The sequence below is a fragment of the Runella aurantiaca genome, assembly GCF_003339505.1.
Lineage (GTDB): Bacteria > Bacteroidota > Bacteroidia > Cytophagales > Spirosomataceae > Runella > Runella aurantiaca.
On record NZ_QPIW01000039.1, the window covers coordinates 1 to 57,671 of the forward strand.

The following is a 57,671-nucleotide window of genomic DNA, read 5'->3' on the forward strand; positions in this document are numbered from 1 at the left end:
AGAGAAATCGGTTTTACTTTTACTGATAGCAAAATTCCTTACGGTATTTGTGGTTGTGTTTATTGCATAGAGGCCGTCGAGGTACGTACCTACCCAAAGCTCATTGCCCGACGGCTCCAAAGCCAAAACAACCTCTCCATTCTCTTTTGTTTTGTTGAGCGCAACGCGTTTAATGAAGCCTGTTTTTTTATTGAAGATATTGAGTCCACCACCGTCGGTACCCACGTAAATATCCCCCGATGGACTTTCGGCAAATGAGGTAATCGAACCCGCAGTCAGTCCATTTGCATCCGATGGATTAAACTGTTTATGATTGAAAAATGCCAGGTTAACATCATATTTATTTACGCCGCCTTGAAGGGTACTAATCCAATAAATCCCACAATTGTCTAAATAGATATCCCTTACAGAGCGGCCAACGAAGCCACCCATTGCACTATATTTTCCTGATATTGAGCTTTTTACCCTTTGAACTTTCCCATTATTAGGGTCAAAAATATTGAGTCCATCCTCGGTTCCAACCCATAGTTTACCCGTATTGTCAAACAAAAGTTTGAAGATACTATTGTTGCTCAATGTGTTTTTATCGGACTTGCTATTTTTGAAGTGGGTGAAAGTTTGACTTTGTGCATTCATCACATTTAAGCCCCCTTCAGATGTTCCTATCCATAGGTTTCCAAATTTATCTTCGGCTATGGCCCTAACGGTATTGTCTGAAATGGTATATGGATTCTCTTTATTGTAAAGAAATCTCTTGAAACTTCCCTCTTTAGGGTTAAATAGATGTAGTCCAACTTTTGTCCCGACCCAAATATTGCTTTTGCTATCCTCAAATACACAAAGAATCATCTCAGAGTTTAATGCTCTATCATCCGTTGGGTCAACTTTATAAGCGTTTATTTTGTGGGTTTTGGTATTAAAATAAAACAGGCCACTGTATGTACCAACCCAAATATTGCCGTTATGGTCGGTGCATAAACTCCGTATCCAACCAATTTTGGTAAAATCGTAATTGATAAAATTATTTAAACTTCTATTGTAAACGGATAGCGTAATGTTGGTACCAACCCATAAATTACCTTCTTTATCTTCCAACATCGCCATCACAGCACCTCTTCCTATACTTGTTGTATCATTTTTTCGATGTCGATATACCGTAAAATTGTGCCCATCAAATTTATTTAAACCGTCTTCGGTCCCAAACCACATAAAGCCATATTTATCTTTTACGATGACATTTACGGTATTTGAAGCCAGCCCATTTTTACTACTAAAATTGATGAAATTATATTCTTTTTGCTGCCCAAAAGAATAATGGACTCCCAAAAATAGAAGAACTATGTATAAAATATTTTTCATCTTGACCTCCTTCAAATACGAACGTTCATGGTTTTGGCCCTACTAAATGTACCCCTTTTATTGATTCATTCGGCGCAACCATTATCAAAAGACTAAGTAGTAACTTTTCTTACGCCCGTATATCAATATAGAAATCCGAACAACCACAGCGGCAAGGTTGTTCCAAACCCAGATTCGATATCATCTTTTACCAAATAAGCCTTTTGAATTCCCTCAATTTGTTTTTTGCCCTTGTGTTTTCCTCCTACTTCAAACGTATACACACCTTCAACCAAAAAATCACTCACGGCCGACTCATGCACCGAATGACCATAGCCCACTTGGTTCAAAAAAAAGGTCTCCCGAAGGTTTCCGGTGTCTGGTTTTTGAAGCGATAAAGCGTAGGCTAAATTGGTGTTTTCTAAGTAAATTTTTTCGGGCTTTTGCAAAGCAACCATTCCTGTTCCGCCTCGGTATAGCAACTTTATCAATTTGGCTTGTTCCAGATAATGCAAATAATTATTGACCGAGTTTCGATGAATACCGCTTTTGTCGGCCAATTCTGTCAAATTGGGTTTAAAAGGAACGTTTTCGGCCAAAACATAGAGGAGTTGAAGCATTTTTTTGGCGTTGCGAATATCAAAATCTTTTAGCTCAGCCATGTCATATTCCACAATCATCCGAATCAATTGCTGGATTCGGTGTCTATATCCTGCTTTGTCTTCCCTAAAAAATGGATAATAACCTGAACTAAGATACGCTTCAAAATGCTGTAATGGCTTAAATCCGGCAGGAAAAAATGACTTCCAAGCCTGATTTTCCGAAATGAGTAAGGGCAGCGGTAGCACCTCAATCGTCACAACTCCCTCAAAGGCTAAGTATTCACGGTACGATAATCCTGGCAACTCGTACATCAATACCCGCCGGCTCAAATCCACTTCTTGACGGGAAATATCTACAATGGAGGACCCAGTAAAAATAAGTTGTAAATCAGGGTATAAATCATAGAGATTTTTGAGATGAGTTGCCCAGTTTGGGTATTTATGTACCTCGTCCAGAAACAGGACTTTTCCTCCTTTTCTTCTGAATTCGGCGGCTGTCTCAACCAACGAATGAGTAGTAAAATACAAATCGTCTAGGGTAAAATACGCCACCTCGGTGCTGGATTTCCCCAGTGATTTCATCCGTTGGAGCATCAGGGTGGTTTTGCCCGTCCCGCGTGCGCCTTTAATGCCAATTAAACGATTTTCCCAATTGATTTTCTGGTAAAGCCCACGCCTGAAAGAATCGGTCGTAAATTTCGTTAAGCGCTCTGATGTTTCTAATAAAACCTCCATTTTGCATAATTTAATATGCAAATATAAATTTATTTTGCACAACTTAATATGCAAAATAGACCATATTCTATCTAATGGAATTGTTAACGAAAACCTCTAAACTTACGGTTTAGGTAAGTAGTCTAAAATTACTTCCCTAGTTTGGTTTGAATGAGGCTTACAATTTCCTTGCGATTTTTGGATTTGGCAAAATCCAAGGGAGATTTTCCATCGTGCGAAAGAAGACTCAAATCTGCATTGGCCGCCAACAGTAATTTAACAATTTCGACGTTATCCTGCCAAATCGCATCGTGTAGGGCAGTATAACCATTGTAAGGGCCTTGCTTATTGATGTCAATGTTGTATTCTATCAAGAGTTTAGCCGCTTCTGTTCGGCCAGCATAGGCAGCGGCGTGTAAAGCCGTGGCCTTCATACCCGGGTCAACGGCACGTACATCCGCGCCAGACGCTAATAATAATTTAACGATTTGGTTATATCCCTTATAAGCTGCCATGACCAAGGGAGCATCCTGATTTGAATCCAACTCATTGACATCCGCGCCGTTTTGGATGAGTTGCTCAACGAGCGCAACGTTATTTTTATTAATGGCATTCATTAAAGCTGTCATATCAAGTTTATATTTTGAGTAAAGATTCTATTATTACGCAAGGGAGCGCTAAAGGCGTTTAGTTATGGCTCAAATTACTAAATGTTTACAATTTGTAAAAGTATCTTGATTATTTCTGTTAGAAGTATCCTCCTTAAAAATAAAGGCCCGTGTGGGTTACACACGAGCCTTTCACTTTGAGGATACCTTACTTAATTACTGAAGAATCCACATGGTTTTGTTAAAATCATCGCTACCTGCATACTGCGACTGAATCGCACTATTCACGTTCGCAGTGTTGTAGTCGAGCTCTTTTTGAGGATACTGCCACCGAACAGGTAATTTATCCGCCGGTATGTTTAAGTTTGATTTGGGGTTAACCGGAAACACAGGAAAACCAGTACGACGGTTTTCATAGAAGGCATCAAACGGTGCATGAAGCATGAACGTACTCAAGTAGCGCTGCGTAATAATCTGCTCAAGCTGCACTTGCTCACTGGCCGTCGTCTTCAGTTTTACTTTGTCCGAAGCCACGTATGTATCAATGTACGCATCCGTCATTTTACGATTGTGATGGAAAAGCACATTGTCGGGAGTATATCCAGCCGTAAACTTCATACTTGCCTTGATACCGTCGGTGTAGTGGGTGCTTGCCGAACTCGTAATCCAGCCGCGCACGGCTCCTTCAGCCAACATAAATTTCAACATGGCGTAACTCAGTACATACACTGGCTCGGCATTGGCAAGCTCCAAATAGCGGCTGTTTACGTTAGAATAATCTTTGCCTCCAAAAATGGTCGTCAACTCTGCATAGACCATGGAAGGGTCGAAACCTAAGTAAGAATCCCAGCTATCTACCGCAGCCCCTTTGGCTATTTTCACCGGTGAAGGATCGGCGTAGTAGAACAAACGATAGTCGTTCAAATCTTTCAGTTTATCCACAACCACATTTGTCATCATGGTGTACAGACGCGTCGTGTTGCCCAGCTTATAGAAAGGATAGCGCTGCCCAGCAAGGTCGGCATAGATCAACTGAAAATTATCAGCATTGCTCTCAAAAATCGGCTTGCTGGTTACGATCGTGTTGAATCTTTCTTTGACTTTTAAATCAGCCTCACCGGTTTTACGATACAAATGGAGTAAAACCTGAAGCTCAAAGGTGTTTACAAACTTTCTCCACTTCGTGATGTCGCCACCGTAAATAGGATCGCCGTCGAATTTGATGCCAGCGGCAAAAAGTTTATCTGCCTCTTCGAGTTCATTGAGTACCCCTGCCATTACTTCCTTTTGGGTCGAGTATTTGGGGTTCAATGTTCCCTTTTCTCCCAATAATGCCTCTGCATAAGGAATATCACCTACCTGCATCGATAACCAGAAGAATTTGTACGCTTTGACGAATTTACCCAACGCCGTATAGGAGTTTTTGTAGGCACCTTCGGGGGCAAGTTCAATCATTTTCTCAACGTTGTTGAGCACGGTAAGTCCGTCAAAACTTGCGCGTCCTAGATAATTGTACTGCGCGTTTTCGGGGAATTCCATCCGAATGATAGACTTGCCATTCATCATTGACCCGATGCTTCCGAGCGAATTTCTCGAAATATCAAGGATGAGCGTAGTGGCAAGCAGGGGCGCCGACGCTTTGGTCGCGGCATTCGGGTTTGTGTTGATCTCTTCAAACTTTGAGCAGCTGCCCATCGAGAGACCCACAACGCCAATAAGTAAGTATTTTTTCCAATTAAATTTCATACATAATGCTTTTAGATGTGATTAACAATCAGTCCTGTGTTATTAAAACGTCAACGTGATGTTACCGCCCATGTAGCGAACCGATGGAGAAGTAAGCTGCGTATCATCCGCTTTATCAGGATCGGCAAAGCGGAAGGCTTTGGTCCACATCCACACATTTTGACCTGTTAAAGAGATAGAACCTGAACGTGCACCGAGCAACTTTGCAATGTTTGAGGGAAGGTTGTAACCCAACGACACCTCTCTCAATTTAAAGAAAGTAGCATCCGTAATACCGCGCGTACCGTCACCATAAGACCGTGAATAATCTTGGTAAGAAACCTTGGCCTCATTGGGTGCAAATACCCGCGTATCGGTAGTGATGTTGCCAAAGCTATCAAACGTTACTGCACCTGATTTTACCACTACTCCTTGTCCAGTAAATGATTTGTTTTTATTCACCACTTCATCATATCTCCATTGATTGTCCGAATCTGGGTGCGAGCCAGTGTCCCACATTTTGTACGATGTATAGTTGTTCAACACCCCCCCAACACGTCCGTCGAAGTTAACCATCAAGCTGAATTGCTTATACTTAACTGTATTGGCAAATCCCCAAAGGAATTTCGGGTCGGTATAGCCCCGCAAGTAGCTAAAATCACTTAGAAGTGGTAAACCATTGGCGCGGTGGATCATACTTCCAGACGCTGGGTCGGTCAACCAAACACGGTCTGTGTAAGTATCTACACGTCCACCCGCTACTGTCCAAGCGTTTTTAGCCGAGTTTGGCGCGATTTCTTTATAATAACGGTGGTTATAAGAATAGTTAGCAGTCGCATCCCACTGCCAGTCGTTCTTCTTAAGAATCGTCGCGTCTAAGCTCACTTCCAGACCTCTTCTTACGAGTGTTTCGTCCCAGTTAATAAGGGTATTCACAAACCCCGACGCTGAAGAAATGAGGGCGTTGGTCTGACGGTTATAATTGTACTTATTAAAGTAGGCGATGTCCAGTTTCAAACGTTTTTTCAAGAAATAAGCCGCTGTACCGATTTCCCAAGTACGATTGGTTTCGGGAAGGATGTTTGCCGCATTACGAATCGTGGTAGGATAACTTCCCGCGTTGAGGCCATTCCAAGTACCAATCGAAGTGCTGTAGCTCTGATTTGTGGCATAGATACCCAAATCCGACTTGGAAAGTGTCCATGAACCGCGCAACTTCCAGAAGTCAAGCCATGAAGGTAATGAACCCAGTACTTCACTGATAACGAAGCTTCCTCCCAAAGATGGATAGAAATAAGAACGTGAGTTTTGGGGCATGGTCGAACTCCAGTCATTACGTCCGGTGGCATCCACGAAGAGCATATTTTTGTAAGAAAGTGTCAGTTTTCCGTAGACACTATTCACCTGCTTTGCACTGGCAGCCACGCTTACGTTAGGTCTTTCTACAGAGTTGTTGAGTGAATAATAGCCCGGAATCAGGATACCACTCCGCGTAGCACTGTATAAGTTATTATTTTTCAAAGCGTAAATGGCACCTCCGGCAAGAGCGTCAATCCCTAAATCACCGATGGTTTTGTTATAGGTAAGCAACGCGTCACCGTTGAAGCTCCAGCCTGTTTGTTTATTGATAGCATATAAACCTGGCGTATCCCATCCCCGATTGGAGAGAATGTTTGGCGGATTGCGCTTAGTTTCGTCATTGCTGTACATATCAAAACCAGGGCGAATAATTAAGTTGGCTCCCTCAAAAAGTTTGTAAGTAGCTGTCAAGTTAGCATTCAATCTATTCTCATAGACACCCCACACTTTTTCGTTTGCGATGAGGTATGGGTTGTCATACCAAGCCTTGTAATGCCAGTTTTGCTGTACATCTGGTATCAACCAATAGTTGTCTTTGTATTCGGCCAAATTATACTCTGGTCCCATCCACATCAGGATGTTGTACATATAACCTTGGTCGCTGTACCCAGCACCCGTTATTTGCGGAGCATTGCGTTTGTTGTAACCCATTTGGCTGGAGAGTTTAAACCGATCTCCCACTTTCATTTCACCACCCAACGTGAAGTTGAAGGCGTCAGATTTTAGATTTGGGTACTGTCCTTTGTTATAAATATGCGTCAATGACGTCCGGAAACTGCCGTTTTCACCCGTTTGTGCAACGCTGATGCTGTTGTTGGTGATAAGCCCTGGCACCAAAAAGTCGCGGAAGTTATCCTTTCCTCTTGACGTAAGCTCCTGCATTTCCATCTGTTTGGTGATGGGATTCCATTGGTTGGCCTTAATGCCGATGTCAAGCTTTTGACCCCAGATGTAGTCGGTTGGGTCATATACTCCCCCGATACCTGCACTGTACGACTGCTGAACTTCTGGTAGCATCAGGAAGCCTGCGTTGAACATGTTGTTGGTGTTGACCGTCACCGTCAAGCCTTTGTTGGCCGAACCTTTTTTGGTAGTAACGATGATGGCCCCACTCCCCCCGCGAGAACCGTACAACGCCGAAGCGGTAGGCCCTTTCAAAACGTCAATACTTTCGATGTCGTCTTGGGCGATGTTATTAAGGGAAATATTGTTGTAAGGAACCCCGTCAATAACCAACAATGGAGTCTCACCACGTAAACTAAGCGTAGGCATTTGGTTAAATTCTGTACTGTTACGTACCCACAAACCAGCCACTCTACCAGTTAGTGAGGTACCCACACTTACCCCTTTCACGGTCTGCAATGAAGGCCCTGCTACCTTTTGAACGGCATATCCCAACGACTTTTCTTCCCGCTTTACCCCTAAAGCTGTAACAATCACCTCACTTAGTATTTTGGTATCAGTGGTCAAGCGAATCGAAAAAGATGTTTTTGTTCCTACCTCTATCTCTTGGGTAGCATAACCAATAAAAGAGAATAAAATGATAGATTTATCACTTCGTACCGACAGTTTAAATTTACCTTCTGAATCGGTGAGTGAGCCGTTGGTGGTTCCTTTCTCAATTACGTTGACGCCAGGAAGTGGCGCCCCGTTTTCGTCGGTTACGGTTCCAGTAACTTCCTGTGCGTTTACCTGAACCTTCTGAATCGGGGGAGCCGCATTAGCATCCATGATTCCAGCGCTAGTTAACACACCGAAGGAAAGAATTGAACCGGTCAACAGCATGAACCGACTCCTGCTTTTCATCAACGTGTAGGGGAATAGTTGTTTTCGCATTTGTTTAGTGTTAGAATTAAAAAAATAGAAAATAGGTAAGGACAAACTTATCCGTGATTAGTCACGGCGTTGGCTTTACGCAACGGTTAGAGCGAAAAATAGTGCTGGAGCGTCGCAATCAGCAACGGGCCAACTGAGTTGAGGTTTAAAGTTTGGATAAAATGGTGATGAGGTTAAAAAGTTTTTAGCTAATGATAAAGTTAGTATTAAAAAATCATTCATTGAAAGTACCGTTCCTAATTAAAGGCTTTGATACATCTACTTCCCTATACTCTCACAGTATCATGATGTACTACTTGGATAAGTACTATTTAATTCACAATTTTTTAGGATGGGCAAAATTAGTAGCATTTGTGTGATTCCAAAAAACTCGCAGAAGAGATTCTTGTTTTTTGCGTAAAATAAATTTTCAGTCACAAATTATTAACGTTTTTATAATATGGCTTACCCAAATGTTTAGTAAGAATTAACTTATGGCCAAAACTCGATTCGTTCATAATAAATGCTTTATTGTTCTACCTGTACTGACTGTAAATGTGATTGTTATAAATGATATAGAAATAATTATAAAATTAAAGTGCGGTATTAAAGCTACGTAAGTGAAAATTTCTACCCCAACAACCCCCGATCGACAAAAGCTAAAGGGCAATATTAATTTTTCTTTATGTCATCAATTCTGGCAAATGAGGCCCGTAAACGAGAAAATTCCATCATAAAAAAGGCAAACGGAGGTGCTTGTACAATCAAGTGAATACACTTAGAAATTATGTACAATGTTAAAGCCCTCTTAATCAGCAAATTTCCCTTAATCCCATCAGGCACTTCGATGACTTATGTATGTGTAGGTAGCCTAAACTATATCTTGTTGTAAAAACAGGGTGTTTTTTAAGATTAATGAACAATAAGTGTCTTCATTTATAGACAAAACACTTATATTTGTCCACAAAAAACACCAAAATCATTTAATATGATTACCGGCGAACAGGTACTAAACTTCCTCAAAAACAAGGAAGGACTGACTTTGGCAAAAGTCGAAAAGGAAGCTTCAATCCCCAAAGGAACTCTTTCCAAATCATTAAACGGCGAACGCGAACTGAATCAAGATCATCTTACAAAACTGTATCCCGTTTTGGTAGGGTATGGCTGGAAAGAATTTTACCGTTCCAAAGCAAAGATAATCGCAGTTGTCAATCACAAGGGCGGCGTAGGAAAAACCACCACCACACTCAATTTGGGAAAAGCGTTGGTACTTAACGGCTATAAAGTATTGGTGATAGACATGGATTCGCAGGGAAATCTATCGCAAGCCCTCGGAATCGACAGTCCTGATAAGCAGGTAATGCACGCCGTTCTTGACGATGAACCGCTGCCTGTATACTCCATTGCTCCCAATTTTGATTTATCTCCCAGCGATTTGACGCTCGCCAGCCGAGAAAGTGAGATGATTAGAATGGTGCTCAGTGAATTGCAATTACAGCGAGCCATTGCACCAAAACTGAGTGAATATGATTATATACTGATTGATTGTCCGCCAGCGCTCAATGTTTTTACCACCAGCGCGCTTATTGCGGCCAGTTCTTGCCTGATTACCCTCCAACCCGAAATATCTGCGCTCAAGGGAGTCAAAGGTTTATTTGACCATATTTTTCAGGTGCAGCGTCGGCTCAACAGCGGGCTTCATATTGAAGGCGTATTATTGACGATGGTTGATAACAGATTAAACATACACCGAGATATTATTGAACAGGTCCGTTCTCAATTGAATTCTTTTAAAATATTCAATACTCAAATCAGGATGAATGTCTCTTTGAAAGAGTCTCAGATTTCACAAATTGATATTTTCGGATACGATGGTAGTTCCAACGGCGCGAAAGATTACATGAATCTGGCAAAAGAAATTATCGGCTAACCTCTTCACTATTCGGTCTAATGGCAAAAAAATATCAATCCTCCCTCGGCGAACAAAAAATATTTCAAAGCTCCACCTTTGTGCAGCACGAAGAAATTAAGAAAAACATAACGATTCTTCCTGAACTTGAATCACTGATTCCACCACTTGGAGAGGAAGAAAAAAAACAGCTCGAAATCAACATTTTGAACGAAGGTTGCCGAGAAGCTCTATTGGTCTGGCCCACTTTTGAAAGTGTAATAGCCCCAACATCGGAGTCCCCCAAACCAGTATACGTTCTGATTGACGGCCATAATCGTTTTAATATTTGCGTTAAACATTCGCTTGATTTTCAAATTCATTTGGTATCATACAGTACCCTCGAAGATGTGAAAGGGTTTATGATAGATAACCAGCTTGGAAGAAGGAATTTAAGTACCGAACAGGCCTCGTATTTGCGAGGGATGAAATACTTAAATCTGCGTAAAAGTAAGGGGAAATATGAACGTTCAAACCATAAGGCTCAAAATGAGCTTTATGATATTATACCATCTGAGCATAAAGATCAAAATGATCCTTATGCCAGTTCTGAGAAAAAAATGACTACTGCGGAGCAACTCGCGCAAGAGTTTAATGTAGGCCAAGCAACGATAAAAAGAGATGCAGAATTTGCAGAAGGTCTGGAAAAACTTAGCCCGCAGTTGAAGCTTTCTATTTTGGCGGGTACCACAAAAATTAGTAAAAGCCAGATTCAACAGTTGACCAAAACGGAAAATATTGAAAAGCCGTTGGACACCGTAGAAGAAATCGAAGCAACGCTGATGCCCACCAAAGCGCCAAAAATCGCACAAATAAGTGCTACAACCCCAGCAGATGTATTGATTAATGAAATAGGCACACTCGTCACTAAGCTTAAAAATCCCCAAAGAAGAAAAGACGCCTGCGATAAACTTATAAAATTAGTTTATGATTTACAGTCTCTTTCGTAGGACAACTTTTATTGGCGGACACGTGCTATGCGCCTCCGTCATGAGTACGCTCCCTATTTTTGTTTTATTATACCTCATTTACTATTTCGTTGATGTTGCACACGCAGTATACTAAGCTATAAATGCTAGTGGCCAAATAAGCCCTAAAAATGTAATAGTTGATTTATTATTTTTTTGATAATCAATGAGTTATAAAAAAGTATATTGTCATTAATGAACGTAGTTTATTCTACATTGTTCAAAAGCATAACCCAAAAATGGGGTATTTATATAACATTTTTAGGGGTCTTTTATTTGATTTTTTACTTCCCCGAAAATATACCAAAATAAGAGTAACAGAGGCAAAAAGTGCCTCACAAATGAAAAAAATTATAGAAAAAATAGCAACAAAACACTAAAACTCCCCAGGCGAATCAAAAATCATTGAAAAAAGCCCTAAATGCGTTGAATATCTATAACTTTTTTAGGGGTTGTGTATGTGGATAAAAAGGTTATTATAACAAATTTAGGGTTCGGGAAGCCTTTATTTTTTTAAAAAAGGAGAATCCAAGCATTTCAACTAAGTAACTGATAATCAAATTTTTACACTAAAAGAAAATTGAATTTAGAAAAAGAAATTTTAAAATCAACAACAATAACGCTGATGATGTTTCTTTTCTTTTTAAAAGCTTTTAAAAGCTTTCGGGTGTCATAACTAATTTAAAATCAATGTATTACAAGCTTTATTATAACAAAATTAGGGTTAACTATAACAAAATTAGGGTTAACTATAACAAAATTAGGGTTCAATTATAACAAAATTAGGGTTCAACTATAACAAAATTAGGGTTTTTGATTATTTATGTGAAATATCGTGTTAATTTTAAGTTAAAAAAGGAGCTGTATGGCCAAAAAATCCGAACAGTCATCAAGAATTGAGAAACCACGTTTAGTGAGGTTAATTCGCAAGTCTAATGACTTGGTTGAAGGTAAATATCGTTTTGACATTTGGGAAATGAGGGTGTTTACGAAAACCCTTACGATGATTCATAAAGATGATGAAGACTTCAGACCCTACCGGATTTATCTGAAAGAAATTATCAGCGATTTTGGATTGGAGCAAAACAAGCAGTCTTACAAATTTCTGAAAGAAGGAGCGGAGAAATTGGCCCGCCGAGAAATCAGGGCCGTCGCATCTACCCCCGACGGCGAAATGGAGCTATTGACCCATATTGCGGCGGGCGTAAAAAGCTTTACAAACAATAATGCCGGAAAATACATTGAGATTTCATTTCATCCAGAGATGAAACCTCATTTGCTGCAATTACAAACGCAGTTTCTGATGTACGACATCAAAAATATACTTCGCCTGCAAAGTTCATTTTCAATCAGAATCTATGAGTTGCTGAAACAGTATGAACGAATCGGAAAACGGAAATTTACGATTGAAGAGTTAAAGGATATTTTGGATGTAGCGGATAAGTATCCTTTGTACGCCAATTTTAAGCAAAGGGTAATTATTAAAGCCCAGGAGGATCTTTCAGAATTTACGGACATCCGTTTTACGTTTGAAGAGGAAAAGAAAGGTAAGGCGGTTTATGCGATTATTTTCTTTATTGAGCGAAATGCTGATTTCACCGAAGAATTACCCAGCAATATCATTGTTGATTCGATGATACAACTACCAGTTGTGCCCAAGGAGTCTCAGGAAGCACTTGAAATTTTCAGTTTACTGAAGGAATTTAAAGGCGTAAATATACAGACGGTAAAAGACTGGCTTATTCAGTTCTCGCCCGAGCATGTTCGTCAGCGCATAACGCTGCTCAAAAATCAAATTGCTTTGGGAGGCAAGATTCGAAACCCAATGGGATACTTACAGAAAATGATGATTCAATCTAATCTGTTTGATTTGGTAGAAGAGACGAAACAAGAAAAACAGCAAGTAGTAGAACAACAAAAGCAAACCCATCATTTGTTGAAGCGTTTGGCGGCTGAGTTGGAGCAATTACAGGTGGGGCATTATGAAACCCAAAAACGGATGGTTGAGAAGATACTGAACGAAGATGAAATATTGCGCACAGAGATACATAATTCAGTTAAAAACAGCCGTTTTTATGACCCAGGACAAACGATTGCCGAAAATATGAAAAAGGGGATGGTTCAAGGAATGGTTTTCTCTAAAGTGAAGCAGGCGAGGCAAACGCTTTTTGAAGAAATGGATCGGGAGTTTGAAGTTTTAGAGAAATCACTCAAAAGTCAGCTCAGGGTTTTAGGATGGGACGGATAAGAACATTTTACTGGTATTCTATGTTTCGAAAATTTATTTGTCAATTTTATGTCGTTATAATGCCGTTATAAAATTGATAATAATCAAAAAATTAAACTGATAAAACATAATAGTCAAAAAAATAGCCCATGCATAATTATTTCTTGATATAAATCAGTGTCATCATCCCAACCAGAATAGATACACTAGATTCCATCAATCTCAAAATATGAATTACTTTTGCAGTTTGGATTGAAAACCGCACCATCAACTTCTTAAACTTTTTTGTCTAAGTATAGGGCAATTAGTATCTTATGTCAAACGGCGGCTTTTGACCTAAAACGAATTAATTTATTAATTATCAATTGAATAACCATTCTATGTTCAAACCCAAAAGTATTTTTTCGCAATTTATCGCCTGCGTTCCGGGAGTGATTGTTGCGTCATCTGTTTTTGCACAAACAGCTGTCCCTCTCAATGACCTCAGCGCCTTTACCAACAAAGCCAACAATTGGTCTATTGCTGGTGACGTCACTGCCGATATTTCTAAAGTCAATGTTTTAGAATCCAAACCAGGCAAAGGCATTCTTGTTTGTATTCACGAAAAAGGGAAATATGGCCAAGAATATGAGCTTGTGTCAAATTTCAAACACGGAGATTTAGACCTAGAATTAGATTTCATGCTTACCAAAGAATCCAATTCGGGCATTTATCTTCAGGGAAACTATGAAGTACAGCTTTTTGACAGTTGGGGTAAAAAAACGGCTAAATACAACGACAATGGCGGTATTTATGAGCGTTGGAATGATGCCAAACCAGAAGGTGAAAAAGGATATGAAGGATATGCTCCCCGTTTTAACGTAGCAAAAGCGCCAGGTTTATGGCAAAACATCAAAATATCATATCAGGCCCCTCGCTTTGATGCCGCAGGGAAAAAAATCGCCAATGCGGTGTTTCTTAAGATTGTTCTGAACGGTGTAACCATTCACGAAAACGTAGAAGTAAGCGGTCCCACACGCGGCTCACTGACCAAAGAAGACGTAGCTTCTGGTCCGTTGCGCATTCAGGGAGATCATGGTTCTTTGGCAATTAAAAATATTGCCATCAACAATTTTGACAAAAAACCAGGGACATTATCGGACCTTACTTATAAAACGTATTATGGCACTTTTACGGCTAACGAAGATTTCTCAAAACAAAAAGTGGCCGAAACGGGTAAAAAGGAAGCCCTTTCTTGGGAAATTTTGAAAGACAACAACAACTTCGCTTACGTTTATAACGGGAAATACACCGCTGCCACCGACGGTGAGTACACTTTCAAATTGCAGGCGGCGGGCAATGCTTACCTCAAAATTGATGGCAAAGATGTAATCCCAGCAGAATCAAGAAATGCAATGCGTCAAGGAAAAGTAAACCTCACGGCGGGAGCACATACCATTGAAGTTTTCAACAGCAAAACCGAAGGCTATATGCGACCAGGTTTAGCAGTTTGGGTTTCTGGTCCGGGCTTTAGAGAGATGTCTTTAAGTACCGCCAGTTCGGTTACTACCGGCGGTGGAGTAGATCCGATACTCGTAACTGCACCTACCAATACGGTTATGCGCAGTTTCATGGATTTCAAAAAGACCCCCGAAGCTAAGAATACCCGCATTGTTCATGCTGTTTCGGTGGGAAGTCCCGCCAATCTGCACTATACCTACGACCTCGACAAAGGTGCTTTATTACAGGTTTGGCGCGGTGAATTCCTCGACGCCACCCCAATGTGGCACAGCCGTGGTGATGGTTCGTCGCGCCCACGTGGTAGTGTGACACTTTTGAACAATGAAATGTTTCTTGGAAAAGTAAATGGTCAGTCGGCATGGCAGGCAGATACCACTGGTAGCGGCTACCTCCCCAAAGGATATGCCTTGGATGATGCTGACGCTCCGACATTCAACTATATCGCTTTCGGCTCGCCCGTTACAGACCGTCTTTCGGTTGTAGACAACAAATATTTTGAACGTGAAGTAAAATTGGCAAAACCAGTCGAAAACCTAGTAGCGAGAGTCGCCGAAGGAACCAACATCGAAATGGTTTCGGAAGGGCTGTACTCGGTTAACAACAAGTCCTATTTTATCCAAATAGCCGACAAATCGGTGGTGCCACAAATCAAAAACGTGAGTGGCGGTCAGGAATTAATTGTTCCTGTAACAAACGGGGCGGTTAAATATGCCATCCTTTTCTAAAAATAGTCTGCAAATCATTACTTTTTAATTAACAGATTATCAGGCAACGCTTACTTAACAAATGTTGCTAGACAACTCAAAATAATGACAATGAAAAAAATTGCTCAAATAGCCTTACTACTTTTGGCGACGCTGTCAATGGTAAAAGCGCAAGAATCACCGAAAGAAGAAGATTTTTATAAAATCATTACCCCGCCCATCCCCGAGGGAATTATATTGGAAGTCGGTGGCTTGATTACTTTGCCCAACGGCTCATTGGGAATCTCAACCCGCCGGGGAGAAGTATGGATTGTAGATAACCCTACAAGTCGTACGCCTTATTTCAGAAAGTTCGCTACGGGTTTGCACGAGATTTTAGGCCTTGCTTACAAAGATGGATTTTTGTACTGCGCACAACGTGGTGAATTGACAAAATTGATTGACAAAAACGGCGACGGTAAAGCTGATATTTACGAAACCGTACACGCTTGGGCCTTATCAGGTCACTACCACGAATACTCATTCGGGCCAAAAGTAGCCCCAGACGGAAGCTTTTTTGTAAGCGGCAACGTAGCATTCGGCGACGAAGAATGGTGGAGAGGCGAAAGCCGGGTTCCTGGGCGTGGTTGGATATTTCGTATTACACCAGACGGAAAATACGAACCATACGCCACGGGTGTTCGCTCTCCAGCAGGTATCAGTATGATTAAAGGCGAACTTTGGTACACCGACAATCAAGGAGATTGGATGGGAACTGGCGGGATTTTTCCCGTAAAAAAAGGAGGGTTCATGGGCCACCCTGCGGGATTGAAATGGGCTGAATCGCCAAATTCTCCAGTAAAATTAACCGAAAAACAATTCTTTGGCGAACGGGATAACCGCCAAGAAAGAGATGCCAACAACCGCGCCATCAAACCCGAAAACACCCGTAACGAAACACCCCAGTTTTTGTATCAGTTGAAAGAAAAATATGACATGGTGCAGCTTCCTGCCGTTTGGTTGCCTTATGGTGTGCACGGTGTTTCGACGGCCGAGCTTATCATGGACGAGACAAACGGTGATTTTGGGCCGTTTACGGGTCAGGTTTTTGTGGGCGACCAAGGTCAAAGTAACATTATGCGGGTAGTTCTCGAAAAAGTAAAAGGTGAATACCAAGGTGCCTCTATTGGTTTCCGCAGTGGATTTCAGTCGGGCGTTTTGAGAATGACTTTCGCCAAAGACGGCTCTATGTTTGTGGGTGAAACCAACCGTGGTTGGGGTTCGGCAGGCGATGCCAATCAAGGCTTACAGCGTTTGGTTTGGAATGGTAAGATGCCGTTTGAAATGTACACGGTAAAGGCCATGCCCGACGGTTTTGAAATCGAATTTACGTTGCCAGTAGATCGTAAATCAGCCGAAGACCTTGATTCTTATAAAGTGAGCAGCTACCTCTACAAACACTATCCTGTTTACGGCAGTCCTCAGATTGACACAAAAGATGTGACGGTAAAAGGCGTAAAATTGTCGGAAGATGGTAAAAAAGTGAGAATCGTTTTGGATGGTATGCGTCAGTATTTTGTTCATAAAATTCAACTTGAAGGGGTACGCGCCGCGGGTAATTATTGGTCACTGGTCCATCCAGACGCATATTACACACTCAATAACATTCCTGACGGTGAGAAATTGAAAGTTTCAGAATTGAAAACGACACGTTCGGGTAAGGTAAAAGCAACCGTTACAGCGCCCGTAAAAGAACACGTTTCTCCCGACGGAAAAGGTAAAGAACCTGCACCTGCATCAACCAAAACGGCCACGGCAAAAAAAGCCCCAACTTGGGAAGAAGTCAAACCGCTTTTGGCAAAAAACACTTGTCTTGCTTGTCACGCAACCGACAAAAAAGTGGTAGGTCCGTCGTATATAGATGTGGCAAAGCGTAAATACAGCGATGCAAAAATCGTAGAATTGATTTATGCCCCGAAGCCTGAAAACTGGCCAGATTATGCCACACCCATGCCTGCCATGCCGCAAGTTTCAAAAGGAGATGCCTTAAAAATTGCCGCTTGGATTAATTCTTTGTCAAAAAAATAATTCAAGTTATAGCATCTGCATAACCAGCTTTTTAATTTTTTACTTCTGACAAGTACTAAATTAGTTGACAAGTTTTCGTATAATTTTAAGAAAAGACCAGTGAACCCAATTTCACTGGTCTTTCTGTATTCAAAAATCACAATTATACTTGGGACAAATTCTCAAAATCCTACCCATTTAAGCCATGACGATTCAACCCCTTATTGACCATTTTGAGACCTATCTACCTGTTAATGAAAGTGATAAAGAATTATTGACAAGCCGAGTCATTCAGCGTTCGGTTAAGCGGCGTCAGTTTATTTTGCAAGAAGGTTTTCCCTGCAAACACTATACGTTCGTAATAAGTGGTTGTTTTAGAATGTTTGGCGTAGATACCAAAGGAACCGAACATAACATTCAATTTGCGATTGAAAATGATTGGATTGCCGATATTGGCAGTTTTCATTCAGGAAAGCAGAGCAAGTTATTCATCGAAGCCATCGAACCCGCCGTTATTCTGCAAATCGAACAACAGGATTTGTATTTTCTCTACAACAATATCCCTAAACTCAATCGAATCTTTAAGGTTATTGTTGAAAACAAGTATGTAGAATTGCAAAATCGGGTATTGCAAAACATTAGCTCTACGGCTTTGGAGCGGTATTTGGCTTTTCAGGAGCAATACCCCACACTCGCTTTACGGCTACCCAATACACAAATTGCTTCCTACTTGGGCATTACTCCAGAATTTTTAAGCAAAATTCGAAAAGATATCGCTACTGAAAGCGCTAACCTTAAACTATCTTAAGGCTCTTTCTTAAGATAGTTTATTGGTGGGTTCCGACAATTGGTCGGACCTTTGCATGGTCAATTAAACAATACATGATCATGACAAAGACCACAGAAGCTAAAGTAGCCATCATTGGCTTAGGCAATATCGGCCGCGTAGTCGCCACCAATCTCACCAATGGAAATCGAGCCGTGATTTTGGCCGCTCGGGATTTTTCAAATGCGCAAAGTCTGGCTCAGGAGTTAGGCGATTTGGCCCAACCCATGGAAATTGAAGCGGCCCTTCACGAAGCTGACATTATCATTTTGGCCATTTGGTTCGATTCCATTCAATCATTTTTGAAGCAATATGCCACCCAACTAGCAGGTAAAATCATTGTTGACCCTTCCAATCCGATTGCTCCCGACGAAAAAGGAGGATTTATTAAAACCATCGGTGCCGCCGAATCAGCAGGTCAACTCAATGCGGCACTCATTCCAAAAAATGCTAAATTAGCAAAGGCATTTGGCACATTGGGGGCGGCTTCACTGGCCAATGCTTCTGGGCAAAAGCCTGAGTTAGCAGTGCTGTTTTATGCCACCGGCGACCGAAGCATTGACGGACAAATTGAAGAATTGATTGTCGATGCGGGTTTTGAACCAGTGCGTGTGGGCAATCTTGATCAATCCATTCGGTTGGAAGTATTTGGAGATTTGCACGAATTTGGAGCGCTGGGCAAAACCGTCACTTTAGCCGAAGCCACAAAAAAAGTTTAACCGATACCACCTTTATTCACCTTTCAAACAATCAATTATGAAAATCACGAAAATTGTTGCCACCCTTTGTTTTGTTTTAGGAATCTCGTTTTTGGCCAATGCCCAAGCCTCCGTGGATGAATTGGTGAAAGAGTGGGAACGTGCCAAAGCCTACACCAAAGAATACCTCGATGCCATGCCCGAATCAGGCTATGCTTTGAAACCCACGCCTGATATTCGTTCGTTTGCTGAACAAATGTTGCATTTGAGCGACGCCAACTATGGGTTTGTTTCGGCAGCAACGGGTGAAAAAAGCCCTTATGGACCAGGAGAATTGGAAAAAAGCACCGATAAATCGAAAGCTAATGTGACGAAAATCGTCTTGGAGGGTTATGATTTTGTTATCAATGGCCTCAAAAAAATGACTCCCGCGCAATTGAACGAAAGCATTAAATTGTTTGGAAGATTTGACATGACCAAAGGAATGGCGGTAGCAAAGTGTTTTGAACATCAAACACACCATCGTGGACAATGTACTATTTATTTGCGCTTGGCTGGCGTAAAACCACCAAATGAGAAATTGTTCTAATCCTTTTTGAGATGTATAATAGACTAATTTCAGTAATATCTCTTCTACTTTGTTGCTCGTATGTATACGGGCAACAAAATTTAAGAAGGGCCTTTCAACCGCCATCCGTAGTCAATAAAATGCCCTATGGAGCAAATGCCAAAGCGGGGCATTATGCCCAAACCAAAGATGGAAAAATCTATTATGAAGTGTATGGCAAAGGGCAGCCGATTGTCCTTCTTCACGGCGGAATATTAGGTTCTACCATCGAAATGGCCGAATTTATTGACAGTCTTTCTAAAAATTTTCAAGTAATAGCCGTTTCTACACGTGGACATGGAAAATCTGAAATAGGCACTGAACCTGTTACGTACGAACAAAAAGCCGATGATGTGATGGCAGTTATCAATGCCGTTACAAAAGAACAAGTTGTTATTTTAGGTTTTAGCGAAGGGGCTTATACAAGCTATAAAGTAGCAAGTATGTATCCCGAAAGAATAAAGAAAATGATCGCGATTGGGGCGGGCGAACAAATACCAGGGTTAAGAAAAGTAGTGTTTAATCCCAAAGAATTATTGAACACAGATAAGGCATATTGGACGCAACAAAAAGCCCTCATGCCTGAACCAGAAAAATTAGAGGATTTTTGGGCAAAAATGGAAGTTTTCTATAATACCATGACCGCCAGCAAAGAATTGTTTGGTTCAATAAAATGTTCAGTCCTGATTATGGCTGGTGAATTAGACCAAAACGCACCGCTTTCAACTGTAATCAATGCTTATAATATGCTACCAAACAGCCAGTTATGTATTATTCCCAATACTGGTCATGTGGTGTTTCTTGAAAATTTTGCGGCAGTTTGGGCAAGTGTTGTTCCTTTTTTAAAGAACTAAGATGATTGATTCTAAGAACCAAAATGTGCGGTTACAACAAAATTGACTAAAAGGCGATGAAAGGTTTCAATTGTGTATTCATTAGCGGCTTATTGCTACTTTCCATTGATTTGTTAGCTCAAAGTATCAAGCTAACCCCAAACAATCTCGTGGCTAATCAGGTGTATATGTCTATCGAAAGGCTAGAAAGCAAAGATGTATTAAAAATCATCAAAGATTCTACCATAAAAGCCGTTGACGAAGCTACGTTTGTAAAAATTAAAGACGTTGATTTCCAAGATGGAACGATTGAAGTAAAAGTACTGAGCCGTTTATTGAAAACGGCTCGCCCTTCCGACCGAGGATTTATCGGCATAGCCTTCAGAATCAACGAACAAAATTCTGCTTTTGAATGTATTTATATTCGCCCAACCAATGGCCGAGCCGACGACCAAGTACGCCGCAATCATTCTATTCAATACTTTGCGTTTCCTGATTTCAAATTTGACCGCCTACGCAAAGAGTCTCCCGAAAAATACGAATCGTATGCCGATATGGGGCTTAATGAGTGGCTAAAAATGAAAATTGTAGTGAAAGGCAACCAAGCCAAATTGTTTTTGAATGACAACCAACAGCCTTCTTTGGTAGTGAACGACTTAAAATTGGGTGAAAATACCGCAGGAGCATTAGGCCTATTTGTAGACGTAGGCACCGAAGGCTATTTCACTGATTTGATGGTTACAAGAGATTAGGTCTTATTGGTTTTAACGTAGAAAGTTCGGAAAGTCGTCGCCATTTTCAGGCTCGACGCAAGGGTGTATCATCAATTCTAATGGAACTGAAGGCGATGATTCTTTTCACACCGCTTTGGTGATGGCATCCCACCGAAATTCTAAATTTTCAGCATTTATGGTTGGGCGTTACCACCGAAACGCATTGCATCCAATCAGCTTTTGTATAGAGTTAATCAATAATTTTCATTATTAATTATACTTTGATTGGTATACAAGTTTTATTTACTAACAAGGTGGATTATAGACCATTTTTGGAGTTTAAAAAGTGCCAAAAAAATGTATAATTAAACCCCCGTTTTATGAGACTGACACACCACAAAAACAGCCTCTAAACCGCAAGGCTCGCCCTCAAAAAGCGGGCAAAAACCAGCTCGCGGAATATCTCCTCACCCAACGATAAATCCAGAACAAACATCTTGGCACTCAGCGCTACCAAAGGTTTCGTTCAATCGCTATGAATATGGGCACCTTCATGGTTTGGCTTTCCACCACTACGAATACTTAGTTATCCGTGGCTGTTTTTTTCTCCATCATCTTGATTGTCAACTCTTTCGTTACCTGTCTTACAAATTTTTCCTTGTCTTTTTTTGCCTCTTTGATTGTCTCTTTTATATCTGCTGGCATAGTGAAATACTTGTCCGACCAAATATAAATTTCCATAATTATTGGCAGTAAGTCAATTCCTTTTGGGGCCAGTCTGTACAAAATTTTAGCCTTACTGTCGGGGTGGGCTGATTTTTCAATTATACCATTTTCTTCAAGCCCTTTCAGTCTTGACGCTAAAATATTGGTCGCAATGCCTTCTGCCGAGCTTAAAAAATCTTTATAAGTACATTTTTTAAAAAACATTAAGTCCCTAATAATAAGCAACGACCATTTGTCGCCAAATATGTCAAGTGAGTTACTCAATGGGCAATCAGACCTTTTTTTATTCGTTTCCATAAAATATTTTAAAAATTAACTTGCATTTTGAAAGTTGTTTGTATATTTGCACTTGCAATTTGCAAGCAAATTTACAGATTAAAAAATGAAACAAATAAAAATGAAAAATATTTTAGTAACAGGAGCATCTTCTGGCTTTGGTTTGTTAGTCGCCAACGAGCTGCACAGAAAGGGTTACAATGTAATTGGTACGAGTCGTAACCCTGAAAAGTATGCAGCAAAGTTTCCTTTCAAAATGATAGCATTAGACCTTGATTCAGAACAGTCAATAACCACTTTGCCCGAAAGAATTTTCGAAGAAATAGGTCAATTAGATGTTCTTATCAATAATGCTGGCTTTTTAGTTACTGGTATTGCTGAAGAAATACCTATCGAGTTAGGTAGAAAGCAATTTGAAACAAACTTTTGGGGTACCATTAAAGTGACGAATGCTGTATTGCCATATTTTAGAAAACAAAAACATGGTAAAATAATAACTGTAGGTTCAATTACTGGGCTTGTAGCATTTCCTAATACTTCTTACTATGCAGCTTCCAAACATGCTTTGGAAGGGTATTTCAAGGCATTGCGCTATGAATTAACTGAGTTTAATATTCGTGTAGCTATGATTGAACCTGGTTCTTTCAAAACAAATATTTTGAATAATTCATCAACAACCTTAAATAAAATTGAAGATTACAATGCATTAAGGAACAAAAATGAGAAATACACAAATTTAATAGTACAACAAGCTGAAGACCCCGCAATGGTTGCAGAAAAAGTGCTTAAAGTGGTTGAAACAGATAAGCCTAAATTTAGAAATTTGGTTGGAAAAGGCTTATCTGTATTAATTACGTTACAACACTTTGCATATGGTATGTTAGAAAAAACAATTCTTAAACAATTAAACAATTCTTAAAAATAAAAAATGGCAACACAAAACTTAACTTACGCAACAGTACCAACACAGTTTATTACTGCTGCAAATGGTATAAAATTTGCCTATCGAAGACTTGGCGCAAAAAAAAATATCCCAGTTATATATTTTAATCACTTAACCTCGAATTTGGATAATTGCGACCCGAGAATAATGGATAGTATGGCTGCACAATACGAAATTATTTCTTTTGATTATCGTGGTGTAGGTGAGACTTCGGGCGAAGATGCAAAATCAATTCAAGAAATGGCAAAAGATAGTCTTGCTTTTATTCAAGCTTTAGGCTACGAAAAAATTGATATTATGGCATTTTCTATGGGTGGTTTTATTGCTCAGGAATTAATGGAAATCGCTCCCAATCTTGTTCGCAAAATTATTCTTGCAGGAACAGGACCAAGAGGTGGAAAAGGAATAAGCGATGTAGTAAAATTAACCTACTGGGATATTTTCAAGGGGTACTTAAATTTTGTTGACCCTAAATTTTTCTTGTTTTTTAATTCATCATCAAGTGGAAAATCAGCAGCTCGTGAGTTCTTAAAACGCATAAAAGAACGAACTGAAAACCGTGATATTCCTGCGAGACTAAAAACATTACAAATACAGCTGAAAGCCATTGCAACTTGGGGGCACGAGGAACCAGCCGATTTATCAAAATTTACACTTCCTGTATTGGTTATTAATGGCGATAATGACCGTATGGTACCTACCCCAAATTCTTACGATTTAGCAAATAGATTGCCTAATGCTCAATTACATATTTACGAAAATGCAGCACACGGAGCGATATTTCAACATCACGATGATTTTGTAAAGAGGGCTTTAATCTTTTTTGCATCGTAATTTTTAAACAGCTTAAATAGTAAATTCAAAATGAAAAAAATAATAGCAGTACTTTTATTGAGTATAGTTGTGGGAACAGACACCTTTGCTCAAAATACAGAGGCAAAGGCTAAAACTGTGGCTACAAATATCAGAGCAGAAAAGCATTTGTCATCCTCTATATTGTTATGGATGCGTACTGATAAAGCTCGTCAAGCAGGAATGGACAGGTGGAAAGGTCCACATTCAAAAATAATTTCTGCCAATAAAGGGCTTTGGGAATACCGTCAAATACATTTTGTGGAAAATAACTCTGGACTTTGGCAACCAATAAGTGGTGTAGAAACCACGATACCTACAAACCGTAAAATTGATGGTGTAGCAGATGTTACTTTAAAAAATCTATTTTCAGTATTTAGAGGTAAAAAACAAAATAAACTTGCCTATGCCGATGAAGTAAATTTGTTTAAGCGAACTATTCTTTATGCAGCTTTTCCAAAAAATTCTAAATGGTACAGTGTAGCCCAACCAAGTGAAAAAATTGAAGCTAGAAGTATGGTATTTTTTAAAAAAAAGGACGGCATAAGTGATAAAGATTTTAAAAATTTTATCAATGACGAACTTACGCCTGCACTTGCCAATACAGGTATGCTTAAAGAATTGAGAAACAAAGCATATAATCCATGGAAACAAGAACAATGGAATACGCCAAATGTAGCCCACGACAACGCACCAGAAGTACAGTTTCAGGCATCGTTAATATTGGGATTTAGCAATGATGCTGCAATGAAAAGTTTTTTCAGTAGTGAAGAATTAAAAAAACTTTCAAACAGACTGTCGGTTTTCTGTTCAACAATTCATGCATATGAAATAGCAGAAACATTAACCTTTGTAAAAAACGGAACACAGCTTGCACAATATCAAAAATAAAAAATGAAAGCATTTACAATAAAACGGTATAGTACAGAAGATACACTACAATTGGTTGATTTTCCCGAGCCGATTATAAATGAAAATGAGGTTTTGGTAGAAATTCATTCGGCAAGTGTCAATCAGCTGGATGCTAAAATAAAAACGGGAGAGTTTAAGCTTTTGCTTCCGTATAAATTTCCTTTGATTTTAGGTCACGATGTGGCTGGTATAATAACTAAAGTCGGCTCAAAAGTTAGACAGTTCAAAGTTGGTGATGAAGTGTTTGCCCGACCTGTTGATTTTAAAATTGGCACATTTGCAGAATACATTGCTATCAATGAAAATGATGTCGCATTGAAACCAAAAAACATTTCAATGGAACAAGCGGCTTCCATTCCGTTGGTCGCTTTAACGGTTTGGCAGGCATTCGTAGAAAAGGCAAAACTCAAAAAAGGTCAAAAAGTATTTATACAAGCAGGTTCCGGCGGTGTCGGAACGATTGCTATTCAGTTGGCAAAACATTGGGGCGCAACTGTCGCCACAACAACAAGTGCGGATAATTTTGATTTAGTGAAAAGTCTTGGTGCTGATATTGTGATTGATTACAAAACACAGGATTTTGAAACGATACTCAAAGATTACGATTTGGTATTGAATAGTCAGGACGGAAAAACGCTTGAAAAGTCCATGAAAATATTGAAGTCAGGCGGAAAAGTCATTTCTATATCAGGTCCGCCCGATGCTACTTTCGCAAAAGAACTTGGATTGTCTTGGTTTTTGAAAACAGCGTTTTTCTTTTTGAGCAGAAAGGTGAAAAAGCAAGCGAAAAAACTTAATGTAGATTATTCCTTTTTGTTTATGCAAGCTAACGGAAAACAATTATCTGAAATTAGTTTGTTGATTGAATCTGGTGTTATTCGCCCAATTGTCGACAAGGTTTTTCCGTTTCAACAAACAAACGAAGCAATGACTTATGTAGCAAATGGTCGTGCCAAAGGAAAAGTCATTGTCAAGGTCAAGTAGTTTAGTTTTTGTAGTGGTGCCGGTAAAATAGCAGCTAACTCGCCGATGGATGTACTTACAGTACATGCTTTATAGGGTTCAACTGCTACTCCCGTCCGCTGAGCTGGGTAATGCCGTTATCAACTGCCAAAAACTTAACCGCGATTCTTATAAAATAGGCCTAATTTTATCAGTTACAGCCATAATCTGAAAATTCTGCAAATGATTCAGGCAAACGTGTAATGAAGACAGAGTTTACAGTGTTGTATATTTGCAGCATATAATACAAAACCGCAAATGACTCTCTTCAAGCGTATTTTATGTTTGTACATGGCATTTCAGGTACTGCTGTCAAGTACAGGATTTGCGATGTATGCATATTGGTGCACGATGAGAGACGCTTGGTCTTCACTATTCTTATCACCTAGTTGGGATGAAACTGTACATTAAAAACATGGTGTGCAGTCGCTGTAAAACAGTGGTCCGCCAAGAACTTGAAGCCCTCGGGCACGAAGTCCTCACGGTTGAATTGGGGGAAGTTACCCTCAAAAAACCAGCCACGGAGGCACAACTCGAAAGCATCGCTGAACGTTTGCTTACGCACGATTTTGAGTTGCTGAGCAATAAAAAACAGCAACTTATCGAACTGGTCAAAACGGCCATTGTCGAATTAGTACATCAGCAAAACGACGGGCTACGTCGACAAAAACACTCCGAATACCTCGCCGAAAAAGTCAACCGAGATTACCGCTACCTTAGCACGCTTTTCTCAGAAGTTGAGGGTATAACGATTGAACAGTTTATCATTAACCAAAAAACCGAACGAGTCAAGGAGTTGCTGGTGTATGATGAGCTATCGCTTTCCCAAATTGCGGACCTGCTCAATTACAGCAGTTTGGCCTATTTATCAACCCAGTTTAAGTCCGTGACTGGCATGACGCCAAGTCAATTTAAACAGTTGAGGGATAAACAGCGAAAGTCGCTGGATAATTTATAGTGTAGCATTCCACAGAAGGCTAGACACATTAAAAATTCCGAAGCACTTCCCAAAGAGCCATGATAAATGTGCTCATGGATAATACGAGAGTATTCATACAACTGTGTCATTTAAAGGATGTTTTCACTCAACTATGCTTTTAAAAAATTCACTATTGCCAATCAAACAGTTACAAAAATTTGACACAGTTAGTTGAAAAGGCCCGCTTTTATGGAAAAAACTAGCAGGCATGGGTGATGACCGATTCCAATACTTTGAGTCAAAAGTAGAAGCTTTGCTCACCCGTTATAAACTTATTTTTTCAGGGCCTTAGTATGTTCTGCTAGGTTGAGCATCGTGTCAACATAAATCTCATTTTCGTTTTCTTTAAGATACATAAGTAGCTCACGGTGAGCAGGCAACGAAACATTCAACGAGTGTTCTCCACCTACGCCATGAAACAGAAAAACCAGTAATTTCCCCTCATTTTGGGCTTGTTTAACAAGTTTTATGAGTTGTTCGCCCGTTTCGCCATTAATCATGTAAGAGTCGAAATCATAAGGATTTATTTCCTCCATTTTTTGCATACGAGCACGTACGGCTCTGGCGCCAGCAAGGTCTTTTTTAAGTTCTTCTATAAACTCCACTCCGCCCACTTTGGTATCGCCGCAGGTAAACGCAAATGTCCGTTGTTTTTTTCCGTCCACCGATTCGAGCAAGGTATTGGTCTGGCGGATTTCGTCGGTGATGCGTTTGAGAGAGTACTTGCTGAGGTCATTTTCAGGATTCACCCAACCCCGTCCCGGCCGGGAAGCATCACAAGGATGAAACAGCGTATGATTGCCCAGTTCGTGACCCCGCTCGGCGGCTCGTTTCCAGTCATTGAGTCGATTTTTGAATCCTGGAAATGAACCTGTTATATAAAACGTTCCTTTTAAATTAAGGGAGTCGAGCAATGTAACAGCGTGGTCGAGATGCACATTGAGGGCATCATCATAGGTCAGTACTACTGCACATTTTTTACCTTTCCAAGGCTTGGTCTGGTCCAAATCTTCGCCATCTGTTCTAAAAGGAGAAGCTGGCAAACCATCGGCGTTGAAAAGATTGGGATTAATGGGGTTGTCTGCCCAGGCATATCGCACGTATTTCGGATTTTTTATTTCGCTTGACGAAACAATGATTTTATTATTCTCAATTTTGGCATCTGCCCAAACAAATTTTTTATCGAAACTTGCCACCGAAAAATCACTTAACTTCTCTCCATCATTGGTCGAAAGCCCTTTACCGACGTGGTCAAATTCGAGGATAATTCTATCGTTTTCAATGATTTGTTGCTTAAAAACAGGCCCAGATGGTTCTATTTTTTCGCCATAAATCAGATTTGAAGCTGCTATTGCCAATCTATCGCCTACACTTTTTTTGTTATCGGGATGAATATCATTCCATTCCCCTAAATCAATCGCTACGACCAAAGCCGTATTGGATGATTTTAGAGCCGCGTGTAGTTGGGCTTCACGCAATTTTGCCCAATCGCTTTCAGAGGGTAAGTAGTTGTAATCCATGAAATTAGGTAACTGCACAAACAAAAATGGCAAGTTCGGATTCCTAAAATTCTGTCTTAAATTATTGATTTGAGCCACCTGTAAAGCTTCGTATTCGGCGGGTCTACCTGCATTTGACTCGCCCTGATACCACAATACTCCTTTAAGATTAAGGTTTTCGGCAGGAGCAACCATCGCATTATACAGAGCCGTTGGTTGGTTTTGTGCTACGATACCACCACCGAAACCAAAATTTCGAGGACGATAGACTTCCCCCACTTTGTATTCCCAAGTACCTTTTAGGTCGAGTGTTTGCCCATTTGCCTCAATCATATAAGGTTTATCGGGCACAAAACCGCCTTTACCAGCGGTATTGCTCACTTTTATGACAAACAAATTTTTACCTTCTTTCAACACTCCCTTCTGTAAATTGTAACGCCGCTGTGGATATTGATAGGTAGTTTGTGCCACTTTGTTTCCATTGATGTACAATTCGTCGGCATCCACAATCCTGCCTAAATGTACTTTGACAGTCGTTTCGGTCATGTTTTTGGGAATATCGATTTCTTTTTTGTACCAAACCGTACCATTCAAATCTTTCAATCCTTGGTCTTCCCAATAGCCTGGAATGTTGATTGGTCGCCAATGTTGCGACTTTGAATCGGGCGAAAACCATTTTTCGATCATTCCCAAATCAATCGGCACATTTCTTGGTCCCGCATTTGCGAAAATGGGGCGATTGGCCCGATTGACCGAAGCCGTATCTTTATTCTTGGCAATTGTATTAACTAATTCAGGAAAATTCTGAAAACCTGATTCCGAAATCCATGCCTCAATGGGTGTGCCACCCACGCTGGCGTTTATAAGCCCAATTGGAACTTTATATTTTTCCTGAATATGTCGAGCAAAGAAATAGGCAACTGCCGAAAACCGCCCTACATCTTTTGGATTGGCGGATTTCCAAGCCACAACATCGCCTAAATCATTTTGTTTACCTACCAAATTTGTTCGAGTTGGGATAAATAAATGCCTGATTTCTGGATAATTGGCCGTTTCGATGTCTTTGGCATAGGTGATGTTGTGAATGTCCATTTGATGCACCATGTTTGATTGTCCAATACACAAAAACACATCACCAAAGGCTATATTTTTGATGCTGATTTCATTTTGGCCTTTCAAAATCATTTCGTAGCCCGTTCCAGCCGATTGTGGCGGAAGCTGAATTTCCCATTTTCCGTTGTCGGCGGTCGTAGTTTTGAATGATTTTTTGTTGAAATTCAACACAATTTTCTCTTTTGGCGCGGCCCAGCCCCAAACTTTGATGGGTTGATCTCGTTGCAAAACCATGTTGTCTGAAATCAGCTTGGGCAAACGGATTTGGGCTTGGACCGCTACGGCAAGGCCCAGAAAAAAGGCAAAAATCAAGAAAGGCTTCATTGTTTATAATAAAAGTTGAAAGAAATGAGCATTGGCTAACTCACTTTGACTTTTGGGGAACTTTCAGAATGGCATCGAAAGCTGGTTTGGGTTGTTTATTTCTATCCCAGAGCATAGGATAATTGGTGCGATTCGGAATCGGATAGTCGTTTTTCCACGACATTCCATCGTGGATACCCCACATGGTTACGCGGTCAATTTTGTCTCTTTTACGGTAAAAAATCTCAAAAAGTTGGGCATATCTATCTGCTAAAGCCTTCTGCACCGAGTCGGGTAAGCCGTTGGAATAAGGATCTAAAAACGTTTTAAATTCTTCGTTTTGAAACTGTTTTTCACTCATGCCCTGTCCAATTATCTGTCCTTCTTTGGTGAGCGGCAGCACGTCCACGTCCAACTCTGTAATCATCACCTTCAAGCCCAATGCCGCATAAGCATCAATCGCGGCTTCGATGTACTCGGTTTTGGGATAGTTCAACCCCCAATGCCCTTGTATGCCAATCCCGTCAATTCTGATGCCTTCTTTTTGTAACATTTTTACCATTTTGACAATCCCATCCCGCTTCGACGGCCGCCAAGCATTAAAATCGTTGTAGTATAATTCGGTGTTGGGGGCGTATTGCGCGGCGTATTTGAACGACAATTTTACCAGTTCGTCGCCATCTCCAATGCCTTTCACCCACGTAGTGGGGCGATAACTCCCGTCGTCGTCAATGACTTCATTTACCACGTCCCAAGCTTGCACTTTGCCAGCATACCGACCCGCTACGGTTTTAATATGCTCTTGCAACCGCTCGGCAACGGCTTCTTTGGATTTGGGCTTACCGCTGTCGTCCTGAAAAAACCACGCAGGGGTTTGGTTATGCCAAACCAGCGTATGCCCGATGACGAACATGTTGTTTTTCTTTCCAAACTCAACGTACGCATCGGCTGGCTCATATTTAAAAACCCCAGGTTGTGGATTAATAAGCCCCGCTTTCATAGAGTTTTCGAGGGTAATGGTATTAAATTGCTTTACTACGATTTTCTGAGAGGCCTTATCTCGTCCCGAAACGATGGCATCATTGACCGCCACCCCCATTTTGAAGGCATCTTTATAGGCTTCTTTGAGGGTAAGTTGCGCTTCTGAAAAAGTGGCTATCAGCGTAAAAAAGCTAAAAATGAGCCATTGAATACCTTTCTTCATACGTGTATCGTTTGTATTGTTCTAATTTTTTTAACGCATTGTTTTAGAATGATTCAACCATTACCCATACGGCTCTATGGTCTGAATTTTACCTTCGGCATCATGTTTAAGTTCGGCTACTTTGATACTTCGGAGGTGCGTAACGCCCTTGGAAAGGCTCGAATCGTGGTAAAAAAGATACCATTTCCCCTCTACTTCACAAATAGAATGGTGGGATGTCCAACCTACTACAGGATTCAGAATTCGACCTTGGTACGTAAACGGCCCGTAAGGGTTATCAGCCGTGGCATAACAAACAAAATGTGTATCGCCCGTAGAATACGAAAAATAGTATTTTCCTTGATAGTAGTGCATCCATGATGCCTCAAAAAAACGTCTGTCGTTGTCGCCAGCCAAAAGCGGTTCGCCGTTTTCATCCAAAATGATTAAGTCTCTTGGTTCTTCGGCAAATTGAAGCAAATCGTCGGTCAGTTTGGCTACTTTAGCGCACAAAGCGGGTTCGTTATCAGCAGGTAGATGAGCCACGGGGCTTTCGGGTTCTGCAGCATTGAACTTGCCTTCTCGCCAGCGCTGCAACTGCCCGCCCCATAGTCCACCGAAGTACATATAATACGAGCCATCAGCATCTTTAAAAACCGCAGGGTCTATCGAAAAACTATCCTTAATAGGCTCAGATTGAGGTATAAAAGGACCAACGGGAAAATCACTGGTAGCCACACCTATTCTAAAAATTCCCTCGTAATCTTTAGCAGGGAAAAACAAATAGTATTTTCCGTTCTTTTCGTGGGCATCGGGTGCCCACATTTGGCGTTCGGCCCACGGCACATCGTTTACGTGCAAAGCTACGCCATTATCAACCGCTTCGCTCGTGATGGAATCCATCGAAATCACGTGGTAATCTTCCATCGCAAAATGACTACCCAAATCGTCGAAGGCTTCGCCGGCGTCAACATCGTGCGAAGGATAAATGTAGATTTTACCATTAAATACGTGCGCCGATGGGTCGGCGGTATAAATGTGACTCACAAGCGGCCGAGAAATCGCTCGACGGTTTAAGTCTTCAAAATCAATATGTTGTATGCTATCTTCTGGCATGGGTTTAAGTAATTTTTATAGTAGTCTATTTTCTTCTTTCCTTCAATTCCGCTTCTATCTTCAATTCCATTTTCTTGTTTATCTCATAGAATGCCAAGAGGCCCACAGCAATCAAAAAAGGGATAGAGGGGAATACACTTACCAGCATTTTGATGCCGTTGATGGTTTCGGCAGACTGTGCTATTTCGGTTTTTGGTTGGTAATTAAATATCCCTAAAATCATAGTCAGTAACGAACTTCCGATGCTCAAACCGCCCTTTAAACCTACCATCATGGCTGAAAAAATAATGGCTGTGGCCCGGCGATTGTTTTTCCATTCGGAGTAATCGGCTACGTCGGCAATCATGGTCCAAAGAATGGGCGTGCTGATGCCATAAAAAAACATATGAAGAATCTGAGAGCCAAACATTAAGCCCACGGATTGGGGCGGGTAAAAATAAAACAAAACAATGAAAATGGTAGAAACAAACAGCGAGGCCCCGAAAACGTTTCTTTTTCCGTACTTATCTGCCAAAGTTTTGGAAAGCATGATTCCAATCAGACCAATCAATATTCCCCCGCCATTAAACACACCCAGCCCCATCGAAATGTCATTTTCGAAGGCAGGCAAGAAAGATTTCATGGGTTCCAGAAAAGCGGCAAGCTGTACTTTGTCTACATAGTTTTCAAAATAATAGACATAAGAACCCCCTTTCATCGCCAAGGTGACAAACACCAAAGTGGTGACGGTCAACATGATAATCCATGGAATATTCTTAAACAAATCGCCAAGGTCTTCTTTCAATGAAGATTTTTGCTCGGGTTTAGGCACAATACGTTCTTTGGTCGTAAAAAATGTAACCAGAAGCATGAGCGTACCAATAATGGCCAAAATGGTCATTACCTTTTCTATCCCTACGGCTTTATTGCCATCACCCGCTTTCAGAATAAGATTGTACATAAATACTTGCACAAAAAACTGGGAGAACATCACCGCTACGAAACGATACGCCGACATGCTGTTTCGCTCGGCCATGTCGCCTGTAATGACGCCACTCAGTGCCGAATAGGGTAAATTGTTGGCGGCGTACAGCAACAACAACAAACTATACGTAATGACGGCGTAAATTACCTTGCCTTGGTAAGAGAAATCGGGGGTACTGAAAGCCAATAAAGCGGTAACGCCTAGCGGCACAGCCGTCCAAAGTATCCACGGTCTAAATTTTCCCCAGCGGGTAGTTGTTCTGTCGGCGATTGCCCCCATCAAGGGGTTGAATACAAAGGCTGCAAATAAGCCAACAAAGAGGGTGACCAATGTGGCATCTTCGGTTTTTAAACCATAGATGTCGGTATAGAAATACGCCAAATAGGTAACTAACGTCTGAAAAACCAAATTGGCTGCCAAGTCGCCGAGGCTATAACCGATTTTTTCAAGGACGGATAGTTTTTGTGAGGTTTGGTTCATTAAAAGGAAATTTAGGGGAAGTTAATAATCATTATTTTTTGTACCACGGAGTTGCACAGAGGTTAAAACCCACAGAGTTGCACGAAGTTTTACTGTACTTTGTGCAATACACTTTGTACCTCCGTGTCATAAAAATATTGTCGCCTTATTTTGCCGATTTTAGCTCCAATACCGACTTATACGCCAATTTTGGCTTAAATTCTCGGTCAAAAAGCAATGGGTAATTAGTTCTTCCTCTGATGGGAAAACCGTTTAGCCACGAATGTCCATCGTTTACTCCCCAAAAAGTCACTCGACTGATTTTGTCCTTGTGTTTAAGAAACAGTTTGAAAAGATCTTCGTATTTCTGCGCCAAAGTGACCTGCACCGAATCAGGCAATCCAGCCGTGTAAGGATTCATTTTAGGGCTTCCTTCAAAGTTTTGATTCACATCGGCCCCCCGCAAATCCCAAGGATTAGGTAAAACCGTAAGGTCGAGTTCGGTAAAGGCTACTTTTATTCCTAATTGAGAAAACTCAACGATAGCGTCTTCAATCACTTTGAGGTTTAGGGTGTTGATACTCCAGTGTCCCTGTATGCCCACTCCGTCTATTTTTGTGCCGCTTGCTTGTAGTTTTTTTATGATGTCAATCGCCCCCTTGCGCTTGGCGGGTTGTTCGATGTTGTAATCGTTGTAATACAATGCAGCTTTGGGGTCGGCTTTGGCCGCCAGCTCGAAAGCTTCTTTGATATATCCTTCTCCTAATTTGTTCAAAAACACCGATTTGCGAAGTGTCCCGTCTTCATTGAGTGCTTCATTGACTACATCCCAGCTGTTGATTTTGCCAGCGTATCGACCCGCCACGGTTTTAATGTGTTCGGTCATAAACAAACGCACCGAATCAGGGCTATTGATTTTACTCACAAAACGAGGTAATTGCGAATGCCAAACCAAGGTATGCCCTACGATGTACATGTTGTTTTTCTGACCGTATTCGACAAATTTATCGGCAGGGTCAAAATTATAACGATTGATTTCAGGGTGTATCACCTCCGATTTCATGATGTTTTCGGGCGTGATGGCGTTGAATTCACGCTTAATGAGCAGATTAGCCGTTTCATTTCTTTCCTCAATGTGCGATGTCCCCAGCGCTGTCCCTATCAGGAAATCTTTTTGATAGGCTGACTTCAGAGAGGTCTGACTGTAAGCAGGATAACTCATTCCCAAAGCAATTGCTGCCCAAGAAAGGGATTTTAGTTGATTTTGGTATTTCATAATGAACTGGTTAGTAAATAGTTTTTTGAAATTAAAATATTGTCGAATTCTGAGGTCTATGAATAATAATCAAATAATTATTTAAATCATCTGTAATATTGATTACTTAAAGATTGATTATTAAAGTTGAAACACTTTTAGGTGGCATATCAAGGCTAACGCTTTTGTTGGTTATGCTTAAATTTTTCTTCTCAAGATTTACTGTTTCTGTTGTTGTGTATGAAGTTACATTTGAAGCAATCAAACTCTGAATTTTAACATTTTTAACAATAAAATTATCAGGATTAATAATTACCATAACTATTTGATTGTCTTTTTTATAGGCACTTGTTTTTAGAAAAAAACTTGAGCTTGATTTTGTATCAATTCTAACAAATCCTGGTCTGACAAATTTTGAAAAATGCGAATAGGCATAGCCTCTCTTTAATACTTCACCAAAAGTTGTACCCTCCTCGCCATCACCTATAAATGAATAATATCTTTGTAAATACCACCATATATAGGCATTCCAATTTACATTCATAGCATCATGAATTCCAACAAGCATTTTTATGGTTTCATCCCATTTGGCTGTTTCTGAATAGGTGTTCCATTTTGCAGCGCCTGGGTTCCCAGTGTTTAAATTTAAGAGATATTCAGTCATCCAAATTTCCTTTTTCTTTTGCTCTGCCACTGGAAATTTAGCAGTCCCTCCACCATAAGTATGTCCTGCCACAATATCAATTTTTTTAGAAGCCTCTTCATCGTTTAAGATGGCGTTGGTCATGGCTTGGTTAAAATTGAGCGACTCAGGAGCGGCTAACTTTGCGCCTTTTATCTCACCTGGTGCTTTCAAAAAATTTATCATTTCTTGGGCTGTCCAGTCACAAGATTCATAGGTTGGCTTCCAATCTGGTTCGTTTTGAATAGACACCACATCTATTTTAGCGCCACTTTTATCCATAAAAGTTAAAAACTCATTAATATAATTTTTGAAAGCCGTATAATTTTCGGGAAGTAAAACACCGCGTATATCGCTATTGTTATCTTTTAGAATAGAGGGAGGAGACCACGGACTTGCCAGCACTTGAACACCTCTTTTGTTGGCTTCTTTTACGGCCTCAACTATGATGGGCCATTCATTTTTATTTGAAGATATTCTTACCCTAAACATACTCATTCCCAACTCATTATCTCCAAGACCGAAGGCTTTTTGGGCTTCCGCAGGCTTTAATGACATAGCTCCCCACATTCGATTGGCACCACCAAAACCAGTTATTTTTTGATAAGTAACCGTCGGGATTATTTCTAAACTCACCGTAGAAGTATTTGTATTTGCTGGTACATCTTCCGATGTAGAACATGCTGTAAATATCCATAGAAGAGCCAAATAAAAGTTAGATTTTTTCATGTCTAATAATGCTATTTTTGCTTTTTAATTTTATTTAAATTGTAAATTGTTTTTTTAAATGGTAGTAATTTATTTTATTTCAAATATTTCACTTTAAATGGAGATAGTTTTCACTTTTCATGGAAGTAATTATAATTATTACTCACTACGATTTATTATTTTATATGCAACGGTGAAAATTCGAATAAATCATACTACCAAATAGGCCAAGCGTGTCTACGTGCATATTCGTTATATTGATATTTATACCCATCTAGTCAAACTTTTTCATCATATATTTGGCAATTGACAACTTTCCAAAAAACTCCGATTTTCCTACATCAAGCCACCTAAAAAAATAAAAGTACCATTTAATTGACTGTTTTTTTGAACAATTAAATGGTACCATTTTCCTACTGCTTGGCAAGCTTCATCTCACCACGTTCATTTTTTAAAACTATTTCTTTTTCAGAAACCAACTCACCTATGTAGCTTATTTTACGGTCGCCAAGAGAAACACTAAACGAAATTTTTTTACCATCAACAGTCCCTTCTTCAATGGGGGACTCTCCTCTTTGAGTTTTCCAAATTCCCGTTAACTTGTTGCCTTCTACCTTAAAGGTGTAGTTTACTTCAAAAGTGCCGTTTGGGGTTTCCCGGCTGCCTTTCCAGTTGCCATCAATTGGATTTTGTGCAAATGCCACTAAGCTGGCAATTGATAAGAATAAAGAAAAAATTAACGTTTTCATTGTGAAAAATTGGGGGTTTTGTTTGAACATTTATTTAAAAAGTAACTGTGAAAACTCGAATAAGTCATGTCGCCAAACGGGCCACGAATGCCCGCCGGCATACTCGCTGTATTTGTATTTGATGCCCATTTCGTCAAACTTTTTCATCATGATTTGACAATTCTGATGGGCAATGTCTTCTTTTCCTCCCATCGAAATCCAGAAGTTTTTCAGATTGGCGTTGATGGTGGATGAGTTATTTTTCATGAATTCGTATTGCGGGTCAGAAAGTTTTGTATTATTTGCCCACCAACCCGAACTGAACACGCCCAACGATGAAAACATAGGGGTGTTTTTAATACCTGCATACAGTGTCTGCAAACCGCCCATCGACAGGCCCGCCAAGGCTCGGTTTTTGGCATCGGTTTCTACCCGAAAATTGCTTTCTATGAATGGAATCGCGGCATTTTTGAGCTCGTTTTCAAAAGCCCTGAGTTGGGGTTCGCCAAAGCCAGCCACTCCGCCGCCGTTGCTATAGAAATTACCATCGAGCATGGCAATGATCATGGGCTTGGCTTTTTGCTGGGCAATCAGATTATCCAAAATCAAATCTGTGCGGCCTTGGGTAGCCCAGCCGCGTTGGTCTTCGCCACCGCCGTGTAACAGATACAAAACAGGATATTTTTCGCTTGATTTATCATAGCCCGGTGGCGTATAGACGTACATTTCACGCCAAGTATTGGTGGCTTTTGAGAAATATTTCTTGATGCGAATATCGCCGTGCGGAACGTCTTTCAACGCATAAAAACCACCTTCTTTGTACGGAATTTCGATGCCGCTTGCCTGGCGACCCATGCCGTAGAAAGTTTCACTCGCTGGGTCGACAACGGCTACGCCATCAATGATTAACGAATAATAATGAAACCCACGACTGACGACTTCGGTGGTAACATTCCAAAACCCTGCGGTGTCTTTGACCATGTCGTACTTCTTGCCCAAATCCACTTGAACTTTGTGCGCATCAGGGGCTTTTACCTTGAAAATCACTCGGTTGTCGGGTAAAATTTGCGGGTATTTGGCATTGCGAACATTGGAAGAAGCGGGAGTACCTAAAACCGTGTATTGTTCTAACGAGGTATTATCGACGTTTTTAAACAAAAACTGCGAAAACATATACAAACCGTTTTTCCAAACTTTAAAATCGTGCCCGCCCGCTTCCAAGTAATAAATGTGCGGTACAACATTTTGGTACAGATAATCGTGGGTGCGTTTGCTGAATCCAATGAGTCCGTCAGCATCGCCGCACGAAATAAAGAGCAATTTCAATTTTTGCTTGGCAGCTTCTATATTCGGCACCAATTCCTGTGGCACTTTGGTATTGGGTGCCGAAGAAAATCCGCCCACCCAAGAGAATTTATCCAAATTTCCCAACCCAAAATTCAGCGACTGACCGCCCCCCATCGAAAGACCAGCGATGGCACGATTGTCCTTGTCGGTGAGGGTAGGGTATTTTTTTTCGATAAATGGAATGAGGTCGTTCAATAAATCTTTTTCAAAAGTGGCAAAGGCCTGAACTTTGTCAGGAGCCATAATATTGCCGGTGGCACGGTCATCTTTCATGGCCCGGCCATTGGGCATTACTACGATCATGGGTTGTATTTTTCCCTCGGCGTAGAGATTGTCTAAAATGTTTTGGGGACTTGCGCCTCTGAACCATTCTTTTTCATCCCCACCGATGCCATGCAACAAATAAAACACGGGATATTTTTTCTTTTTGTCGAAACCGGGCGGCGTGTAAACCAACGTTTTACGCATCGTTCCCACCGTTTTGGAATCATACTGCACTGTATCAATTTTGCCTTTAGGTATGCCCATTTTTTCCAGTTCATAGCCTTTTGGCATTTCTTTTTCCATTTTTTGGGCAAAAGCCATACAACTGCACAAAAGAAGGAACACCATTGTTGTATTTTTCATCATTCTGAGGTTAAAAGGACTTTTGATAATTATTTAAAAAGCAAAGGAGCCAATGCGAGCAAACTGCGTCTCCACGTCAGAAATTCGTGACCTGTTTTGTCAGAAACGTAAGATGCGGCGTTGAATCCTGCTTCTTTCAATTTGGTCGTCGCCTCCAAGATTCTTTCGGGTCTTTCTTTACTGCCGGCACTCAAAAAAACCAGTTTGACTTTCGATTTGTCTTTGATGTCTTCGGGAGCATACACGCCACCGCTTAACAAACCATAATAGGCAAACGCGTCCGGTTTATTGAGGGTGATGGTTTTAGTTTCCATTCCGCCCATACTTAGGCCCGCCATCGCTCGGTGCGATTGTTTGGCAATCGTTCTGAAATTGGCGTCAACGTAAGGAATGAGTTCTTCAATCAAAACGGTTTGGAAAGGCTCGATTTTGAAGTCCTTCATTCTGCCCCATTTCACTTCGTTGGTCATGCCGTAGGTATTTACGATAATAAACGGCTTGATTTTCCCTTCGGCAATCAGATTATCCATGATCAAATTGGCGTGGCCTTGGTTCATCCAAGCGGTTTCGTCTTCGCCCCAACCGTGTTGTAGGTAAAGTACCGGATATTTTTCTTTGATGTTTTTTTCATAACCCGGCGGGGTATAGACAAAGGCTCTGCGTGAAGTATTGGTACTTGGTGAAGGAAAAAGCACTTGCAGAACATGACCATGAGGAACATTTTTCAGCGCATAAAAATCTCGGTCGTGGGCGGGAATTTCAATGCCACTTTCCCAACGGGTAGAGCCGTAGAAGTTTAAAGTACCGGGGTCGTTAAATTTCCCGCCGTCAATATTGACGTTGTAATAGTGAAAACCTTCATCCATTGGACCCTCGGTGGTGCCAATCCATGTGCCATCATCGGATTTTTTGAGTTTTGTGCCTCCTTTTCCGCCAAGCCCTAAGCTCACTCTTACGCTGTCAGCAGCAGGAGCCACGATTTTGAATCGTGCATAACCTTGCGAATTGACCATGGGGTATTCCTGCCCGGGCTGGTTGAAAGTGGAAGGTTTGAAATCTTCCACAACATTCGATGTTGTTGATTGAGCGAAGCATATACTGCCTGATAAAGCAATAATAAATGCTATGTTTCTGAGTGTCTTTTTCATTGTTATGGGATTGAAAAACTATTTAAAAATTTCTTGTAGAGATGTGGCCAAAAACAATTTACAGTTCATCCACGTATGTCCGCCCGATACAATCAGTGGCTTCACTTTGATTTTCTTATCGTTGAACATCGCAAGATTTTGCTTCACACTTTCGTACAGAAAATCTTCAGTCCCTACGCTGACGGTGAATAGTTTTAACTGTTTATTGATTTTATCAGCATCGGGTTTCCAGTCAGTAAAATTCTTTTTGAATTCGTCGGTGGCGGTATACGGAGCGTACGAACAGATATAGGCAAACTTATCGGTGTTGGTGAGGCCAATGTTGAGCGTTTGCCCGCCACCTACCGAAAACCCTGCCACGGCGCGGCCTTTGCTGTCGGCCTGAACGGAATAATTAGCTTCCACAAATGGCACGATGTCGTTCACTACGTCTTTGGTGAAATCAGGCATCGGGGCCGGGCGAACGTTGCCATACGGCATAACAATAATCATGGGTTTGGCTTTGCCTTGGGCTATCAAATTATCAGCAATAAGGTTTGCTTTGCCCACTTTGGTCCACGTTTCTTCGGTGTCAGAACCGCCGTGAATCAGGTACAAAACAGGGTATTGGGTTTTGCCCGAAGCGTCAAAATTCGGTGGTGTGTAAACCAATAATTGGCGGATAGTTTTGAGCGTAGCCGAATTGTAATAATGGTAGCTGACCTTACCGTGCGGCACATTTTGCAGACTGTGAACCAAAGGTTTATCGCCTTTCACGTCCACAATGCTGCGTTTGAACCGTTCGTTGGCAAAAATATGGGTGTTGTTTGGGTCAGCCACTCCAACGCCATCGACGGTAAAATTGTAAGGATAAATATCAGGCGTAACAGGCGGCACGGTCACGCTCCAGATTCCGGAAGTGTCTTTCGTTAGGGCGATGGGTTCTTTCAAAAATTCGCCCGAAAGTTTTACTTCACGAGCCGTTTTGGAGAAATATCGAAAGGTGATACTGTTATCTGCATTCACATCCGGTGAGCTGATGGCTGGCGGACGTTGAGCCACCACATTTAGTACCAAACACAGTAACGCAAAAACTATTATCTGTTTTTTCATCTTGATAATCAATCATTTAAAGAGTAAAGGCAGCGTTTCGTTGAGGTATTTCTTTACGTTCATCCACGTGTGGCCGCCGTCGGTGACGTAACTTTTGTAGTTAATTTTCTTCTCTTTCAAATAGGTTTCCCATTCAACCGTGCCTTTGTAAAGAAAATCCTCGGTGCCGATACCCGAAAAGAGCAATTTGAAATCCTTATTGGTCTTATCAGGATTTGCGGTGATGTTTGTAAAGTTTTTGTCCATTTCAGCCGGCGAAATGTAGGAGGCATAGCTACACACGTAAGCAAATTTATCTACGTTGTTGAAAGCCGCTCTGAGCGTTTGACCGCCGCCCCGCGAAAAACCGCCAATTGCCCGATTGTCACGATTGGCGAGGGTCCGGTAATTTTTATCCGTATAAGGAATAATATTGGTGATAAGGTCAGTTTCAAAAAACTTGGCCCGGCGAACCGCATCTTCACTGTCACGATTGACAATGTCAGTGGGTTTTGAAAGGCTTTTTTGTTCGGCAATGCGAGCGGCCGGGTTGCCGTAAGGCATGACCACGATCATCGGTTTTGCGATGCCTTCCGCGATCATATTGTCTAACATAAGGTTCGTTTTACCCACTTTCCAAAAAGTTTCCTCAGTGTCCGTAGTGCCGCTGATGAGGTAATAAACCGGATATTTTTTAGACGTTTCTTTGTTATAACCCGGTGGCGTATACACTACTATGGTTCCCGTGGAGCCTTCGACCGAAGGGTAATATTCATACGTAACGGCACCGTGCGGTACGTTTCTCAGGGCATAAATGGCCGGAGAATCGGAGGGTATTTCGACCAAACTGCCCTTGAATCGCTCATTGGGAAAGAAATTTACGTTGGCCGGGTCCATCACCGTTACACCATCTACTTTGAAGCTGTACGGGTAAATATCGGGTTTTATGGGTCCGAACGTCACCGACCATACGCCTTCGGCATTCTTTGTCATGGGTACATCCACGGCTCCAAACTGTCCGCCACCCAATAACACAGTGGAAGCATTGGGTGCCAAATAGGAAAATGTCACCGTCTTGTCGGGATTAACTTTGGGCGAGACAACAAATGGCCCGCGCGGGGGCTGACTTCTTCCAATTTTTGGTATTGCCAGTATCGCAAAAAGCCCGAATAATCGAATAATTGCTTTAAGTTTCATCGTTAAAAAGAGGTACAGGTTGAATTTATTTAAAGAGTTTCGGAGCAATGACACTTAGATAATGTTTCACATTCATCCAGGTATGTCCACCGTCGGTAAAGAGGCTTTCGTATTTAATTTTCTTTTGATCAAGTAGCTGCATATATTCCTGATTTACAGCATACAGCCCATCTTCTTTGCCCACACCGATCCAAAAGAGTTTCAGGTTTTTGTTGGCCTGTTCAGTGTTCTTAAAAAACACCTCATTGTTACGGTCAAACTCATTTTTGAGCATTCCGGGGGCAAAACCGCATACGTAGGCGAACTTATCGGTGTTATTTAATCCAAAATAAAGGGTTGTTCCTCCACCTCCCGAAAAACCTGCAATGGCTCGATTGTTTTTGTCGTTCATTGTTCGGTAGTTTTTTTCAACAAACGGCATTAAGTTTCCGAAGAAATCCTTTTGAAACTCCTGCAAATTGTCCCAATTTCTCAAACTGCCCGACGACTTGCTGATGACCGGATAAGCCCGTCCATACGGCATCACGATAATCATGGGCTTGGCTTTACTTTGAGCGATCAGATTATCCAAAATGACATTTGCCCTACCTACTTTTGACCACGTTTCTTCAGTATCGGTCGTGCCGTGCAGCAGATAAAGTACCGGATAGGAAGCCTTTGGATTAGACTCATAACCGGGCGGTGTGTAAATAACTACCGGACGAGTGCCTAATTCGGGCGACTGATAATAACGGTAGGAAACCGTACCGTGAGGCACATTTTGCAGCGTATGAATCAGGGGAGAACTGCCCGTAATTTCCACTACACTGTTTTGAAATCCCTCATTGGGAAAAATAGCCGTATTGTTTGGATCAGCCACCGAGATTCCGTCTATATTGAAAGAATAGGGGTACATATCGGGCTTCACAGGATTGGTGGTAATACTCCAAACCCCTTTGTCGTCTTTGGTCATGGCCAAGGGCGATTTTTCAAACTGAGCATTCAGCTTAACATCAGTAGCTTTTGGTGCATAAAAACGAAAGGTAACTGAATTGTCAGCATGTATTTCGGGAGAAACGACGACGGGTCTTGGATTGGGTTGAGCTATAGCAACACTGAAGTTCAGTAGTGCCAAGGCCAATAAGAATAGTGATTTCGTTTTCATGATTTACATAGAAGGTTAAGTGCTTTATATCATTTTGCCCATTCTTTTCCTTCGGGAGTGCGTCGCCATTCAAAATATGTATCCAATACTTTCATGGCATCCTCACTTGGGACAGAACCCATAAATGCTTTTTGCTGAAAGTACATGACCGCAGTTTTTTTGGGAGAAAAAGCCTCCCATTTGGGTAAATTTTCGCCATTGGGGTCGCCGTTTTTAGCAAAATTCGTCCAATAATTCATGATTGTTTCCGACAATTCCGCATCCGTTGCAGTACGGTTTTGGTCGACGGGATTGAGGTTTCCAAATACAAAAGCAACATCTTGCCCGTGGGGTGAACCATAACCAAACTTGGCAGAACCGACGGGATGCTCTGGGTGTTGGTCTAAATAGTAATAGAAAACCTTGTCTTTCGATTTTTGGGATTGAAGATTGGCCCACACCCACGTTTGCCAGCCAAAAGCAGCGTCACGCGCCAGATCACGTGCGGTTTTTGGAACGCTGTTTTCATCAACGGGATACGCTTTTATCAATTTTTCGGCAAAAGGCCCATACCGTTTGTTTACCCCATCCACATAATCTTTAGGAGTTTTTGGGGGCATAAAACTCGCTCCTTCGTCGGAGTTATAACCTATCAGAACGGGTGTATGGTTGTATTTTCCTTTTTGATACAGCAAGTATTGATCGTCGGGGATGACATAGCCGTCCACAATAGGCCAGCCACCCGGATTACCAAACCCCGAAGGAAGTTTGTCGGCAGGAAGGGAACGTAATTCAGCCAACGATTTTGCGCCCGCTTTTTCCATAAACTCAATACCTTGTTTTTCGGCCAACGCAAGAAGTTTCATGTTTTCACCGGGATAGGTAGTAATTCGGTGGGGCCCGAAAGAACCGCCGCTTTGCGAAATGGCACCGTGAAAAAGTCCTTTGGCCAATGGTGAAGCACATAGCATACTGACGGCAATCCCTCCGGCCGATTCGCCGAAGATGGTTACTTTGTCAGGGTTGCCCCCAAAAGCGTTGATATTTTTCCGTACCCATTGCAAGCCCGCAATCATGTCCAGTAGCCCATAGTTTCCTGACGTTTTTTGTGGCGTTTCCGCACTCAATTCCGGGTGAGCTAAAAAGCCCATTTGATTGACCCGGTAGGCGATACTGACCAGTATTACGCCTTTTTTGGCCAATTTTTCGCCATTTGTTACCAGCTCGGAGGTGGCCCCAAAACTAAAACCGCCGCCATAAATCCAAACCATGACGGGTAGGTTTTCATTGGCCGTTTTGGCAGGCGACCAGATATTTAGATACAAACAATCCTCGCTCTTTCCGGAAGGTGGATTCCCTCCCTGATAGGGTGCAGGGGCAAATTGGGTGGCATTTTTAACTCCTTCCCATTTAGCGGCGGGTTGCGGTGCTTTCCAGCGAAGTTCACCGACCGGCGGTGCGGTAAAGGGAATGCCTTTATAGACCGACAGGCCATTTTCGGTGCTGCCTTGCAGTAAGCCTTCCTGTACTTTTACGGGGGCGGGTGGGGCAATACTACTTTCGTCGATTTCAATTTTTTTCCCTTGAGAAGCTAACAGTGCCGCAGCGTACCGTTTGCCAAAAATTCGGATTCCTTCACTGCTGAAGTGCAGTTTATCTGCAACGGCGGGCAGACCTTTGGATGAAACAACAATAGCATTGGGAATCACTTGCGGCAAGGTAGCAATGATGGTATTCATGCTCGCGCATTTGCCGCCTTGGTCAGCATTGACCAATTCGCCTGCCAGTAGCGGAATGGAGTTGGCGGGTAAATTCAGGTCGGTAAGCAAATCGTCGTAGATTTTCTTCACTTTGGCCGGCCACGCTTTATCACCCGTATTCGACTCACCCTGATGCAGCAAAATACCTTTGATAACACCTTGATTTTGAGCAGATTTCGCCATTTCTACGAGCCTTTCGTACGGGTTTCCACCGTATTGGTTGGCCATGTTGATCATCCATGGCCGTTCTTTGGCCGAGGTATCGAGGTACATTTTGTAGTCTTTTTTATCGAAAATCTCAATTTTACTCCCCGCCACGGCGACATGCACAAAACCGACCTTTATATTTTGGGGCAGATTGGCAACCAACGTTCTTCCAAAATAATCGGCGGGAGAAAGACGGGTATTGCAGCGACAAAGGGGTGGTTTGGCCGTATACCAATTGCCTTTTGTTCGTCCTAATTCAGGACAATCCACGGCCGCAAGGAGTTGAAGCCGGATATCCACCAGTGTGTCCTGCGCCTCAATTTTAGCGGGCCCCTCCATGTTTGACTGACCGATGCAGAGGTATATATGGAAGTTAGGGTCTTGGGCTTGGGCGCTAAAAAGTCCACCAAAACAAATTGCCAAAAATAAAAGTAAGCGTTTCATCAGTAGTAAGTTATGGGGTTGATAACTACAAAGAACTCAAAGAATGGCACGATGGGGACAAAACATCTTAGAGACCTTTGTGTATACTTAGTGAACATTGTGGTTAAGAATAGGTCGTTATTTCTTTGAAATCGAATCCTCAATCCTGAAATAATCGAAATCGGCAAAACCGCCCACGTTTTGGGTGGCATAATTGAACAAACCGAAACGATAGCCCATAAAATGCGGAATGGTGTACGGCATTTTCAAAGGTTCACCGATTTTCGTCCAGACTTTGCCGTCAAGGCTGTAAAAGAAATGAGCTATGTCGGCGCGGTTTTTGAAGTTGCACTCGGCTTTAAAATAAACCGTGTTTTGGGTAAGTGGAATTAGCTCAATTTCAATGGGTTTGCCCGTATTGGCACTCACCATCACGATTGATTTGTTGCCTTTCCCAACCTTGACACCCACTAAACCGTAGTTTTTTTGTAATAAACCCAAGCCGGCAAAGTCGCCCTCTTTCATGTTGGAAACATCCAGTAAGGTCGAGCCCGTCGATTCAGGGCCGATGGTTCGTTGGGTTAACGTATTTCTGACCAATACAAAGGAGGTATCCACCCGCCCCGTTTTTAATCGTAAAAAGCCTTTTCTTTCGAAAATTGACCACAAAGCATTGTCCGGGTTGTGGTTCCATTGCCAAACCAACGGCAAGGTGGCATCGCCTTTTTTACGGGTGAAATCATCGGAAGCTACGATGCCAGGAATTAGGGATTTGTTGGCCGGTAAATCAAGCGTTTCGGGGACTTTGCCGTTTTCGCCCAATACGGGCCAGCCGTCTTCCCATTTGACCGGAACCAAGTACGGAATACGTCCCACACCGCCAAAATCGCGGAACAAGTAGGCAAACCATTTTCTATCGGGCGTATCAATCAATCCGCCTTGTGCCACGCCCAAATCCTGCAAGGCCACGCGCCCTTCCCACGGCCCGGTGATTTTGTCGGCGCGGTGAATCAAGACGGTACGCATACCGCCTCGGGGCCATGAAATGTTAAAAAGATAGTACTTGCCGTTGACTTTGAACAACTGCGAACCTTCGGCCGGCAGCCCACCGCCGGTGCCCGAGGGAGTACTGGCATTTTCGATAAGAACCTGTTCGGTCGTGCCTTCCTTAACCCCCGTCACTTCCGCATTGAGCTCTACGATTTTGAGTTTTCCCGCGCCATAAATTAGGTAATTTCGACCGTCATCGTCAAAAAACAGCGTGTGGTCATGGTAAGAGGGTTTGAACGTCGCTACTTTCCAAGGCCCTTTTTCGATGTTTTTGGTGGTGTAGATGTAGGTTTTTCCCGTGGTTTGGGCAAAGGTCGTTACGTAAAACGTTCCCTTGTGATAGCGAAAACTGCTTGCCCACGAACCGCGCCCGTAAGTACTTTTGCCGTTGGTCAACGTAAGTGCATCGACCGTTGCCAACGTGTCGTAGGCGTAACTAACCAATTGCCAATTGACCAAATCTTTTGATTTCATGATCGGCAAACCCGGGCTCATGTGCATGGTGGTGCTGCTCATGTAGTACGTATTTCCCACCCGAATCATGGCCATGTCGGGCACGTCGGCCAAAATGACGGGGTTCCTGCCCCTTTGGGCTTTTGACGGTAACACCATCAAAAGCATGATAACTGCCGAAAAACCGATGTATAATAAGCGTTTATTCATGAGTCAGGTTTTATTCTTTCACAATTCTGATTTGATGAAAACGAGGCGTCGGCTTTCCGTTTTCACTACTGATTTTTACGTTAACCGTCTCTTTGTCATCGGCTTTGATGATAATAAATTTGTCTTTTACCGTGATTATTTTTGCAGGTTGGTCATTGATGAGGATACCTACGTCATCCGTTTTCAGATTCCCCGAAAAATGAATTTCCAGCGACTTCCCTGCCAAGTCTTTGTTCTGCAATTGATACGAAATATAGGAACGGGTATTTCTCCAGAAATGACCGTCATCATCGTAGCCGGAATCGCTTTTTTCTCCTTTATACAAGTGATCCACTTCGGGCTGTTGCTCGCCGCAATTCACCTTATCAACCGTTTTCGCTTCCATAGCCAATGCCCCAGCTTCCTGTTGTCTTTGTTTGATTTTTTGTGCTTCAAAATCCGCTTGCGTAAACGTTTGGAAATACATCTGATAACGCGCATCATGTATTTCGTAAAAGGGTTGCAGCGTCAGCGAATCCAGACTGAATTTCAGGTTGGCGGTCGGTTTTACTTTTGATGTGTAAGTATCAGGATTCCCAATCAACGTATAGGCTTTATCAATCGGATATAATTTGCCTTTGGTTTCGTGACCCATGCGGCTGTCGTCGGCAAAAAGACCGACTAAATCGGCGGTAGAAGTCTTGGCCGCCAGCACAATAGGCCCGTGCACAAAAGCCGCCCAGTTGGAGTTATCGGGCAGGTATTCCAAATGGGTAGAAGTGGTAAAACGCACCGATACTTTATCTCCCGATTTCCATTTTTTCTGAATAGCTACGTAATCGGATGGCTTGGCATTGGTTGGATGCGGTTTTCCATTGACCAAAATTTCCACATTTTCGGCCCATTTCGGATAACGAATATTGATGGAAAAATTCTGCGATTTTGCCAATTTGAGTACTAACTCTGACTGATTCTTGTAAGGAAACTCCGTAGTCTGAATCAACTGAATGTTTTTTTCTTTCCAGTCTAAGGTCGAAGGAATAAACAGATTGACAAACAGATCATTGGCTGTATGACTGTAGATCAATTCGCCGTATTTCGTGTGGTTTTCCAGTCCGGAGCCTACGCAACACCACATGCTCGTTTCGGGCTGTGAATAGACCCGATAATGATTGGGGCGAATAGGGGTGAAGTAAACAAATCCACCTTTTTGAGGATGTTGGCTCGACAGGATATGATTGTAAAGGGTGCGTTCGTAAAAATCTAGGTAACTCAGATCATTTTTATCCAAAAACAAGGCTTTGCTCAGGCGCAGCATGTTAAATGAATTGCAGGTCTCAGGGCCCTGATTCGATTTAAGCATCGAGCTGAAATCGTTGGTGGGATTGAAATGCTCCCGCACACTATTGCCGCCAAAGGCCACAGTTCGGGTTTGGGAAACATTCTGCCAAAAAAAACGCGCCGCCTCCGACCAGTCTGCATTGCCCGTGAGCATGGCGATTTTTTCAAAACCGATAACCTTCGGAATCTGCGTATTGGCATGAAGACCGGTGAGTTTATCCTGCTTTTCCAGTAACGGATTCAAAATCAACCGATGCGAAATTTTCTGCGCGGTTTCGAGATATTTCTTATCCTTGGTCAGAAGGTATAAATCGGCAAAGGCTTCGTTCATCCCGCCATGTTCGGTGCGCAGGATCTGCTGAATTTGGGCGTCTGAAAGCGGCCGGATGAGCTCGATAAACCAATCCCCCAAACCGATCAATACCTGTTTCGCCTGTTGATTATCGGCATATTCGTAGGCATCACGCAATCCGGCAAACAGCTTATGAATATTGTAAAGCGGCACCCACGTATTGTTTAACCCAAAACTGCTTCCGTCAATATCTCCTTTGTGGATCCGTTCCCAAAATACCTTTCCCTGCGGAATACCGCCTACGTAACCATTGCCGTTTTTGGCCTGACACTGAGCCAGTTGGCCAACCATGTAGTTCAGGCGCTTTTGTAATTCAGTATTTCCCGTAGAAGCATACATCATCGCCAGTGCGGAAAGGTAATGCCCCCCGATGTGTCCGTCCAATCCCGAGCTTTCCCAATTGCCATAACGTTCGGCTTTCAAAGGCAAACCGGCATCAATGAGGTAAGGGGCCAGAAGTTTGTCAGGATTCAGCGACAGAATGTACCTGAGGTCCACATCCTGCGCATTCTTAAAGGCACCGCCCGTGACCTTTACTTCCTGCAATGAAAATGACTGCATCTGCCCCAACACCGAGAAGCTGAGCAAAAAAGTCGTTACACTATGTAAGAGGATTGCTTTCAAAACGGGACTGTTTTTATTTCAACATAGAATCATTGCCACTGTATTTCAAATACTTAAATGTTGCTATATTATCGCTTTTTTCACCGTTTGAAGTAGCATACATAGCATACACATTGCCAATAAATCCACCTGATACTTTGGTAGATAAGTGCTTACCATCTAAGTTTTCGGCAATGATTTTGTAAGTTTTACCGTTTTCAGAAATCTCAAAATCAACTTTATCGGCTTTTGAAGTTATTTTTAAACTCAATTTGCCATTTCCCACGGGTAGCGTATTTATCAATTCTACCTCTTTTTTGCGATGCACACTTTTGTATAATTCCACTTGTGTTTTACCATCTTTGATAGATTTTGCCAAAAAGTAAAAATGGCTTTCGTCTTGATAAATCACCAAACCCGCCTTTTCTTTTTCAGTTTTTGGAGTAAAATTCAACTCTGTTTCAGCTACTGAATACATGTGTTGCTGGCGTTTGGCCACAAAAGATGGATTGCCCAACTCTGAGATAGTTTCAGGCTTGAGTTTAAGCGTTAGACCATTTTTAGAAGTTTTAAATGAACTACTATCAACAGTTCGCAAGTGCATTAGCGAAAGGTCGAGTCCTCTGTCGAACTTTATGGTATAAGCAAAATTGCCGTTTTGTGGTAAAGCGCCTTTCTGTTTTACTTCTTTGATGTTGGTTTTGTATTTGTATTCAATGACTTTTTCACCGTGTTCAATCATTGGCCAATCGTTTACCCAAGTGAGCGGAGCAATGAACATTTCACGACCGGTATTATAATAATCACCTTCGTAAGGGCGAACAGCCAAGAAAATTGAATACCAATTGCCATCGGGACCTTCGATAAACTGAGCGTGTCCTGCCGATGTAATCGGGTTGGAGCGGTCGGCGGGTAAGCCTCTTTGGGTCAATACAGGATTGCCTTCAAACGGCACATACGGCCCCCAAATATCTTTGCTACGCAAGGCCACTTGTGAGTGATTGACCGAAGTTCCGCCTTCGGCACAATACAGTATGTACCAATCGTTGCGTTTCAAAATGTGTGGTCCTTCAATCCAAACCGGTTTTTTGGTAATATCCACACCGCCGTTTATCAATTGCTTTTTTTCTCCGATAGTTTTTAAGTTTTTGTAATCAAACTCATACATCTGAACTGTGCGATGACCCGGGTAAAGTGGTTTATTATCAGGAGCATCGCTGTTATAAACCACATAAGCTTTATCGGTGGCTTCGTCAAAATAAATAGAAGGGTCAATACCTCTTACTTGGGGCATTTTTACTGGATTGCTGTAAGGGCCGGCAGGATTGGTGGCAGTCACCACAAAGTTGCCGTCATGGTCAATATCAGTGCAAGTTACGTAGTATATGCCTTTGTAATAAGTAATGGCAGGAGCAAAAAGCCCACGGCTCATACGCTCGCCCATGAAATCCATCTGTGACGGACGGTTGATCACATTTCCGATTTGTTTCCAGTTTTTCAGGTCACGACTGTGCATGATGGGCAAACCCGGGAAATAAGAAAAAGTAGAATGTACGGAATAATAATCAGGTCCTACTTTGACAATGCTCGGGTCAGGATAAAAGCCGGTCAGGATAGGATTGGTCAAGGTGACGGATTGGGCTGAAGCGGTAGAATTTACTGCAAAACATAGGGCCGTCAGCAAAACAAATAGGCTATTTTTGAACATTTTTATAGAGAGGTTAGTATCAATTTTTATAATTTATATTATTGATTAACAAGCATATACACTTTTCCTGCCTGTGTAGGAATATCGTACAGCATCGTTTCTTTCAGGGTGGGAGCGGTTAAGTTGGCTTTGGGTGAAATGACAGCGGTTGGCGTTTCTTCCACGGCATAAAACGGATTGGCGTTTTGACCCGATGCTTTTTTCAGCGTGCCGCCTGTACTCAATTTCAGACCGGTCGCAGCGCGCAGACGAAGGTTGCCGCCAAGGGTTGATTTAACTTCTACTTTAGTCAGTTTTCCGTCTTTCCACTGCATATTCACCACTTCAAAACCGCCGATGGCCCGCAGCCCGCCGATGCTGCCCGATGGCCATACGTCCGGCAGGGCCGGTAATAAATGCACTGCCCCGTCAGCGCTTTGCATGAGCATTTCGGTAATGCCCGAAGTACAGCCAAAATTTCCGTCAATCTGGAATGGGGGGTGCGCATCAAACAAATTATTATAGGTTCCTCCTCCGTCTTTGGTGACTCCCAACGGTGTAAGCTGGTTTTGAATCAGAGTATAGGCATGATTTCCGTCCTGCAAACGGGCCCACCAGTTGACTTTCCAACCCATGCTCCAACCTGTTGAGACATCACCGCGATGAATCAGCGTGGTACGCGAAGCATTGAACAGTTCGGGCGTACGATAAGGCGAAATTTGAACGGCAGGAAACAACCCGTACAAATGCGAAACGTGGCGGTGCCGGTCGTTGGGGTCGTCTACGTCATCCAACCATTCCTGCAATTGGCCGTGTTGCCCCACGTGCATCGGAGCCAAGCGACCGCGTAGTTTCCTAAGCGTATCGGCAAAAGCGGCATCTTTTTTCAGGATTCCGGCCGCCCGTATGGCCGTACTGAAAGCGTCGAACACGATTTGGTTGTCCATCGTAGTTCCGGCATCCAACGACGAACCGGCGTGGGCTTTCGGGGCGTTTTCGGGAGAACTTCCCGGATTGATCACCAACCATTTATACTTAGGATGTTCAACCAGAAAATCAGCGTAAAAGGCAGCGGCTCCTTTCAGAATGGGATAGATTTCGGTCAAAAATTTCTTATCACCACTGTATAGATAATGTTCCCAAAGGTGTTGGGCGGTCCAGCCGCCTCCCCCCGTCCACATACCCCAAAAAGCGCCGTCGATGGCACCCGTTGCCCGCCAAATGTCGGTATTGTGGTGAGCCATCCAACCTTTTGCACCGTACATGACACGCGCCGTTTCCTGCCCTGTTTCCGAGAGTTCTTTTACCATTTTCAAAAACGGCTCATGGAGTTCGGCCAAATTCGTTTTCTCAGCGGGCCAGTAGTTCATCTGCGCGTTGATGTTGATGGTGTATTTACTGTCCCACGGCGGACGCATTTTGTTGTTCCAAATTCCCTGTAGGTTGGCAGGTTGACTTCCGGGTTGTGAGGAGGAAATCAGCAAATAACGCCCAAATTGATAGTAAAGCGTCACCATGTGCGGATCGCTGGTGCTGCGGAAATTTTTCAGTCGCTCATCGGTGGGGAGTTTTGCCGCTTCAGTGGTGCCGAGGTCTAATTGAACACGGTTAAAGTACTTCCGATAAGCAGTGATATGGGAGGGTAAAATTGCAGCAAAGGATTTTGGATAAGCTTTGTTCAGATATTCGGTTGCCCGGGCGCTTTCGTCACCGCTGATGTCTTTATAGTTATTGAAATTGGTAGCAATGGAAATATAAATGGTGGCGGTTGTGGCCCCTTTTACCGTAATTGACGTGTCATTGGACGCGATATTTCCGCCTACGGTTTTGATACGGGAAATGCCTTTAAAATTGACCATTCCCTTTACTCCTTCGTGGTCCGAAGTGGTTCCGGAAAGGGTGAGTTCGTTAGGGGCCGTCGCTTTGATTTCTTTTTTAGTATGGAGTGTAGCGTAAGAAGTGACAAAAGAAAGGCTGTTTGGCTTACTTGCCGTCAGATGCATGACGATCACCCGGTCGGGAAAAGAAGCCAAAATCTCGCGTGTGTATTTGACGCCGTTGACGGTATAAGTCGTTTTCGCAACAGCTCGTTCAATGTCCAGTTCGCGGTAATAATCGGTGTAGTTTTCGTATCCTTCAAAGGTGAGGTGCAGATTGCCAACGGGTTGAAACATCTGACCGTGTGACTTTTTGGTAATGATTACTTTGTTGGCCAACTGCTCGGCGTCTTTTTGTTTTCCGTCAAAAATCAATTGCCGAATTTCGGGCAAGGCCACCAATGCCGCCGGATTATCGTTGCGGTTGGGGCTTCCGCTCCAAACGGTGTGTTCATTCAACTGAATCGTTTCTTTTTCCACATTTCCGTACACCATCGCTCCCAGTCGGCCATTGCCAATGGGCAGGGCATTTTCCCATGTTTTGCCAGAGGGTTTGGTATACCAAAGTTTCAGGCTTTTACTATCCTGAGAAAAACCCAGGTAGGAAGCAATCAGTAAACAGAAAGTAAAAAACGATTTCATTAATAACAGGTTTATGCGATATATTAAGGATAGAATTGATTGTTTTTGAACTAAATACTTATGATAAAAAACAGAATGTGTAAAATTGACACATTTGTATATACAAAAAAAATAGTGATGGTAGCACTACCGCTTTAATACGTTCAGAAAAATGATAATCGTAAATTTTTCGTTCAAGGTAGAAAAGTTATATTTATTACGTAAATTATGCAAACAATTTGCTAAAAAATTAAAAAGATGTAAGAAGGAAAACCCTCTTACATCTCTAATCATTCTCTTTATTTATCTACAATACTCAATTAATAACCAGGGTTTTGCGTAAATGGAGGCCCCTCAACCGTACGGTCTATTTGCGACTGAGGAATTGGTCTTAGCACATGAAAATCTTTGACATAGGCAGACGCCTCTCTGTTCCAAGACTGAACACGTTTAACCAATGTTTTGGTACGAACTAAGTCCTGATATCTCATCCACTCACCAAAAAATTCTCTGCTCCTCTCATCCAGGATAAAATCAACGGTTACATCATCGGCGCTGATTGTCATCGCCGCAGCGGCAGCCGCATTTTGGGCCGCCGTATTGGTCTTGCGATAAGCAGCTCTTTGACGAACCACATTAAGCAGTTCAGCGGCTTTTGCTTTGTTTCCAGACATAAGGTAGGCTTCTGCACCTACTAAATACACTTCAGAAAAACGGGTAATCACCACCGGGCGAGTAGAAGGGTCGTTGAAGTTACTGCCCCGGCTCGGATCCATGTGTTTTTTAACGGCAGGATACAAATCGGACTTCCATAAGCTTGGAGGAGCAATGATTCCTTTGAAAGGTCTTGTTCCGTTAAACTGTGGAGCACCTACTACTTCATAATCCGTTATCCATACCGCAGTATCAACGCCCATTTGCATGGTATAACCAATACCGCGTTTGTTATTGGCCGCCGTTGGCGTATTGGTCACGGTTGTGTTAGAGATATAGACTGTATAAAATGTGTTGGCAAATCGTGAGTCAATGTCTCTCTTTACAAAAGCCTGATCAAGAAAATAGTTTTTGCCTGTATTGTCTCCAGATGTTTGTTTTACACTATTTGGGCGAATACGTTGATACGGGCGCCCATAGTAGGAATCACGTATCATGGTTGAAGTTCCAGAGTTTACCAAAACCCCAGAAGCATTCATAAATGAATTTATACCGCTGTTGTTCGGATAATTCCAGTTGGTAAACCAAGGCGTTAGGTTATTGGCAAAACCGCCGCTTTCACCAGATCCTAGTCGATAGTAGCCGTATTTTGCATCATTTGAGTGGTCGCTGACAAACAAGGTTTCTTTGCCGTAATCATTTGCAGGCACAAAAGCATCGCCAAAATCCTGCCATAAATCAAGTCCGTAAGCCGCTTTATTGGTAATAATCTCATTAGAGATTTTTGCGGCTTCTGCAAAGTCAGCCTGCGAATTGGTCAACCAACCGCGCGTCAGATAGGCTTTTGCCAAAAAGAACAAGGCTGTGGGTTTGGTGGCAGCTTTGCCTAAAAATGGTGCGGTTGGTTTATCGGGCAATGCCGCTGCGGCTTCGGTTAAGTCCTTAATAATTAACTTGTATACCTCGGCTGCTGGGTCTCTTTTGGCACTTTGGGAGGGTAAAGTGATAAACTCAGTGTGCAATGGCACATCTCCCCACGTTTGAACCAAGTAGAAGTACCAGAAGGCCCTCAAAAACTTAGCTTGTGCTAAATACTGATTTTTTGTTGCTTCGGGCAGGTCAATATTTTGACCAAATTTCAGAACGCCATTAATGGTGTTAATGCTTGTAAAAGCGGCACCCCATGCCGACCCAAAGTTGGTACTATTAAGGCCATTAAATGTATGTATAGGGCCGCCGCCACTGCTGGCTCCTTGAATAAATTCGTCAGTACCTGCCTGCATTTCAGAAGAAAAGCCTTCGGTACCCCACTGACCACGGATTTCATTATATACCCCGGCAATCCCCCCCAATACGCCCGCTGGGCTATTGAAGAACGAAGGAACAATTTGCGATTGCGGATGCTCTTCCAGTATTTTCCCGCAACTCAGACAGAAAAATAAAGTGAAGGCAACGATTGAAATATGTATTTTTTTCATCTTGAATTAAAATTTAAGATTTAAACCTAATGTATATTGACGAACCGGCGGGTTGTTTAAGTTTACGGTAACGAAACGGTTAAAATTACCGCCCTGAATGGTGTTACCGTAGCCGTTTCCTTCGGGGTCAACTGCAAGACCGGCTTTTACTAAAGGTGAATAAATGATAAAAGGATTGGTGGCATTCAGGTAAATACGGGCCGAAGAAACCCCAATTTTGTTAAGTACCTTGGCATTGACCGTATAACCTACGTTGATACTTCTCATTTTGATGAAAGACCCGTCCTGATAAGAAGTTGTAGATGTAAAGTTGCGTACGCCACCGCCTGCATCAGGTCTTGGGAAAGCATTGGTTGGGTTTTCAGGTGTCCAGTAATCCATCACTAATTGGTTTGAACGACCTTGGTTAAGGAAACCAAAACCCGAACCACCACCAGAAGTTCCTGATAAGTACGGCACAACCACCTTCATTCCCATCCGGGCGAAGGTGACAAACGATACATCAAAGCCTTTGAAGCTAATTCTATTGGTCAAACCACCTTCCCATTTTGGTTGAAAATTGCCGATAATTTTACGATCGTTTGCATCAATAACGCCGTTATTGTCAACATCTTCCACTCTGATTTCACCGGGAAGCTGAACGGGTGATGTTTGTTTTTTCAACGTGCCGTTATCTAAATCTGCCTGCTGCCAAATACCGATTTTGTTGTTGTCATAAATGACAGTAAGCGGATGACCCACAAACCAGAAGTTTCCTTTATTATCCAACTCCTGCGGGGTAGTAAGCTGCGTGATTTTTTCACGGTTTAAGAAATACGTCAAATCGGTGCTCCAATTAAAACCACCTTTGTTTCTGAATATGTCAAACGTCAAAGAAGCTTCAAAGCCTTTTCCTTCGGTTCTTCCTAAGTTTTTAAGGGTTGAACCCGCACCGTTACTTTGGGGGAGGTTGACCGAAAGCAAAATGTCTTTGGTTTTTTGGTAATACACATCAAAAGACCCCGTGATACGGTTGTTAAATAAACCGATTTCTAAACCAATATCCGTCTGAGACGTCGACTGCCAACCCAAATCACTCGCCGGAAGGCTGGTCACAGTATAAGCAAGCGCTTGACCAGCCGTGGTTGTACCGAAATTATAGTATCCAGTTGAGAGCGCTCCCAAGGTAGCATAAGCCCCTACGTTGCGGTTGCCCGAAATACCCCAACCGCCTCTTAGTTTCAAATTTGACAAGAAGCTCAGCTCTTTCATAAACGGCTCGTCGATGAGGTTCCAGCTTAAACCGATTGCGGGGTAGTTGAAGTACTGATTACCAGGTGATAAGGTAGAAGACCCATCACGGCGAAACGTAGCCGTCAGGATATATTTATCATTGAACGTATAGTTCAAACGAGCCATGTAAGACAACAGACCCGTTTCACCAAAACTTCCGCTGCCAGTAGGCTGACCAGAAGCCAATGAGAAGTTGGCCGTTTGAATGTAATCCGCAGGGACCCCTCTTACGTTAAAACTACTCCCCAAATTATGGTTTT

The 57,671-nt window shown here is 42.1% G+C and carries 40 protein-coding genes (1 of these 40 running past the window's edge); 15 read left to right on the forward strand and 25 right to left on the reverse strand.

Annotated elements, in window-relative coordinates:
• The 5 genes from DVG78_RS27715 to DVG78_RS27735 all read right to left on the reverse strand — a co-directional run.
• A partial coding sequence (locus DVG78_RS27715) for a ligand-binding sensor domain-containing protein (protein ID WP_310589140.1) occupies positions 1–1,359 on the reverse strand: 1,359 nt, incomplete at its 3' end.
• Positions 1,360–1,481: 122 nt separating this feature from the next.
• On the reverse strand, positions 1,482–2,675 hold the full coding sequence (locus DVG78_RS27720) for an ATP-binding protein (RefSeq protein WP_114464268.1): 1,194 nt from the start codon (positions 2,673–2,675) through the stop codon (positions 1,482–1,484).
• Between the two features lie 128 nt (positions 2,676–2,803).
• The gene (locus DVG78_RS27725; protein ID WP_114464269.1) at positions 2,804–3,283 is read right to left on the reverse strand and encodes an ankyrin repeat domain-containing protein; all 480 of its coding nucleotides are present in this window, start codon (positions 3,281–3,283) and stop codon (positions 2,804–2,806) included.
• 195 nt (positions 3,284–3,478) lie between these two features.
• On the reverse strand, positions 3,479–5,008 hold the full coding sequence (locus DVG78_RS27730; protein ID WP_114464270.1) for a SusD/RagB family nutrient-binding outer membrane lipoprotein: 1,530 nt from the start codon (positions 5,006–5,008) through the stop codon (positions 3,479–3,481).
• 42 nt (positions 5,009–5,050) lie between these two features.
• Positions 5,051–8,182, reverse strand: a complete 3,132-nt coding sequence (locus DVG78_RS27735; RefSeq protein ID WP_114464271.1) for a SusC/RagA family TonB-linked outer membrane protein — start codon at positions 8,180–8,182, stop codon at positions 5,051–5,053.
• A gap of 967 nt (positions 8,183–9,149) precedes the next feature.
• On the opposite strand from DVG78_RS27735, the gene DVG78_RS27740 reads away from it, so the two are divergent.
• From DVG78_RS27740 to DVG78_RS27785, 10 genes are all read left to right on the forward strand, one after another.
• Entirely contained in the window at positions 9,150–10,091 is a 942-nt protein-coding gene (locus DVG78_RS27740; RefSeq protein ID WP_114464272.1) for a ParA family protein, read from the forward strand.
• A 20-nt stretch (positions 10,092–10,111) separates the two neighbouring features.
• The gene (locus tag DVG78_RS27745) at positions 10,112–11,059 is read left to right on the forward strand and encodes a hypothetical protein (RefSeq protein WP_114464273.1); all 948 of its coding nucleotides are present in this window, start codon (positions 10,112–10,114) and stop codon (positions 11,057–11,059) included.
• A gap of 883 nt (positions 11,060–11,942) precedes the next feature.
• A complete protein-coding gene (locus DVG78_RS27750; protein ID WP_114464274.1) occupies positions 11,943–13,325 on the forward strand; it encodes a replication initiation protein in 1,383 nt (460 codons plus the stop codon).
• Between the two features lie 359 nt (positions 13,326–13,684).
• Complete coding sequence (locus DVG78_RS27755; protein WP_114464275.1) at positions 13,685–15,529, forward strand: 3-keto-alpha-glucoside-1,2-lyase-like domain-containing protein; 1,845 nt, start codon at positions 13,685–13,687, stop codon at positions 15,527–15,529.
• A gap of 90 nt (positions 15,530–15,619) precedes the next feature.
• Positions 15,620–17,575 (forward strand): c-type cytochrome, encoded by a 1,956-nt coding sequence (locus DVG78_RS27760; protein WP_114464276.1) that lies wholly within the window; start codon positions 15,620–15,622, stop codon positions 17,573–17,575.
• Between the two features lie 184 nt (positions 17,576–17,759).
• Positions 17,760–18,362 carry a Crp/Fnr family transcriptional regulator gene (locus tag DVG78_RS27765; RefSeq protein WP_114464277.1) on the forward strand — a complete coding sequence of 201 codons (603 nt, stop codon included), beginning with the start codon at positions 17,760–17,762 and terminating at the stop codon, positions 18,360–18,362.
• Positions 18,363–18,424: 62 nt separating this feature from the next.
• Positions 18,425–19,099, forward strand: coding sequence for an NADPH-dependent F420 reductase (locus DVG78_RS27770; protein ID WP_374755737.1), 675 nt, complete (start codon positions 18,425–18,427; stop codon positions 19,097–19,099).
• Positions 19,100–19,136: 37 nt separating this feature from the next.
• The gene (locus tag DVG78_RS27775; protein WP_114464279.1) at positions 19,137–19,667 is read left to right on the forward strand and encodes a DinB family protein; all 531 of its coding nucleotides are present in this window, start codon (positions 19,137–19,139) and stop codon (positions 19,665–19,667) included.
• An 11-nt stretch (positions 19,668–19,678) separates the two neighbouring features.
• Positions 19,679–20,539, forward strand: coding sequence for an alpha/beta fold hydrolase (locus DVG78_RS27780; protein ID WP_114464280.1), 861 nt, complete (start codon positions 19,679–19,681; stop codon positions 20,537–20,539).
• A gap of 56 nt (positions 20,540–20,595) precedes the next feature.
• Positions 20,596–21,270, forward strand: a complete 675-nt coding sequence (locus DVG78_RS27785; protein ID WP_114464281.1) for a 3-keto-alpha-glucoside-1,2-lyase-like domain-containing protein — start codon at positions 20,596–20,598, stop codon at positions 21,268–21,270.
• Positions 21,271–21,813: 543 nt separating this feature from the next.
• Here the strand turns inward: DVG78_RS27785 and DVG78_RS27790 are convergent.
• Entirely contained in the window at positions 21,814–22,254 is a 441-nt protein-coding gene (locus tag DVG78_RS27790; protein ID WP_114464282.1) for a winged helix-turn-helix transcriptional regulator, read from the reverse strand.
• Between the two features lie 85 nt (positions 22,255–22,339).
• On the opposite strand from DVG78_RS27790, the gene DVG78_RS27795 reads away from it, so the two are divergent.
• From DVG78_RS27795 to DVG78_RS27815, 5 genes are all read left to right on the forward strand, one after another.
• Entirely contained in the window at positions 22,340–23,152 is an 813-nt protein-coding gene (locus DVG78_RS27795; RefSeq protein ID WP_114464283.1) for an SDR family NAD(P)-dependent oxidoreductase, read from the forward strand.
• A 9-nt stretch (positions 23,153–23,161) separates the two neighbouring features.
• Entirely contained in the window at positions 23,162–24,010 is an 849-nt protein-coding gene (locus DVG78_RS27800) for an alpha/beta fold hydrolase (protein ID WP_114464284.1), read from the forward strand.
• 30 nt (positions 24,011–24,040) lie between these two features.
• Positions 24,041–24,919, forward strand: coding sequence for a strictosidine synthase (locus DVG78_RS27805; RefSeq protein WP_114464285.1), 879 nt, complete (start codon positions 24,041–24,043; stop codon positions 24,917–24,919).
• A 3-nt stretch (positions 24,920–24,922) separates the two neighbouring features.
• Positions 24,923–25,924 (forward strand): NADP-dependent oxidoreductase, encoded by a 1,002-nt coding sequence (locus DVG78_RS27810; RefSeq protein ID WP_114464286.1) that lies wholly within the window; start codon positions 24,923–24,925, stop codon positions 25,922–25,924.
• A 412-nt stretch (positions 25,925–26,336) separates the two neighbouring features.
• Positions 26,337–26,900: a helix-turn-helix domain-containing protein gene (locus tag DVG78_RS27815; RefSeq protein ID WP_114464287.1), complete on the forward strand. Its 564-nt coding sequence runs from the start codon at positions 26,337–26,339 to the stop codon at positions 26,898–26,900.
• 293 nt (positions 26,901–27,193) lie between these two features.
• Here DVG78_RS27815 and DVG78_RS27820 read toward each other — a convergent pair whose 3' ends face one another.
• From DVG78_RS27820 to DVG78_RS27910, 19 genes are all read right to left on the reverse strand, one after another.
• Positions 27,194–29,857, reverse strand: a complete 2,664-nt coding sequence (locus DVG78_RS27820; RefSeq protein ID WP_114464288.1) for a sialate O-acetylesterase — start codon at positions 29,855–29,857, stop codon at positions 27,194–27,196.
• A 40-nt stretch (positions 29,858–29,897) separates the two neighbouring features.
• A complete protein-coding gene (locus tag DVG78_RS27825; protein ID WP_114464289.1) occupies positions 29,898–31,040 on the reverse strand; it encodes an endo-1,4-beta-xylanase in 1,143 nt (380 codons plus the stop codon).
• A gap of 60 nt (positions 31,041–31,100) precedes the next feature.
• Complete coding sequence (locus tag DVG78_RS27830; RefSeq protein ID WP_114464290.1) at positions 31,101–32,135, reverse strand: glycoside hydrolase family 43 protein; 1,035 nt, start codon at positions 32,133–32,135, stop codon at positions 31,101–31,103.
• A 25-nt stretch (positions 32,136–32,160) separates the two neighbouring features.
• Positions 32,161–33,579, reverse strand: coding sequence for an MFS transporter (locus tag DVG78_RS27835; RefSeq protein WP_114464291.1), 1,419 nt, complete (start codon positions 33,577–33,579; stop codon positions 32,161–32,163).
• A gap of 145 nt (positions 33,580–33,724) precedes the next feature.
• Positions 33,725–34,834: an endo-1,4-beta-xylanase gene (locus DVG78_RS27840; protein ID WP_114464292.1), complete on the reverse strand. Its 1,110-nt coding sequence runs from the start codon at positions 34,832–34,834 to the stop codon at positions 33,725–33,727.
• 106 nt (positions 34,835–34,940) lie between these two features.
• The gene (locus tag DVG78_RS27845) at positions 34,941–36,224 is read right to left on the reverse strand and encodes a glycoside hydrolase (protein ID WP_114464293.1); all 1,284 of its coding nucleotides are present in this window, start codon (positions 36,222–36,224) and stop codon (positions 34,941–34,943) included.
• A gap of 392 nt (positions 36,225–36,616) precedes the next feature.
• On the reverse strand, positions 36,617–36,952 hold the full coding sequence (locus DVG78_RS27850) for a hypothetical protein (protein WP_114464307.1): 336 nt from the start codon (positions 36,950–36,952) through the stop codon (positions 36,617–36,619).
• Between the two features lie 30 nt (positions 36,953–36,982).
• Positions 36,983–38,908: an alpha/beta hydrolase-fold protein gene (locus DVG78_RS27855; protein ID WP_114464294.1), complete on the reverse strand. Its 1,926-nt coding sequence runs from the start codon at positions 38,906–38,908 to the stop codon at positions 36,983–36,985.
• Between the two features lie 26 nt (positions 38,909–38,934).
• Complete coding sequence (locus DVG78_RS27860) at positions 38,935–40,053, reverse strand: alpha/beta hydrolase-fold protein (protein WP_114464295.1); 1,119 nt, start codon at positions 40,051–40,053, stop codon at positions 38,935–38,937.
• 18 nt (positions 40,054–40,071) lie between these two features.
• A complete protein-coding gene (locus tag DVG78_RS27865; RefSeq protein ID WP_114464296.1) occupies positions 40,072–41,145 on the reverse strand; it encodes an alpha/beta hydrolase in 1,074 nt (357 codons plus the stop codon).
• A 12-nt stretch (positions 41,146–41,157) separates the two neighbouring features.
• Positions 41,158–42,321 (reverse strand): esterase, encoded by a 1,164-nt coding sequence (locus DVG78_RS27870; protein WP_114464297.1) that lies wholly within the window; start codon positions 42,319–42,321, stop codon positions 41,158–41,160.
• Between the two features lie 25 nt (positions 42,322–42,346).
• A complete protein-coding gene (locus tag DVG78_RS27875; protein ID WP_114464298.1) occupies positions 42,347–43,465 on the reverse strand; it encodes an esterase in 1,119 nt (372 codons plus the stop codon).
• A gap of 29 nt (positions 43,466–43,494) precedes the next feature.
• On the reverse strand, positions 43,495–45,855 hold the full coding sequence (locus tag DVG78_RS27880; RefSeq protein ID WP_114464299.1) for a carboxylesterase family protein: 2,361 nt from the start codon (positions 45,853–45,855) through the stop codon (positions 43,495–43,497).
• 117 nt (positions 45,856–45,972) lie between these two features.
• Positions 45,973–47,505: a glycoside hydrolase family 43 protein gene (locus tag DVG78_RS27885; protein WP_374755738.1), complete on the reverse strand. Its 1,533-nt coding sequence runs from the start codon at positions 47,503–47,505 to the stop codon at positions 45,973–45,975.
• 52 nt (positions 47,506–47,557) lie between these two features.
• Entirely contained in the window at positions 47,558–49,843 is a 2,286-nt protein-coding gene (locus DVG78_RS27890; protein WP_262511878.1) for a glycoside hydrolase family 127 protein, read from the reverse strand.
• A gap of 13 nt (positions 49,844–49,856) precedes the next feature.
• Positions 49,857–51,530, reverse strand: coding sequence for a glycoside hydrolase family 43 protein (locus DVG78_RS27895; RefSeq protein WP_114464302.1), 1,674 nt, complete (start codon positions 51,528–51,530; stop codon positions 49,857–49,859).
• Between the two features lie 38 nt (positions 51,531–51,568).
• On the reverse strand, positions 51,569–54,028 hold the full coding sequence (locus DVG78_RS27900; protein ID WP_114464303.1) for a glycoside hydrolase family 95 protein: 2,460 nt from the start codon (positions 54,026–54,028) through the stop codon (positions 51,569–51,571).
• Positions 54,029–54,327: 299 nt separating this feature from the next.
• Positions 54,328–56,139, reverse strand: a complete 1,812-nt coding sequence (locus DVG78_RS27905) for a RagB/SusD family nutrient uptake outer membrane protein (protein ID WP_114464304.1) — start codon at positions 56,137–56,139, stop codon at positions 54,328–54,330.
• Positions 56,140–56,145: 6 nt separating this feature from the next.
• A protein-coding gene (locus DVG78_RS27910) for a SusC/RagA family TonB-linked outer membrane protein (RefSeq protein ID WP_114464305.1) crosses the window boundary here: on the reverse strand, positions 56,146–57,671 show its end. It continues 1,609 nt past the right edge of the window; only the last 1,526 of its 3,135 coding nucleotides appear in the window; its start codon lies beyond the right edge, outside the window; its stop codon occupies positions 56,146–56,148.

Excerpts from the sequence above, each read along its gene's own strand:
- DVG78_RS27760 (WP_114464276.1), top strand. The coding sequence starts at position 15,620 with ATGAAAAAAATTGCTCAAATAGCCTTACTACTTTTGGCGACGCTGTCA.
- DVG78_RS27790 (WP_114464282.1), bottom strand. The coding sequence starts at position 22,254 with ATGGAAACGAATAAAAAAAGGTCTGATTGCCCATTGAGTAACTCACTT.
- DVG78_RS27800 (WP_114464284.1), top strand. The coding sequence starts at position 23,162 with ATGGCAACACAAAACTTAACTTACGCAACAGTACCAACACAGTTTATT.
- DVG78_RS27855 (WP_114464294.1), bottom strand. The coding sequence starts at position 38,908 with ATGATGAAAAATACAACAATGGTGTTCCTTCTTTTGTGCAGTTGTATG.
- DVG78_RS27895 (WP_114464302.1), bottom strand. The coding sequence starts at position 51,530 with ATGTTCAAAAATAGCCTATTTGTTTTGCTGACGGCCCTATGTTTTGCA.
- DVG78_RS27755 (WP_114464275.1), top strand. The coding sequence starts at position 13,685 with ATGTTCAAACCCAAAAGTATTTTTTCGCAATTTATCGCCTGCGTTCCG.
- DVG78_RS27830 (WP_114464290.1), bottom strand. The coding sequence starts at position 32,135 with ATGCCAGAAGATAGCATACAACATATTGATTTTGAAGACTTAAACCGT.
- DVG78_RS27785 (WP_114464281.1), top strand. The coding sequence starts at position 20,596 with ATGAAAGGTTTCAATTGTGTATTCATTAGCGGCTTATTGCTACTTTCC.
- DVG78_RS27730 (WP_114464270.1), bottom strand. The coding sequence starts at position 5,008 with ATGAAATTTAATTGGAAAAAATACTTACTTATTGGCGTTGTGGGTCTC.
- DVG78_RS27820 (WP_114464288.1), bottom strand. The coding sequence starts at position 29,857 with ATGAAGCCTTTCTTGATTTTTGCCTTTTTTCTGGGCCTTGCCGTAGCG.
- DVG78_RS27900 (WP_114464303.1), bottom strand. The coding sequence starts at position 54,028 with ATGAAATCGTTTTTTACTTTCTGTTTACTGATTGCTTCCTACCTGGGT.
- DVG78_RS27750 (WP_114464274.1), top strand. The coding sequence starts at position 11,943 with ATGGCCAAAAAATCCGAACAGTCATCAAGAATTGAGAAACCACGTTTA.
- DVG78_RS27740 (WP_114464272.1), top strand. The coding sequence starts at position 9,150 with ATGATTACCGGCGAACAGGTACTAAACTTCCTCAAAAACAAGGAAGGA.
- DVG78_RS27860 (WP_114464295.1), bottom strand. The coding sequence starts at position 40,053 with ATGAAAAAGACACTCAGAAACATAGCATTTATTATTGCTTTATCAGGC.
- DVG78_RS27875 (WP_114464298.1), bottom strand. The coding sequence starts at position 43,465 with ATGAAAACGAAATCACTATTCTTATTGGCCTTGGCACTACTGAACTTC.
- DVG78_RS27815 (WP_114464287.1), top strand. The coding sequence starts at position 26,337 with ATGAAACTGTACATTAAAAACATGGTGTGCAGTCGCTGTAAAACAGTG.
- DVG78_RS27825 (WP_114464289.1), bottom strand. The coding sequence starts at position 31,040 with ATGAAGAAAGGTATTCAATGGCTCATTTTTAGCTTTTTTACGCTGATA.
- DVG78_RS27720 (WP_114464268.1), bottom strand. The coding sequence starts at position 2,675 with ATGGAGGTTTTATTAGAAACATCAGAGCGCTTAACGAAATTTACGACC.
- DVG78_RS27850 (WP_114464307.1), bottom strand. The coding sequence starts at position 36,952 with ATGAAAACGTTAATTTTTTCTTTATTCTTATCAATTGCCAGCTTAGTG.
- DVG78_RS27805 (WP_114464285.1), top strand. The coding sequence starts at position 24,041 with ATGAAAAAAATAATAGCAGTACTTTTATTGAGTATAGTTGTGGGAACA.
- DVG78_RS27810 (WP_114464286.1), top strand. The coding sequence starts at position 24,923 with ATGAAAGCATTTACAATAAAACGGTATAGTACAGAAGATACACTACAA.
- DVG78_RS27745 (WP_114464273.1), top strand. The coding sequence starts at position 10,112 with ATGGCAAAAAAATATCAATCCTCCCTCGGCGAACAAAAAATATTTCAA.
- DVG78_RS27835 (WP_114464291.1), bottom strand. The coding sequence starts at position 33,579 with ATGAACCAAACCTCACAAAAACTATCCGTCCTTGAAAAAATCGGTTAT.
- DVG78_RS27865 (WP_114464296.1), bottom strand. The coding sequence starts at position 41,145 with ATGAAAAAACAGATAATAGTTTTTGCGTTACTGTGTTTGGTACTAAAT.
- DVG78_RS27780 (WP_114464280.1), top strand. The coding sequence starts at position 19,679 with ATGTATAATAGACTAATTTCAGTAATATCTCTTCTACTTTGTTGCTCG.
- DVG78_RS27725 (WP_114464269.1), bottom strand. The coding sequence starts at position 3,283 with ATGACAGCTTTAATGAATGCCATTAATAAAAATAACGTTGCGCTCGTT.
- DVG78_RS27775 (WP_114464279.1), top strand. The coding sequence starts at position 19,137 with ATGAAAATCACGAAAATTGTTGCCACCCTTTGTTTTGTTTTAGGAATC.
- DVG78_RS27840 (WP_114464292.1), bottom strand. The coding sequence starts at position 34,834 with ATGAAATACCAAAATCAACTAAAATCCCTTTCTTGGGCAGCAATTGCT.
- DVG78_RS27905 (WP_114464304.1), bottom strand. The coding sequence starts at position 56,139 with ATGAAAAAAATACATATTTCAATCGTTGCCTTCACTTTATTTTTCTGT.
- DVG78_RS27880 (WP_114464299.1), bottom strand. The coding sequence starts at position 45,855 with ATGAAACGCTTACTTTTATTTTTGGCAATTTGTTTTGGTGGACTTTTT.
- DVG78_RS27870 (WP_114464297.1), bottom strand. The coding sequence starts at position 42,321 with ATGAAACTTAAAGCAATTATTCGATTATTCGGGCTTTTTGCGATACTG.
- DVG78_RS27735 (WP_114464271.1), bottom strand. The coding sequence starts at position 8,182 with ATGCGAAAACAACTATTCCCCTACACGTTGATGAAAAGCAGGAGTCGG.
- DVG78_RS27765 (WP_114464277.1), top strand. The coding sequence starts at position 17,760 with ATGACGATTCAACCCCTTATTGACCATTTTGAGACCTATCTACCTGTT.
- DVG78_RS27795 (WP_114464283.1), top strand. The coding sequence starts at position 22,340 with ATGAAACAAATAAAAATGAAAAATATTTTAGTAACAGGAGCATCTTCT.
- DVG78_RS27845 (WP_114464293.1), bottom strand. The coding sequence starts at position 36,224 with ATGAAAAAATCTAACTTTTATTTGGCTCTTCTATGGATATTTACAGCA.
- DVG78_RS27885 (WP_374755738.1), bottom strand. The coding sequence starts at position 47,505 with ATGCTTTTGATGGTGTTACCGTCAAAAGCCCAAAGGGGCAGGAACCCC.